Below are 56,116 nucleotides of genomic sequence, written 5' to 3'. Positions count from 1 at the left end.
CCGCGGCGCACATCGGACAGCTCGCTCCGGAAGCTTTCCGCAAAGCCCCACCAGTCGGTGTTGTGCCCGACGCTTCGACCGTTCTTCAGCACCACCGTGTTGACGGCCCCCAGTGCCGCCGCTTCGGGCGACAACTCGTCGAGAAGCGGAATGATGGCCTGCTTGCAGGGATGGGTGATGTTGAGGCCCGCAAAGCCGAAATGCCGAGCAGCCTTGAGGATGTCGGGCAGGGCGCTCGCATCGAGCCCGAACATATCCAAATCGATCAGCTTGTAGACATATCGCAATCCCTGCTCGGCTCCCTCCCGCTCGTGAAGGCGCGGCGTTCGGGAGGCCTGGATGCCGGCGCCGACCAATCCGACGAGAACGGACGGACGATCCCCGACATCCCCGGCCTTGCCGATCCGGGATTCGGCTTCATGGGATGGCTCTTCCGTCATGGACATCAGGCCCCGGCTGGCGGCCCGCCGATCATGTCGGACATGGCCCGCACGGCCACGGAATAACCGTTCGTGCCGAGGCCCGCGATGACGGCCGTCGCTACCGGGGAGACATAGGACCTGTGATAGATCGGCTCGCGCTTGTGAATGTTCGAGATGTGCAACTCGATGATCGGACCTGAGAACATCTTCAGCGCATCCATGATGGCCATGGACGTGAACGTGAAGGCGGCCGGGTTGATGATGATGCCGCCGCCTTCGTCGATGGCTTCGTGAACCCACTCGACAATCTCATATTCCCGATTGGATTGACGGAAGACGATGGGGCGGCCAGACGCGGCCTCCCGGCACGAAGCCTCAACTTCTGTCAAGGTCGTCCGACCGTAGATCTCCGGCTCGCGGGTTCCAAGACGGTTGAGATTGGGACCATTGAGAATGTAGATCGGTTTGCTCATGAAGACATGTCTCTGCAAATGGGTCCAATCACCCCTGATAGCCGAACAGCCGTGGGAGCCAGAGGACGGTTTCAGGCACGAAGGTAAGGATCGCGAGCGCCACGATCATGGCGAAGAGGAATGGGAGCGTGTCGCGAACGATGTCGCGCAGCGGCTCCCCGGAGATGTTCGCCATGATGAAGAGAAGCAGGCCGTAAGGCGGCGTGATCAGGCCGATCATGATGTTCACAACCACCACGACGCCAAAATGCACAAGATCGATGCCGAGCGCCTGCGCGGTCGGAACGAAGACCGGCACGACGATGAGCAGGATCGCCGTTCCTTCCAGCACGCAGCCCAGCAGCAGCAGCAGAATATTGACCAGGATCAGGAAGCCGACCGGCGAGAGGTTCCATCCTGAGAGCAGCGCCTTCACGCCTTCGGGGATATTCTCGACGGTGACAACGTAATTGAATACGAGCGCGCCGGCGATCAGCATGCCGATGGAGGCCGTCGTGCGTGCGCTGATCGCCAGCGATCGGTAGAAGTCGCGCCAGCTCACACTGCGATAGAGACCGGCCGAAATGACGAGCGCATAGGCGGCCGCCACCGCAGCAGCCTCCGTGGGCGTCATCACGCCGCTGTAGATGCCGCCGAGAAGAACGACCGGCATCATCAGGGAAGGAAATGCTTCCCAGGTGATCCGCGGCAGCTTGCGCATGGGAACCGGCTTCTCGACCGGGAAGTTCTTGCGGCGCGCCGTGATGAAGACAATGATCATCTGGCTCAACGCCATCAGGAGACCCGGGATCACGCCGCCAAGGAACAGATATCCGATCGAGGCATCGGACACGAGGGCGTAGAGCACCATCGGGATCGAGGGAGGGATGATCGGTCCGATGACGGACGAGACGGCCGTCAGGGCCGCCGCATAGCTCGGCGTATATCGGCCGTCGCGGGTCATCATCACCTGCATCATGCGCCCAGTGCCGGCGGCATCCGCAATCGCCGAACCGGACATGCCGGCGAAGATGATGCTCTGCAGGATGTTGACGTGAGCCAATCCTCCGCGGAAGCGGCCGACCAGAGCGTTGCAGAACGCCATGAGCCGATCGGTCATGCTGCCGATGTTCATGAACTCGGCGGCCAGGACGAACAAGGGCACCGAAAGGATGACGTAGTTGGAATACATCCCGTTCAGGAGCTGTTCCGCGACCGTTCCCATGTCCAGTCCGGCCAGGTACAGGTACAGGATCGAGCCGGCGATCATCGCATGGCCGATCGGCAGCCCCAGCAAGGCGAGGAACGTGATCGCGACGACCGCGAGCGAGAAGGGGCTTGTCAGGGTCATACGCCGGAACTCGCCTTGGTGGGATCGAACTCGTCCGGTGTCACGCCGCGCAGCGCCTGCCAGCCGAGCCACATGTAGCGGATGATGCTGGCCACGACGAAAACGATGTAGATCGAGAACAGCCAGTCGAAGCGGATCTTGAGGTAGCTGGTCTTTTCCACCTTCATGAAGGTGACGTAATCCAGAACCGCCGGGAACGAGATGACGTAAAGTGCGATGAGCGCGACGGCGGTGACGACGCACATCACCCTGCGGGCACTGGGCCCGACCGATCCGTAGATGATATCGAAGCGGATCTCCTCGCGTTCGGTGATGACGAAGGCTGCGCCCCAGAGAACGAGCCAGATCCAGAGGATCACGCTCGCCTCATGCGTCCAGCCGATCGGCAGGCCGAGAACATACCGGAAGACGATCTGGAGGAGAAAAGCCAGGAACATCGCTGCCAGCATGGCGGCCACGATATTCTCGGCCCTTTGGGCAAGCCAGGAGCCTACCGCCCTTAACCCTGCGGTCATGGAAATCCATCCCTTGGTTCAGAAAGGGTCATCCAAGCATCGCTCGGAAGCATGGAGCCCGCCGGATACGCATGTCCGGCGGGCCCGGATCAGGCCTCACATGGCGTTGATCTTGTCCAGCATGCCCGGCGCCCAGCTCTTCGCGAGATCGGACGCGAGATACTTCTTCTGAGCGAAGTCGCGGAAGGCTTTCAGGTCAGGCGTATAGACGTCGAGGCCCTTTTCCTTGAAGAGGCTGACAAGTTCCGCCTCTTTCTTCAGGTGTTCCTGGGTGCTCCATTCGATCGCCTTGTCGGCTGCCGCCTGGAAGGCCGCCTGCTTCTCCGGCGACATGGCGTTCCAGACCTTGTTGGACACCGCCAGCAGATCGAAGCCGACAAGATGCGAGGTCAGGGCAATCTGCGACATCACCTCGTAGAACTTCATGTTCTGTACGTTCGGCAGCGGGTTGTCCTGCCCGTCGATCGCGCCCGTCTGCAGCCCCGTATAAACCTCCGCATAAGCCATGGGCGTGGGGTTCGCCCCGATGGCCTGGCCCAGGAACTGCCAGGCATCGCCGCCGGGCATGCGCAGCTTGATTCCCGCCATATCATCCGGCGTGTTGATCTTCTTACTCGACTTCAAGCCGACCTGGCGGGCACCGAAATAGGTGGGGCCGAGAATGTGAATGCCCAGCTGGTCCGAAGCCATCTTCTTCAGCTGCTGCCCGACATCGCTGGCGAACATCTTCTTCAGGTGGTCGGCATCGCGGAACAGATAGGCGGAGGTGACGATGGACCAGGCCGGGACCTGATTGGAGATGTCCTGCGGGGCGATGTTGCCCATCTCCAGGTTGCCCCGCTGCATGGCGACGAGCTCGGTGCCCTGCTTGAACAGGTTGCCGCCGTAATAGGGCTGAAGGTTGAAGCCCTGAGCCTTAACGTCCTCGCCGAACCGCTTCATCATCTCGGCCCGGATATCCTGCTCCGAGAATACGGCCGAGAACCGCAGGTTCGTAGGCGATTGGGCCGTGGCCGGCCCATCTGCGACCCACGTCAGAAGGGCTGCGCCTGCCGCGATCAGGAGGCGCCGATTGATGCTGAATGCCATGATTTCCTCTCCCTGTCGTATTGCGCATTGAACTGCGTCTTGGGCGGAACTATCCGCTCCGACGATTGTAAAATCAATAGGCATTTAGGAGATCATCTGATATTTTAGGTTTCGACATATGATCAGGGCCTTCCGAGGGCCGAGATCTTCAGCTGGCGGTGACCAGTGATGATGCTGCATGGGTGATGGTGGACGGATGAGCATCGAGCTGCTGGCGACATCCATTGCGGACCGCGCCTATGATCGGATCCGGGCGGATATCGTTTTCGGTCGTCTGAAACCGGGAGCGCGCCTCCGGCTGGACCGGTTGGCGGGCGATTATGGGGCGAGCGTCAGCACCCTGCGGGAGATCCTGAGCCGGCTGTCGTCGGAAAGTCTCGTGATCGCCGAAGGGCAGCGCGGCTTTCGGGTCGCTCCCGTTTCGCCTGCGGGGTTCGAGGATGTCGCGGCCATGCGGCTGCTCCTGGAAACCTACGCTCTGCCTTTGTCCTTCGCGGCCGGCGATCTGGAATGGGAGAGCCGCGTCGTGGCGGCCCATCACAAGCTCGCCTTCATGGAGCGGCAGATGTTGGGCGGCAATCAGCAGGGCACCGAACTCTGGAAGCGGTACGACCGCGAATTTCACCAGTGCCTGATCGAGGCCTGTGGCTCCCAGACCTTGCTCGACCTCTACGGTGGCGTCTTCGACCAGTACCTCCGGTATCAGATGGTGGCCGTCGTTTTCCGCGGAGAAATCGCGGCCGAGGAGCATCGCTTGCTGCTGCACTGCGCCCTGACGCGCAAGGCCGACGAGGCCTGCCGGCTGCTTACCCGGCATGTGAACGGATGTGTGGCCCACACACTTGAAAGCGGGGCGCTGGCATGACCGACGATGTGCAGACAATCGTTCAGCCCACGACGGTCGGCGAGAGCGCCTACCGGAAGATCCGGTCCGACATCATCTTCGGCAGGCTCGGCCCGGGCAAGAAGCTGAAGCTCGAGCGCTTGAAGATCGATTATGGAGCCAGCGTCAGCACGCTCAGGGAGATCCTGAACCGCCTTCACTCCGAACGGCTCGTGGTGGCCGAGGGGCAGAAGGGGTTCGAAGTGGCGCCCGTCTCGATCCCGAATTTGAGAGAAATCGCCGCTCTCCGGCAACTCCTCGAATGCCGCGCGCTGGAGCAGTCGTTCCGGGCCGGCGATATGGATTGGGAAGGCCGGGTCGTCGCCGCCCATCACCGGCTCGCCAGGATGGAAGAGCGGATGGCGGACGGAGACACAAGCCACACCGAGGAGTGGAAGCGCTACGATTGGCAGTTTCACCAGGCGCTCATCTCAGCCTGCGGATCGAAGATGCTGATCGACAACCATGCGGCAGTTTTCGACAAGTACCTGCGCTATCAGATGATCGCCCTGAGCTACCGCGGCGAGGTCGCCGCCCACGAGCATGCTCTTCTTCTGGAATGCGCGCTTGCAAGAGATTCCGCAAGGGCCTGCGAGGTTCTGACCCGCCACGTTGCCGGCGGCGTCGAGCATGCGCTCGCAACGGGAACTATCAGCTAAAAAAGAATCGGGTCGCTTCGACGCCACGCTCCCGATCTTTTGAGAGGACATGGAACGACGAGCATGCGCACAGCCATCGCGACCGTTTGCCTGAGCGGCACCCTCCCGGAGAAGATCGAGGCCATTGCGGCTGCGCAATTCAAGGGTGTGGAGATCTTCGAGAATGATCTTCTCTCCTTCAACGGAACGCCCGCCGACGCCCGGCGCATGATCGAAGGCCTTGGCCTGGAGACCATTACCTTTCAGCCGTTTCGCGATTTCGAAGGCATGCCCGAGCCTCAGCGATCCAAGGTGTTCGCCCGCGCCGAGCGCAAGTTCGACGTCATGGAGGAACTCGGTTGCGACCTTCTGATGGTGTGCAGCAACGTCTCGTCGGATTCCCTAGGCGGGATCGAACGGGCGGCCGCGGATTTCCATGAACTCGGGGAGCGCGCCGCCAAGCGCGGCATGCGCGTGGCTTTCGAGGCTCTGTCCTGGGGCCGGCACATCCACGATTACCGCGATGCCTGGGAAGTGGTCCGGCGTGCGAACCACTCGGCCGTCGGGCTGGTGCTCGATTCCTTTCATGTGCTGGCGCGGGCGACCGATCTGTCCGCGATCCGCTCTATTCCATCCGATAAAATCTTTCTCGTGCAGATGGCGGACGCACCGAAGCTCGCCATGGATTATCTCTCCTGGAGCCGCCATTACCGCTGCTTTCCGGGACAAGGCGACCTGCCGGTCGATGAATTCATGAATGCCCTCCATGCAACAGGCTTCGATGGGCTCCTGTCCCTGGAGATCTTCAACGACCGTTTCCGGGCCGGCTCCGCCCGCAGCGTCGCCATCGATGGGCAGCGCTCCCTCATTGTCATGCTGGATGAACTGCGCCTGCGCACGCAAGCGGTCATTCCCAACCTGCCGGAACTCCCATCCAAGGCGACCTGCTCGGGCGTCGAGTTTCTCGAATTCGCCGTGGACGAGCGCAGCGCCGTCGGCTTCGAGCAGACTTTATGCGGCCTGGGCTTCAAGAAGGCCGGCCTCCATCGTTCGAAGGCTGTGACCCGGTGGCGGCAAGGCGACATCAACATCGTCGTGAATGCGGACAAGGAGGGCTTCGCTCATTCCTTCAATATCACGCATGGCACCGCCGTCTGTGCCTTGGCGCTGCGCGTCGACGATGCGCCGGCAACCGTGAAACGTGCGATGACCCTCCTGGACCAACCCTTCCAGCAGCCGGTCGGCCCCGGTGAGATGAATATTCCGGCGGTCCGCGGTCTCGGCGGCAGCCTCCTGTATTTCGTGGACCACAAGACGGGATTGGATCGGCTCTGGGATGTCGATTTCGAGCCTGTGGAGGCAGACGACTTCACGGGAGTCGGGCTGCGCTCCGTCGATCATGTCTCCCAATCGATGCATTACGAGGAGATGCTCACCTGGCTTTTGTTCTACACGTCGCTCCTCAACGTACGGAAGACGCCGACTCAGACAGTGATCGATCCGGGCGGCGTGGTGCAGAGCCAGGCTGTCGAGACCCGTGACGGCTCGCTTCGCCTGATCCTCAACGCATCGCAGAGCCAGCGTACATTGTCGTCCCGGGTCCTGAACGATCTCTTCGGCTCAGGGGTCCAGCATATTGCCCTTGAGACGGGCGATATCCTTGCGACTATCGGACAACTCAAGGCGAATGGGGTCGCTCTCCTGCCGATCCCGGAGAACTACTACGATGACCTCGAAGTGAGAAGCGATCTCTCTGCAGAGGATGTGAAACAACTTCGGGTGAACAATATCCTGTATGACCGCGAGGGAGAGGCCGAGTACTTTCAGGTCTATACCGGGACTTTAGGAGGCGGCATTTTCTTCGAGATCGTGGAGCGGCGCCGTTATCAGGGCTATGGTGCGGTGAATGCACCGATCCGACTGGCGTCCCAGACACGTCTTGCATCTGCCGTTATCGTTCCAGGGCTATGAGGCTTCGACAAGTCCGGACCTGCCGTGAAGGCCCAGCCGGTATGACGACATATCAGACCGCGATGCACCGCGAATAGCTTCCTGAGCCTTTCGCAATGGGGCGCTTTCAGACTTTCTTCCCGAGCATTGCGGTCCTGGGGGAGGGCTCCAGGACCGCGCCGTTTGCAAAAGGGGCATAGGGACGAAAGGACGGCTTCAGCGCACCAGGCCGGGCGGGGCGACGTAATCGATAGGCCCGAAGGGGTTGCGGGCGCCCACAAACGGGCCATTGGTGATGGGATCGGGCAGAACGTGGGACAAGCCAAAGACCTCCCGGCTCTGGCCATAGGGCGGGAACAGCATGTAGGACTGCACGATCCCGTAGCCGGTATAGCCCGGATTGATCGAGCCGACCGGGACGACGTTGCCCGGGTTAAGGAAGCTGCGCGGTGTCACGCGCAGAACCAGCGGGCGGCCCTGCCCGAGGGTTGACCGCCTTTGGGATTGAGCCTCCGCCTGTAAGGGGATAGCCAGGAATGAAACGCACGCAACGGTCATCACGACGGATATGGAACGCATCGGCAATCCTCCTCGACACGAGCATGGTCTCGCGGGAGCCCCCGTTGCAGGTTTCTTCCACAGCATCGGGTGTGGAATCGAACCCACATTCTATGCTGTAAGTCTCTATCTTGAGAATCATTTCACGCAGAACCGGTTCCCACTTTTGCGTTCGATGCTCTCATCACTCATGTTTCACGCGACGGCACGCCCAGACGCTTGGCATGCGTGAGAGGACATCTTGGACGGTTATCCCACACGACAACCCCAGGCCTACTATTGAGGTAGCGTCATATCGCACGTGGCTTGAGCCTGCGCGTTATATCCGGGGCTCGGGGCCCCATACCCCCCAAGCACCGCCATGTCCGGCGCCTTCCCGAGCGCTTTCGTTTACTGACCCGCCCGGTGGATACCCCGGCGGCGTCCCGGCAGGCCGGCGAAAGCTGCCTCGGGACGCCGGCCCGCAATTCGCCCTGTCCGTCGCGTGCGAAGATCTGGAGCCGACACGTCTCGGAAGCAGCATCATGGTCTGGCTGTACCGGCAGCGCAGACGTGCCCGGAGGGCAGAGATCTCCTCGTCGGTTCCCCCGGCTGGGTATCGGCAACGACCTTGGTGCTGTTTCACAATCTTGATTCCCAGAAGCGCTTGTCGGGCGTTCGCTCGATGACCCTTGGTTCGGATGGAAGTATCCGAAATGTTCCCGGCAAGGTCCGCTGAATGTCAGCTCTGGAGCATCACCAGTTCCACCCGATCCGCCAGAAACTTGGTTCTGATAAACTGCACCGGCTGCCCTTCGAGGTCCACATCGATCGCTCGACTGATCAGGACGACGGCATCGGCTGCGCAGCTCATGAGCTCGGCGTCCTTGGCGGAAACGCGCTCTGCCGTCAGGCGGGTCTCCCGGCGGCGATAATCGCCAACTCCTTCGCGCCGCAACGCTTCGGTGATGGAGCCGGTTTCGGCATAGGCGTCGACGATCCCTGGAAAACGCTCCGCCGAAAAGTATGATGTCGAGCGCGAGAGCGGAACGCCGTTCGCAACCGAGAGGCTGTCGAGACGGTGAAGGCGCGTGCCGACGCGGCATTCGAGAAAGGCCGCCATCACCGAATCCGACAAAACGTAGTCGGATTTGATGAGCCGGCCCGAAGGCTCCAGCGATTGCTTCAGCATGTTTTCGGAAAATCGTGTCCGTGAGCCGATGGGATAGACGATGCGCTCCGGCTTGTTGCTGACGAACGTGCCGCGCCCACGCTCCACGCGCAGCAATCCGTCTGCCGCCAAAGCCGCAATGGCACGGCGGACCGTATGGCGATTGACGCCATAACGCGCTGCCAATTCGACTTCGGACGGCAGAGCATCCGAAATGACGCCGTCACCGATATTGCTGCGGATGTCGTCCGCCACCCGCCGCCAGCGTGTGACGCCATCTCCGTCCGGGCTCATCGACACCACCTTCCTCAAAACGTCATCGGCTTGTCACGGTAGATCCGGTAAACCATAGACATGAATAGTTGTCTAGACAAATAGACAAGTGATGAGCCGAATGCACCATTTCAATGAAGACCGGAAGCGGCGGCTGGATCTCCTGGCCTCCAGCGCTCAGGCCGATCTAGCGGAGCGATACGCTGCGCTGGAGCCCACCGCCCCCCCGGCGACACCCGTCCGTGGCCCTGAAATCGGCACGGTCATGCTTCGCGGGCGGGCGGGCGGCGGCGGTGCGACCTTCAATCTCGGCGAGGCCACGGTGACCCGAGCCACCGTCAAGCTCGCAACAGGCGAGGTCGGTCACGCGATCGTTCTCGGCCGCCACCCTCAGAAGGCGAGCATCGTCGCGCATCTTGATGCGCTCTCCCAACTTTCGGACTGGGTCCAGGTCATCGAAACCAATTTCGTGACGCCGGCGCTGGCGGAACAGGACGCAGCGCGGATACGGCAGGCCGAAGAGACCGAGGCCACGCGCGTCGACTTCTTCACCATGGTTCGCGGAGAAGACTGATGACGGCGACAACCCTGGTGGACGGCGGGTTCACCGCCCCGGTCTTTCAATCGCAGGCTGTGTTTCGGCTGGTGATGGACGCGATGGCGCAGCCGGGCCTCATCGTCGATGTGGGCTGGCCGGTCCAAGCGCCTGCGCCGCTCGAGCCCGCAGCGGCGGCCTTCCTGGCAACGCTCGCCGACTATGATACCCCGGTCTGGTTTGAAGACCGCGGTGCACATGCAGCCGTGTCGTGGCTGACGTTTCATACCGGAGCCGCTGTCACCAAGGACCCTTCGACGGCGAGTTTTTCAATTCTATCCCCGAAGAGTCCGGTCGATAGCTGGTCGACATTCGCAATGGGCACGCTCTCCTACCCCGACCGGTCCGCGACACTGCTTTTGCCGGTTGAAAGCCTGCGCGGCGGCACGCCGCGACGAATCCGCGGCCCGGGAATTGAAACTGTCGCCACGATCGCACCGTGCGGACTGCCGGACGGTTTTGCCGAGGCGATGGCACACAATGCGGCACGCTTTCCGCTCGGCTTCGACCTGCTGTTGATCTGCGGCAGCGAATTGCTCGCACTGCCGCGCACCACCCGTCTTGTGGAGGCTTGAGTCATGTATGTCGCGGTTAAAGGCGGAGAGGCGGCGATTTCGAATGCACATCGTCTCATGGCCGATCGCCGGCGCGGCGATCGCGATGTGCCGGCGCTCTCCGTCGCGCAGATCGTCAATCAATTATCCCTCGGCGTTGACCGCGTGATGGCGGAGGGGTCCCTTTACGATCCCGAGCTTGCGGCGATGGCCGTGCGCCAGGCGCGTGGCGATCTGATCGAAGCGATCTTCCTCCTACGCGCTTATCGGACCACATTGCCGCGGTTTGGCGATGCGTGTCCTATCGATACGAACAGGATGCGCATTGAGCGACGCGTCTCCGCGACCTTCAAGGACATCCCTGGCGGCCAGCTTTTGGGACCGACTTTCGACTACACGCACCGCCTGATCGACCCATCCATGGCCGGTGACGAAGCAGTCGCGGATCCGGTCCGGCGGGAGCGCTCCACAGATGAGAGCTGCCCGCGGGTGACGGATCTTCTCGATGGACAAGGGCTGATCGAGCCTGATGTCCCGAGCACTGATGAACCGGGCGACCTGACTCGTGAGGCGATTGCCTATCCTGTCGGACGCGAGATCCGCCTGCAGGCCTTGACGCGCGCCGACGAAGGCTTCCTGCTTGCTCTCGGCTACTCGACGCAACGTGGCTACGGTCGGACACACCCCTTCGTCGGTGAGATCCGTATCGGCACGGTTGATATTGAACTGGACGTGCCGGAACTTGGCTTTGCGGTGTGCGTCGGTTCGATCCGCGTCACCGAATGCCAGATGGTGTCGCAGTTCAAGGGAAGCGCCGATACGCCGCCGCGTTTCACAAGAGGTTACGGGCTCGTCTTCGGGCAATCCGAGCGCAAGGCGATGGCCATGAGCCTCGTTGACCGCGCGCTGAGAGCCGACGAGTTCAACGAGCAACGGCTGGCTCCGGCGCAGGACGAAGAATTCGTGCTGGAGCACTGCGACAACGTACAGGCGACCGGCTTCGTCGAGCACCTTAAGCTGCCTCACTATGTCGATTTCCAAGCAGAGCTCGAGTTGCTTCGAACCTTACGCCGCGAGACCGAAACGGTGAGTGACAACACACCAATGAGCGAGGCAGCAGAATGAAGAACCCCACCCTGCCTGCCTATAACTTCGCCTATCTCGACGAGCAGACCAAGCGTATGATCCGGCGTGCGATCCTGAAGGCGATCGCGATCCCAGGATACCAGGTTCCGTTCGCCTCCCGTGAGATGCCCATGCCTTATGGTTGGGGCACTGGCGGAGTCCAGGTCACCGCGTCGGTCCTCGGTCCGGACGATGTGCTCAAGGTCATCGATCAGGGCGCCGACGATACCACCAATGCGGTGTCGATCCGGGCCTTCTTCGCCAAGGTTGCGAATGTTGCGACGACGACCCGAACAGCCGATGCGACGATCATCCAGACCCGCCACCGTATTCCCGAGACGCCTCTGACCGAGGGACAGGTCGTCGTCTACCAGGTGCCGATCCCAGAGCCGCTTCGCTTCCTCGAGCCGCGCGAGACGGAAACACGGGTCATGCACGCGCTGGAAGAATACGGATTGGTTCACGTCAAGCTTTACGAAGATATTGCGCAGCATGGCCATATCGCCACGACCTACGCCTATCCCGTAAAGGTCGAAGGCCGGTATGTCATGGACCCGTCGCCGATCCCCAAGTTCGACAATCCGAAAATGCACCGCTCGCCAGCCCTGCAGCTTTTTGGTGCCGGCCGGGAGAAGCGGATCTACGCGCTGCCGCCCTTCACCGATGTGGTCAGTCTCGACTTCGAGGACCACCCATTCACTGTCCAGCGCTTCGACTCCCGTTGCGCGCTTTGTGATGCCCACGACGTCTATATGGACGAAGTCATCACGGACGACCGCGGCGGGCGCATGTTTGTCTGCTCCGACACGGACCATTGCGAAACCCGCCGGTCCGAGGGGTATCAGGGAGCAGGCCTGCCGCAGCATGGCACCAGGAAGGCCGATTGGGAGGCCGCGGAATGAACAGCGAACCGATCCTTTCCGTCCGCAAGCTGGAGAAGCGCTACGGCGACTTCATCGGCTGCACGGACATCTCCTTTGATGTCTGGCCGGGCGAGGTTGTCGCGATCGTGGGAGAGTCAGGCTCGGGAAAAACCACCCTGCTCAACTGCATTTCCACGCGGATGGAGAGAAGCAGCGGAGAAATCCGGTACCGGATGCGTGATCGAAGGTTCCCGGATCTCGCGGAGCTGAGCGAAGCCGAGCTCCGCTTCCTCATGCGGACGGACTGGGGTTTCGTTCACCAGAACCCGGCAGACGGCTTGCGGATGCGCGTATCTGCGGGTGCCAACGTCGGTGAACGGCTGATGGCGGTCGGTGACCGTAACTATGCCGAGATCAGGCGCCGGGCCAGCGACTGGCTGGAACGCGTCGAAATCGCAGCCTCCCGCATCGACGATAGGCCGGTGGCTTTCTCGGGCGGCATGCGGCAGCGTCTCCAGATTGCGCGCAATCTCGTGACCCACCCCCGCTTGATCTTCATGGATGAGCCGACCGGCGGCCTCGACGTATCGGTCCAGGCGCGTGTTCTCGACTTGCTGCGAATGCTGGTCTCGGACCTCGGTTTGTCGGTGATCATCGTGACCCATGATCTGGCTGTCGCCCGGCTTCTGTCGCAGCGCATGATCGTCATGAAGAGCGGGCGGATCGTCGAGCAGGGGCTGACCGATCGCGTCATGGACGATCCGAGCCATCCCTATACCCAGCTTCTCGTCGCCTCGATCCTGGAGAACTGAGATGGTGACCGACAATCCATCTGCCATGGCTGGCGTTCCCCTGCTTTCGGTCGAGAATGTCTCCAAATCATTCACGATCCACCTTCGCGGCGGCGTCCGTCTTCCCGTCGTGGCCAATGTCACGTTCGACGTCTCTTCCGGCGAATGCCTCGTGCTGGGCGGCCCGTCGGGTATCGGCAAATCGTCGATCTTGCGCATGATCTTCGGCAACTACGCTGTCGATACCGGCCGTATCATTGTGCGGGACCGCAGCACGGGAGAGGTCGCAGACCTCGCATCCGGCGATCCCCGCCTCGTGCTCGGTCTCCGGCGCGATCACATCGGCTATGTCAGCCAGTTCCTGCGGGCGATCCCGCGAGTTTCGGCTCTGGACGTCGTGGCCGAACCTCTTCTCGCGCGTGGAGTCGAGCGCACGCTCGCGTCGAACCGCGCCGCTGCCATGCTCGAGCGGTTGAACCTGCCGACGGCCCTCTTCAATCTTCCTCCGGCAACGTTCTCCGGTGGCGAGAAGCAGCGGGTGAACATCGCCCGTGGCTTCATGATCGATTACCCGATCCTGCTGCTCGACGAACCGACAGCGTCGCTCGACGAGACCAACCGGGACGTCGTCGTCGGCATGATCCGGGAGAAACGAGCCGCGGGAACGGCGATTGTCGGGATCTTCCACGACATTCCGGTTCGCGAGGCGGTCGCGACGAAGATTATCGACGTTGCCGCTTTCTCGACGCGGGAGGCTGCGTGATGACCAAGCTCAGCGAGGACCAACCGCTGATCCACGCGACGGCCGATGTCAGGCACAGCACGCTCGGCCGCTTTGTCGAGGTCGAAGCGCGGGCACGTGTGACCGAGACGATTCTAGGCGACTATTCCTACGTTATGCAGGATTGCGCAATCTGGTGTGCAAAGATCGGCAAGTTCGCCAACATCGCGGCCTCCGTTCGCATCAATGCCACCAATCATCCCACATGGCGCGCCACGCTTCATCATTTCACCTATCGCGCGGGAGATTATTTCGAGGGCGCTGCAGACGAAGACGAGTTCTTCGCGTGGCGCCGATCCCAGCCGGTTACGATCGGCCATGATGTCTGGATCGGACACGGAGCGACCATTTTGCCCGGGGTCAGTATCGGCAACGGCGCTGTCGTTGGGGCGGGGGCCGTCGTCTCACGCGATGTCGCGCCATACACCATCGTCGGCGGTGTCCCGGCCCGCTTCATCCGAGAGCGCTTCACTCCCGACATCGGACAGCGGATGGATCGCCTCGCGTGGTGGGAGTGGCCGCACGACAAGCTCTTTTCGGCCCTGAATGATTTCCGGGCGCTGACGGCGGAGGCTTTTGTGGAGCGCTATGAAGCGCTGACGCCTAACCTTCATCGAACTGACATCGAACCGTCGCCGTCAAGTTATCCTGGGTCTGTAAGTTTGGACGAACGGGGATGATGCATATGACAGCGATCAGCGTTTCCAACCTCTCGAAGCGTTACGGCAGAACCCAGGCGCTCGATAATGTCAGCATCGACGTCCAGCGTGGCGAGATGGTCGCTCTGATCGGCGCATCGGGTTCCGGCAAGAGCACGCTCATCCGTCATATCGCGGGGCTCGAGGCAGGCGATGGTGCGACGGGAAAAGTCGTGGTTCTCGGAGAGGTATCGCAGACGGCGGGACGGTTGGTGCGTGGGCGCCCCGGCGGTCGTGTGGCGGTCATCTTTCAGCAGTTCAATTTGGTGGGGCGCCTCTCCGTCCTGACCAATGTGCTCATCGGTCATTTGGGTCGCGTCCCCCGCTGGCGCGGCACGCTCGGCCTGTTCAGCCGCTCCGAGAAGGAAAAGGCTGAGAACGCCCTGGCGCGCGTCGGCATCCCCCACGTGGCGGCACAGCGCTCTTCGACCCTCTCCGGTGGGCAGCAGCAGCGTGCTGCCATTGCGCGCACCCTGGTGCAGGAAGCATCCATCCTGATCGCCGACGAGCCGATTTCCGCGCTCGACCCGTCCTCCGCGCGGCGCGTGATGGACGTGCTGGCCACTATCAATGTCCAGGACAACATCACTGTCCTCGTGTCGCTGCATCAGGTCGAGTATGCGCGGCGCTACTGCAAACGTACGATCGCCATGCGCGACGGGCGCATTGTCTATGATGGGCCTTCAACGTCCCTCTCCAACGGTTTCCTCGCGGAGCTCTACGGCGACGCGTCGGAAGAACTGGTTCTGCCGGAAAGCCCGGTAGAATTGCTGCCGGCGCGGCCGGTCCGGCCGAATGGCCACGACCCGGTTCGCATGTTGGCCTGAACCTCGGAATACAAGCGGAGACTATGGAATGAAGACCACGCTCAAATGGGCAGCGACGGTGTCGCTCGCCTGCACGTTGTCCACGGCTGCTTTGGCCCAGGAAGTCATCAACTTCGGCATCATCTCGACCGAGTCCCAGCAGAATCTGAAGACCAGCTGGGAGCCGCTTCTCGCCGACCTGAAGAAGAAGACCGGCCTTGAAGTCAAGCCGTTCTTCGCCTCCGACTATGCCGGTATCATCGAAGGCATGCGCTTCGGTAAGGTGCAGATGGCCTGGTACGGCAACAAATCCGCCATGGAAGCTGTGGATCGTGCCAATGGCGAAGTTTTCGTGCAGAGCGTGCCTGTCGGCGGCGAACCGGGCTACTGGTCGGTCGTGATCGTGCCCAAGGACTCGGCCATCAAGTCGATTGACGATGTTCTGAAGTGCGACAAGTCCCTCAACTTCGGCCTCGGCGACCCGAACTCCACCTCCGGCTATCTCGTGCCGATGACCTTCGTGTTCAGCGCCAAGGGGATCGACCCGAAGGCCTGCTTCAAGAACGTCACCAACGCCAACCACGAGACCAATGCAATGGCAGTAGCCAACAAGCAGGTCGACGCGGCGGCCAACAACACCGAGAACATGGCGCTCATCGAGAAGAATCAGCCCAAAGCGTTCGAGAAGATCCGTGAGATCTGGCGCTCGCCCCTGATCCCTTCCGACCCGATCGTTTGGCGAAAGGATCTCCCGGAAACACAGAAGACGAAGATCCGAGAGTTCTTTCTCACCTACGGTACCGACAAGTCGACAGGTGACATCGCCGCCGAGAAGAACGTGCTGGCCGGCCTGAAATGGGCTCCGTTCCGCGCCTCTTCCGACAGGCAGCTGCTGCCGATCCGCCTCATGGAGCTGACCAAATCGATCTCCCAGATCGAGGCTGACGCTTCGCTCTCAGCCGACGCGAAGAAGGCGAAGCTCGATGGATTGAAGGCGCAGAAGACCAAGTACGAGGCCGAGCTGGCTGCCGCCGGCTGAGCCAGCACAAGGGAGGTGGCCTGGGGCAGGCCACCTCCTCCAATCAATGAACGTAAGAGCCTTGATACCGTCATGGATCAGACAGCATCGAATCCCAGTACTGGGGTTCTCAAGTTTATCAAACCCGTTGGAGATCGCGCTGCATCATCGCGGGACGCTGGGCACGGATCCGGCGGATTGCGTAACCTGTTTCTGCTTGCTTTGCTCGTGGCGGCGCTCTCCTGGAGTTGGGGACCGGCCGAAGTAAGCCGCTGGACCTATCTTTTCACCGATTCCGGAAACATGGCCGAATATGCGGCCGGGTTCCTGCGCCCCGACTTCAACGATTGGCGTCATTATCTGGACGAGATGCTGGTCACGATCCAGATCGCGATCTGGGGAACATTCCTGGCCGTCGTCTTGTCGGTTCCTTTGGGGATCATGTCCGCCCACAACATGGTTCCCTGGTGGATCCTGCAGCCCGTACGCCGCCTGATGGATCTTTTCCGATCCATTCATGAGGTGGTCTTCGGGGTCCTGTTCATCGTGGCGGTCGGCCTCGGCCCATTTGCCGGCGTCATGGCCCTGTTCATTCACACGACCGGGATTCTGGCAAAACTGTTTTCCGAGGCGGTCGAGGCGATCGATCCGCGCCCCGTGGAGGCTATCCGCACAACCGGCGCATCCCGCATCCAACAGGTGATTTATGGCGTGATCCCGCAGGTCCTGCCACTCTGGATGTCGTACTCGCTCTACCGCCTTGAATCGAATATTCGGTCCGCGACCGTTCTCGGCATCATCGGTGCCGGTGGCATTGGCCAGGTCCTCTTCGAGTCGGTACGGGCCTTCTACTATCCTCAGGCCTCCGCCATCCTGATCATTGTCGTGGTCACGGTCATGGTGATGGATCTGATCTCACAGCTTCTCCGCAGGCTGGTGATCTGATGCGGGCAGCAATCTACTTCACTCCGGCCAAGAACGATCCGCTGACCGTGCGGGCAGCCAAGTGGCTCGGGCGCGACGCATTCGACAATCGCATCGCGCGCGGTCCGAATCCGATGATCGACCCGCTCGTGGCCGATCCGGCACGCTACGGATTTCATGCGACGTTGAAGGCTCCATTTCGAATCGCCGAAGGCATGACGCTCGATGGCTTGGACCGCGAGCTGGCCGCTTTTTCGCAGAGGATGCGGGCATTCTCTCTCGGAAAGCTCACCGTGACGCGGCTTGACCGCTTCTTTGCGCTCACGGTTCAGACTGCGCGTCCGCAATTGCTGGAATTCGAAGAGGCGGTTCGGACGGCCTTTGAACCATTCCGTGCCCCGCTGACCGAGCAGGAGGTGGCTCGGCGCAATCCGCAAAGCCTGTCGGAGCGCCAGCAAGCGAATCTGGCGCGGTGGGGCTACCCGTATGTGGGGCAGGACTTCCGTTTTCACATGACGCTGACCAACTCGATTCCGGCTGAGGATGAGGCTGCCCGGGTCGAGGAGCTGCTGCACTCCCAGTTCGGCCCCGTGCTCGACATTTCCGTTGTCATTGACGCGGTTGCGCTTTTTGTCGAGCCGGAGCCCGGTGAGCCATTCCACGTCCATTCACGCCATCCGCTGCAAAGCGGCAGGCCATCCTGTCCCTAGGACCATGACCTCAGAAATCATATTCACCAATGCACGCATCGTGCTCGCCGACGAGATCGTCGAGGGCACCCTTAAGGTTCGGGACGGGCATATTGCCGATATCTCGCGCGGGAACTCCAAGGCCGGGGAGGACTTTGCTGGCGATGTGTTGATCCCAGGTTGTGTCGAGCTGCACACCGATCATCTTGAGACCCATCTTCAGCCTCGCCCGAAGGTGCGCTGGAACATGGACGCGGCACTCCAGGCGCATGACGCGCAAATCGCCACCTCAGGCATAACCACGGTTTTCGATGCACTTCGGGTCGGCCTGGAGGGCGATATCGAGTTCGGCGCGCAGGAGATGTCGGCCATGGCGGGCGCCATCGCGTCGGCGAGTACCGACGGGCGCCTGCGTGCAGAGCACTTCATCCACTTGCGGTGCGAGGTTTCGGTCGCTGACGTGGTGGAGCATTTCGACGAACTGCGAGGAAACGAGCGGGTTCGTCTGGCCTCGTTGATGGATCACGCACCCGGTCAGAGGCAATTCGTCAGCCTGGAGGCCTATCGCGTCTATTATCAGGGCAAGAAGAAACTCACCGACATTGAATTTGCCGCGTATAGCGAGCGGCGTATTGCGGAATCGGCTGCGAATTCCGAACGCAACCGCCGCCTCCTTGCCGAGCGCTGCCGGACGAGCGGCATTTCGATAGCGTCTCATGATGATGCGACGCGGGCTCATGTGGAGGAGAGCGTCTCGCTGGGAGTCGCCCTGGCGGAATTCCCGACCACGATGGAAGCGGCAACACTGTCACGCGACGCAGGGCTGCATGTGCTCATGGGCGCGCCGAATGTCGTACGGGGCGGCTCTCACTCGGGCAATGTTTCAGCCATCGACCTGCTGCATGCCGGTGCGCTCGACATTCTGTCCTCGGATTATGTGCCGTTCAGTCTCGTCCAGGCCGCCTTTCTCCTCGCCGAGCGAGCCGATATCACCTTGTCCCATGCCATACGCCTGATCTCAGCGAACCCGGCCGATGCCGCGGGGCTGTCCGACCGCGGCCGCATCGAAATTGGGCGGCGTGCCGATCTCGTGCGTGTTCGGGCCGTGAGCGGTCGGCCGCCCCGGGTCTGCTCGGTCTGGCGGGAAGGGGTCCGCGTTGCGTAAAGGAATGTTCATTGCGATCGTCGGCCCCAGCGGGGCAGGCAAGGATACGCTCATCAGGGTCGTTGCGGAAGCGGTGCGCGATCAGCCCGAGATCATCTTCGTCCGCAGGGTCATCACCCGTTTGTCGGACGGCGTCACCGAAGATCATGATTCGATGACCCCGGAAGAGTTTGAAGCAGGACGTGCTGCCGGCCTGTTCTGCTTGAGTTGGGGGGCGCACGGTCTCTTCTATGGCCTACCTCAATCGGCGCTTGATGAGGTCGGTCGAGGCAATACGGTCGTCGCCAATATATCCCGTGCGGTTCTTGACGAGGCTGTGAGAACGTTCGGCCGGGTTGCTGTGGTCGAGATTACGGCACATCCGGAAATCCTGGTCGAGCGGATCATTGCGCGCGGTCGCGAGAGCGCCGATGAGGCGAGGGGGCGCATCGTCCGGTCGGTCGATTTCCACGTACCGCAGGCGGCATGCCGTTACGTGCGGATCGACAATTCCGGCCCAGTCGATGTCGCAAAAAATAGCCTTATCGAAGTACTCGGTTCAGGAGGAGATACATCTGGTCGACCGGTGTGATGGCGAGCGTGAATTGCGTCTCCAGGGCCGATCGCGGTCCCGGTAGGATGACGGACAAGTCGCGCCGCCGACGCGGTACGGCCGCCTGGAGAAGGGCAGAAGGTATGGGCCCAAATGCCGGGATGGTGGTTCCCTGGGGATCGGCCGAACGAGGGGACGATCTCACGCGGGTAAGATGGGCCAGAACACCCAAACCAGGGCTGCGGCCGCGAGCAACCAGACCGCGATGATCGCCGCTGCTCCTACCCGGCTCATAGGCCGCCGTTCCCGGGCAGAGGCCGTGGCCCTGAACTCCGCCATCAGGTCAGTCGGGACGAGCTTGACGGCAAGCACGATCCCCAAAGGCACGATGAGAAGATCGTCGAGATAGCCCAATACCGGGACGAAATCCGGAATGAGATCGATCGGGGAGAGGGCATAGGCTGCGATGGCTGCCGCTACGGCCTTCGCATACCAAGGCACCCGCGGGTCGCGGGCGGCGATCCAAAGCGCGACCACGTCACGCTTGATGGATCGCGCCCACTGCTTGGCTCGGTCGATCAAGCTGCCGGCGTTCATGCAGCCTCCGGCACTTCATTCGGCCGAGCGATCCTTTCCATGGAATGCTCCTGCGATAGCGCCGTCGCGGGGGCCGCGAGGTCGACGAAGCCCTGCATCAGCATGACCGCGCCGAGGACACCGACGAGGCCGGCCGAAGCCAAAGGCAGGCGCCGCAGCAGGCGGTCGGAGACGTTGATCCCCTTCGAGGCACGCTGCACGCCCCAGGCGGCGGCAACGCCGATGGACACCATGGTGATCGCAAGACCGAGGCTGAACGCGGCCACCGTCGCGGCGCCGAGCGTGAACTGGCCGAGCTGAAGGCAGATCAGCAGCACGGTGATCGAGGCCGGGCAGGGGATCAGGCCGCCCGTGATGCCGAACAGCGCGATCTGGGCCGTGGTGACGTTGCCGCCATTCGCCGCGAGCTGGCGGGCGATCTGCTCGGCGTGTTCGCGTTCATGGCCGTCCTCGTCCACATGACCATCATCATGCTTGTGATCGTGATCATGTTCGGAGAAAGCGACCATATAGCTGTGGGCATGATTCCCATGTGACAGCCGGACCCGGGCCGTAAACGCGTGTGGCTCCGGGATTTCCCCGGCCGACTCGAGGTAGCCGTCCCGCTCAACGAACCGGAACCGCTCGCCCGTACCATCGCGGCGGTCGGTTTCCACCAGCACGTCCTCAGCCTTCCACGCATTGCCGCTGATCGTGCGCAGCCGCCAGCGCGGCGGCACGCCGTCCTCGACGAGCGAGAGCTCGACGATACCATGCCCGGTATCGATGGTCCGGACCTCATCGTGGCGATGGTGATCATCATGATGGGGATGATGGACATGATGATGCCGCCGGAACCAGCCGAGGCTCTGGCCCGTGCGCCAGACCATCCAGGCGGCGATGCCGAGGATGATCACGCCGGAGGCGATCAGCAGCCAGGCCTCGAAATGCGTGTTCAGGATGTCGCGGCCGAGCGATAGGCCGGCCATGGCCACGATCCAGACGACAAGCGAATGCGAGAGGGCGGCGCAGACGCCCAGCAGCGCCGCCTGTCCGATGGTGCCGCGGATCGCCACGATATAGGCGGCCATCATGGTCTTGGAGTGGCCGGGTTCGAGCCCATGCAGGGCACCGAGCAGGACGGCAATCGGGAGGTACATCCAGCCGTTGCCGCCGGACTGAAGAAGTTGAGCAATATCGGGCATCAGTTTTCCAAATGCACGGTCGGGCGGCGATCAGGGACTCGAGCCGCCACAAAGCGGTTTACTTCAGGTAGGTGCGGACCACGTCGATGAGTTCGGCGGCGCCCTGGGCGCGCTCCGGGTCCGGCTCATGAGCGGGATCGACCACGTGGTTGCGAATGTGGTCCTCCATCAGCTCGACGGTCAGGCCGTTCACGGCTCCGCGCACCGAGGCGACCAGCATGAGCACGTCGGCGCAGCCGAGTTCGGCCTCAAGCGCCCGCTCGATGGCCTCGACCTGGCCTTTGATCCGGCGGACCCGAGCGAGGAGCTTCGTCTTTTCCTTGATCGTGTGGGACATGGCACCTCCTGAATGACGACCATCATCATATAGGGGGGTACCCTATGGGCTGTCCACCGCGATGATTGCCGCAGGCGAGGAGAAACCATCAAGAAGGACAAGCCCCGCATCCCGGTGTGCGAGTTCGACGGGCGGACCGGCTGGCGCCTCGGCTGCGGACGGATGATCCCGGAAATCAGGGAATGGCGGAAGTCGACGCCGTATCGGCGGACCGCCCTCCTGCGCGAGCTGTCCCGGCGCGTGCAACAGGTCCGGCTGGACGGCCGGCAGCCGTCCCCACAGGATGGACGTCGGACATCGGACGTCACGCCAACACGATGTCGCTCTTCATCTTGAGAGTGACGGCGGTCTCGAGAGATCGCCGTCGTTTGCGTCCTTCTCCCGCGTGAATGGGGTACGGCGCGGGTGCAGGTTTCAGTTCTTCGGCTTCTCCAGAACCGGGAACTTGATGCCGAGCTGATCGAGATAGGTCGGGTACTTGGATGGATCGTAATAGTACTTCTTCATCTCGGGCCGGTACTGCGCCATGATGTCGGCATTGATGTGCACCTGGGGCTTGTCGTCGGCCGTGATCATCGGGACGTAGGTCTGGCCCTTCTGCTGATCCTTGGCGAAGTAGTCCTTGGCCTGCGCCAGCAAGTCCGGCTTCATCAGAAGGTCGACGGTTGTCATCGCGATCACCTTCGCTCCCGCAACAACGCCCTTATGTGCAATAGGTGTTGCCATCGACATGGCATTCGACCAGTGGTGGCCCGGCAGATTGGGAATGTTCGACGGGTAGTTCAACGTGATGGTCGGCACGGTCCACGAGATGTCGCCGATGTCGTCGGAGCCGCCGCTTTCAGGCTTCTCCACGGGAGGCTCGAATGTCTTCAGTTGGGTCGCAAGTCCTTCCTCCTTGCCCTTGACGGTGCGCTGCACCGCCTTGGCGAAGGTCTGCTCGTCCTCCGTCCATTGAGGCAGACCGACCTGCTGGATGTTGGCGTAGGCCGCCTCGGCGATGGGCTTGTTGAAGTGGCGCGGCGCCGCGGTGCCGATGATCCGCCGCGTGACTGTGGTGTCCGTCATTTTCGCGGCGGCCTCCGAGATGGTGTTGGCGATCTCGAAGTTCTTGCGGATGTTCTGGAAGTCCTGCTCGCGGATGAAGTACCAGACCGAGGCTTCCGGAGGGACGACATTGGGCTGGTCGCCACCGTCCGTGATGACATAGTGGGAGCGCTGCTCGGGGCGGAGATGCTCGCGGCGCATGTTCCAGCCGATGTTCATGAGTTCGACGCCATCGAGCGCACTGCGGCCGCGCCACGGAGCCGACGCGGAGTGCGCCGCCTCGCCTTTGAACGAGTACTCGACGGAGACAAGGCCTGTGCCATTGGGCTGACCCCAGGCGGTCTGGAGATTGTTGCCGACATGTGTGAAGAGGACGGCATCAACCCCGCTAAACACTCCATCGCGGACCATATAGGCCTTGCCCGCAACGAGTTCCTCGGCAACGCCGGGCCAAAGCATGATCGTTCCGGGGATCTTCTCGCGCTCCATGATCTCCTTCATGGCAAGCGCCGCCACGACGTTCAGCGCCTGGCCGGAGTTGTGTCCTTCTCCGTGTCCCGGGGCTCCTTCGACAAGGGGATCATGGTACGCGACGCCCGGTTTCTGAGACGCCTTCGGCAAACAGTCGATGTCGCTGCCGAGCGCGATCACGGGGCCGCCCGATCCCCACTTTGCCACCCATCCGGTCGGTAGCCCGGCGACGTTCCGCTCGATGGTGAAACCATTCTTTTCGAGTATGGTCGTGATATACTTGGACGTCTCGAACTCTTGGAACGCGAGCTCACCAAAGCTGAAGATCGAATCGTTCATCTCCTGAGCCAGTTTGGCGCGGGCGTCCACGCCCTCGACAGCGCGCTTCTTGAGTTCTGCGATGCGCTCCGCTATGACGGCGCTCTGATCTGCGCCTTGGGCTAAGATGGGTGCATGTGTGGCCAGAAGCGCCGTCAAGGCCAGGCCGGGCAGCATGGTTCGGTTCATGATGTGTCCCACTGGTTTCGTTATCAGCACTGCTTCTTCGAGCTGCGCAGGCCCCATCCGACCAGAATTTCAACAGCCAAGCTATATGCAGCACGGCCAAGCCTCCCATGCCGGAGGATCATGGCCGGCACCGGAACCAGCATCGCATGATTGGAGTTGTCTCTCTTAGGCTGCGATTGTCCGTTGTCGCTCGGTTGGCGCGCTGCGGTGTGCTCCCGTCTCGAATGGCCATGAGGTCTGTGCAACCTCCATCCGGCGACATACGAGGATATTGAGCAGCATCATCTCTCCTGGGAGGAGGCCCTCGATCGCACTCTCGCGCAGTTGCCGAAGGGCGCTTCCGGGTTCTGGTGCCTTACGCCCTGATCCGAAAGCCGGCGGATCATCCCATTACCTGCAACGTAATCGACGCCATATCGCGCCTCGGCCATGGTTTCCATGCCGGGATTGATCCGGCCGACAAGGAGACGTCCATGACCGAAGCCGCCGTTATCGCCAATGGTTATATCGCCCTGTGGAACGAGACGGATCCGGAACGCCGCCGGACCCTGATGGAAAACCTCTGGAACGAGACCGGCGCCTACCGCGATCCTCTGATGCAAGGACAGGGTCACGACCAGATTCTTGGTCTGATTGCCGGCGTTCAGAGGCAGTTCCCCGGCTTCCGCTTTGCCCTCGTGGGGCAGCCGGACGGCTATGGCAGCCAAGTCCGCTTCTCCTGGCAGCTCGGGCCTGGGGGCGGTGACGGGCCGATCAAGGGCACCGATTTCGCCACGCTCGAGAACGGCCGCCTCGCCACCGTGACCGGCTTCCTCGACCAGGTCCCGGCCGCCGCCTGACCCGGCTGGGCCCTCGGCTCGGGCATGTGGGCCTACCAGATGGAATCCCTGTTCCGGCAGGGCTTCCGCGGCATCGCCGATGACCGACGGGGGGGGCACGGCCGCTCAAGCGCCCCGGCCGGGCCTACGATTCCGACACATAGGAGTGGTTGCGCCCGCTCAGCCCGACCTTTGACGTGGCATGGTTCGGACCGGCCACACCGCCGTTTACTCCCGTCGATAGACAGAGTTCATTTTGCGACCTGCATCGCGGTTTGCTCCGCATGACGCCCTGTTCGGTACTACCCCGGCGGGGTTTCGATCTGCGCGGTACGCATTCACCTCTCTCCTTGCGAAGAGCACACGCTATCATCCCTCCGAGCGAGGGCGGGCCAGCGGCTGAGACGATCCTGTCAGCCATCGCGGACGCATCCCTTTTACCCAATCCCGTGCCGAGGCTTTTGATCGAACCAAGCCTGTATCGCATTCAAGGCCGCGACCTGCCGTCGACCGATCATAATGAAACAGGTCATCCTCGGCTCGGTGGCGGATTGTGCCGGTATTCGTCGTATCCTGATGGTTCATGGGTTTTGCCCGCAAGACTGATTGGTGGAAGGTGCGCAAAAAGGGCTGCCCAAGAGCAGCCCTTTCTGGTCGCGCGCTATCGCTTAGCGGCCGTTGTTGTTGCCGCCATGGGAATGCTCACCGCCCTTACGGCCGGCTTCCGATGCTCTCTGGGGATCATTCTTGAAGTTGCCCCCATTGGCTTCGCCGCCCTTCTTGGAAATCTCCCGCTGCTTGTTGTCATCCATCGATGCGAAGCCACGGTTCGAAGAGCCATTGTTCTGAGCCATAATCAGTTCTCCTTCAAATGTCCCTGTTGGGAGCACTGATAACCGGGCCAATAGCAATTGGTTCAAGCCTGGCAGCCAGTAAAAGTTATGATGTTTTTATGGCAGCCTATAGCTAAGTTGAAAATTCCAATATCTTGTGGTATATGCCGTGACATGCTCGGAATAAGTGATATTTAATCTGAATGAGGTTTAATTGTTACTACGGTTCAGGAAATTACTAAACTCATTATGCATGGAGACGTCAAAATTGAGCTGTTCCTGAAACGGCATCGCCTACATCGAAACGACCCTTCAGAGCTGGCAAATGCTCTGGCCTTTCAGGCTCGAGCACCGGGAATTCCAAGGAAATCGTTGAGCGATGTGGTGCGAGCGTAGGGCCTCTCAGTTCGCCGTGAGCACGGGTTGCTGGCGACGAATGGCAGCGCGGGGCAGGAGCGGCTCGAGGGAGAGCATAGCCGGATCCTATCCGGCTTCATGCAAGTTCCCGGGATAGAACCGGGATGGGTTGGGCTCCTGATCGCCATCCCGTCTGCCCGGCCTCTTCTGAGGGGCCCTCTTGAAGACCTCCGTCGAGCGGCCGATATGCAGGGACCGCATGTAAGTCTCAAGTTCCCACACTTACGGTCCGCTAACACGGTCCTGATAACCTCGGGGCGAATGGCGCTATTCGCCTCGGTTCGGGGCGAGGGTTTATGCCTCAAGGAGATCCGATCTGAATGACGACGCAGAACAACACTCTCACCTTCCAACCCGGTGAAACCGTCGTGTATCCTTCCCATGGGGTTGGTGTGATCCTGGCGATTGAAGAGCAGGAAGTGGCCGGCTTCAAACTCAAGCTTTTCGTGATTACCTTCGACAAAGACCGCCTTACCATTCGCATTCCTCTGGCCAAGGCCAAGGGAAGCGGTCTCAGGAAGCTCTCAGAGCCTTCCACGGTCGAGCAGGCCCTCACGATCCTCGCCACCCGAGGGAAGGCAAAGCGCGGGATGTGGAACCGACGCGCTGCCGAATACAACGAGCGTCTCGGCACCGGCCAGTTGACGGCCATCGCCGAGGTTCTGCGAGACCTCAACCGGAGCCCCGCCCAGGACGACGCTTCTTACAGTGAACAGCAGATCGTCGAGACCGCAATGGACTTCATGAGCCGGGAGATCGCCGCAATTCGCCAGATCACGCAAAGCCAGGCCCGAGAGCTCATTACGCAGAGCCTCGCCAAGGCTCCGCATCTCGGCACAGCCGCGTAGCCGTACCGCATCTGGGTCGACCGACGGTCCCGGCAGGCGGCGCCAGATGGGACGTGTCGTCTTTCGGCAGGACCGTTCAACGGCAGAAGGGCTCGTCCCAGCGGCATGGATCGCCTCAGGCTGGCGCATCGTGCGAAAAAGTGGACCCGGCTTTTCGCACGATGCGCTCATCTCAGAAGGGAGCATCGGCCCCATGGAATCAACGATCCCCATTCCACGCAACGGCTGCTCGCTCTCGTGTTCGTCGTCGGTTTGATGGGTTCAATAATGGGCTGTAGCACGCTACAGCCCTTGCTACCGGGTCTGTTTGAATGACAGCGCATAATCCGGACGATCATGTCCAGGGGTCTGCAAATGCTCCCGTCTTCATGGAAGTCTCAATAGACGTAGAAGTCGCTAGGGGTGATGTTGAGATTGGGAGCGAGTTTCGCGATCTGAATTTGGGCTGCCGCTCCATTCCCGTCGGGATCGTAGTACAGTGCACCCGTCGATTTGTCGTAGATCACGTAATCGTTTCTGTCCTGCGCGCGCGCGCCGATCCGGAACTCGCTGGCGCTCAGGCTGCCATTCGTCGGCGAGGTGAACGCGAATCCAAGATCGATGGTGTCGTCATTCGGGTCGAAGTCCGTGATCGTGTCGGCTCCGCCTTCTCGGATCACGGTTGCATTGAAGACAAAGGTATCCCGGCCAGCTCCTCCCGTCAGAATGCTGTTTGCGCCGCGAGCATAGATGATGTCGTTGCCGGAAGTGCCTGTCGTCTTGTCCCCGCCGCTCGGGCCGGTGGGTGAAGGGGGCGTTGACGCCGTAGCGCTCGGCACCCCGTCCCAGATCTGGACGTCATCGAGCCAGGTGTCGATGGGCTTGTTGGCGTAGGGATTTCCCATGAGGATGCGGTTGATCGGAGCGTTGTTGACGCCGATGTTGTCGCCGGTATGGTCGAACACGGTCTGGTCGTTGATCTTCAGCCAGACTCGGCCATCGGTGTTGCCGCGGTGGGTGAACATCTCGACCTTGAACCACTCGCCCTGCGGCACCGCCACGCTGGTGTTGGTGCCTTTCCAGAAGGTCTGCATGGGAACATTGCCGTTGGCGTTGGTGTCCCACGCCATGTTCCAGGCGAGCTTGCCGTTGCTCATCGCCGAGATCGTGTTGACCACGCGGAAGTCGCCGGCGGTCTTCCACTCGGGCAGGGGTGCAAACCAGCCGCCGTTACCGAGCTTGGACCAGAGGTTGTCGGGCAGCTTCATCCAGGCGCTCATGTAGAAGTCGCCGGGCTCCGAGGTGGGCTGGAACAGCAGCGGCGACTGGGTGTAGTCGGCCGGGCGCGAGTTGACGCCGAGATGCAGGGCGCGGGTCTGGGCGCCGTCATGGCCGGTGGTGGTCGTGATGGCGTTGGAGAACACGCTGTTGTAGTTGCCGGCGCCCGAGAGCATCTGGATGGTCGGAGCGCGGCCCCAGACGGTGCCGGCGTTCTGCAGGCCCTGCAGCGCCTCGGTGTTGCTGTTCACCTGCAGTTGGGCCAGGGACACCGAGCCTTCAAACCCGGTCGAATACAGACGATTTGCCATTCATATTCCGCCTTTGGTTGATGTCTGTGCGTGGAGAGACCGTCAGGAGCCAAGGAAACGGCTCCTCAAGCGATAGCCGTCATGGGAGCGGCCGCGATTGTCCGCTTGGCTCATGCAAAGAGCCCAAGTGGCTGCACAACGGCATCCCCGCCACGCAACAAAATCTGCGTATGTTGATGTATTGATCTGAATTGGGAGATTACGCAACAGACGACGCTCGAAAGCGTGAGAAGTAATATTGGTGTATGTGGCAATATTATGGAGCGGATTGCCAACAATGTGTTGTGCTATGTCATTTATGCGAATCTGACAGATCAAATTGCAGTTGTGCAACGCGAATATATTGGATTGTGTCAAAGAACTATACTCATGACTTCCATCGAACGGAGTACTACCAATGGATTGGCGTAGAGGATCGATGTTGGCCGGTACAACAGGCAAGGAGCGATTTGAAATTCGTCTGCAGATTATTGATTTTACTTATTCGAAAAAATTGGACTGCTTGTGGAATGTTCCTGCTATACCAGTAGCTTAATCCTGCGTGAACGAGTGCGCGAGGGTTCATCATACGCGGTCGAATTTCGCATAACGGAGGCCGCTGTACCCTCGGCAGCACCGTGACGGTACGCAGGTTCTACCTGTCCCTGGGGTACCGGGAGGAAACTGCCGCAGCCGAGGGTTCTTGCCGGCGCTTGGCGGAAACCTTGATTTAACCACCCGTCCTCACCCTGGGCGGAGACCTCTCCCGTGGGAATGCCCATTCCGCTCACAAAGTTCGTACACCTGGATCCTCGCCTCAAAACCCTTTGGCTGGATCGTATCGACGGTTCGGAACGTAAAACGGTCAGACACTTGGCGCTGGATCGATTCGCTGACCAGAATCTCGGTGCCGTATTCCTTGTTGAGCGGCTCGAGCCGGGCCGCCAGGTTCACGGCCGCGCCGAGGACCGTGTACGCCATGCGGTCATCCGATCCAATCGTACCGACCACCGCTTCCCCGGTATGCAGCCCGAACCGGGTCCGGTAGGCAGGCCAGCCCTCGCTCTCGAACTCCGCGTTGAGGTTCCTGTTGGCTTCACGGCAGGCCAGCACGGCCGCACAGGCATGGGCGACATGATCGGGATCGTCCGCCGGTGCGTTCCAGATTGCCATGATGGCATCCCCAACGAATTTGTCGACCGTGCCGCCGTGCTCCATGATGACAGCGGACAGAACGGCGAGATACCGTGATGTGCGAAGCATCACCTGCTCCGGATCGGCCTTCTCGGCAATGGCGGTAAAGCCGGCGATGTCGGTGAACAGGACTGTGACTTCGCGACGCGTCCCGCCGGGCTGGAGGGCGTCACCCGTCGCAACGAGTTGCTCGACGAGGCGCTTCGGCACGAAGCTGGCGAAGGTTCGCACCACGGTCTGCATCGTGGCGACGGACCGTCCAAGGTCGTCGATCTCACGGATGATCGAGCGGATCCTCCTCGCACGTCCGCCGGCCTCGAACCTCTGGATGCGGTCCGTCTCGAGCGCCAGCGCCTTCATGGACCGCGACAACATCGATCCGATCCACCATACGACGGGAATTGCCGCGAGGACGAAACTAAGCGCCAGGAGGACCAGCTGACGCCGTCCTGCCTCGATCTCGGCAAAGAACTCGTCGAGCGGCGCTATGACGGCAAGGCGCAGGCCCGAGGACCCGGCCGTCCCGATTGAACGGAATGCAGCGACATAGGTCCGCCCGTCCGGCGCCTCGAAGATCTGCTGTGAGGCTCCGCCCTGCTGCCATGCGTTCAATGGCTGAGCAATGTCGACGGGCGCAAGCTGGCCGAGGCGTGGTAGCTCGAGCGCCGCGCCCGTCGCCTGGGCACGCAGAACCTCCGCCATGCGGGGATGGCCGACGACCCGTCCCCTGTCGTCGAAGATAAACACGACCCCCGAGGTACCGAGCTTCTGCGAGCGCAGAAAAGCATCCGTCTCGGCGAGAAGGATGTCTCCGGCCACGACGCCGCGGCGCCCTTGGGGGAACGGTGCCCGCACCGTGTAGCCGATCAAGTTGGCGATCTTGAAGACATAGGGCTCGGTAATCGGACCGGCTCCGGGTCGGAAGGCGTCCCGATACCATGGCCTCTCGCGTGGATCGTAATCGGCTGCGCGATATTCCTGGGCGAGGACGGTCAGGTCGGAAGAGAGATAGGACGTAAACCGGATCCGCGTCGATTCTCCCGCCGGTATCTCCATGACAGTCAGCCTGAAGGCGGCGTCGAGCGGCGCTTGGAGTTCGGCGCGGACGGCAGGCCCTGCCCGGTCCAGGGCATCGAGTTCGAGGAATCCACCGTCCTCGTAGCCGACATAGAGGTTGTAGAGCTGCCCATGCCGACGCAGGAGCGCAGCGAGCGTGGCATAGAGAGACGGATTGCCGAGGATTGTGCCGGACTCGACAGGTTGGAGCTGCCGCAGCACCTCCAAGATGTCGAGGACGTCCTTGAACTGTCCGTTCACGCGGTCGGCCGTGTGATCGGCGACCCGATCGATGAATCTCAATGCCGCCGACCGGGTGATCGAGCGGGCGCGGTCGAAGCTGAGGAAGACCAGGGCAAGGCCGACGGCAAGCACCACCGCTACGAACAGTGTCGTGACGGAGAGTTGAAAGCCGAACCGAACCCGCATGACCTCAGCCTTCCAGCCACCGCGTCCCGATTGCGGCCGCATCAGTGTACCGGCTGACGTCACCAAAGGTAGACGGGATCGGCCTTATCCCAAAGGAGTACCAGAACGATGGCACCGACAGCGCCGGTACCGGGACCCATCCGACGGCACGTGCGGCACCCGGTCCTGGGCGAGCGACGGACCGAGTGCCGCCGGGATGTCGAGCCTATGGGAGGACAGGGGTCTGGCCGTTCCAGTCTGGCCGGGCATTTTCGCTTCGAGGCAGGCCTACGCAGTTTTTCTGAGTTGCCTTCCTGCCCCGCTGTCGTAACCTGGGCAATCTGCCGACTGGTCGGTGGGAACATAACGAAGAAGCCCCGGGCCTCAACGCCGAGGGGCGAAGCATCTCGAATGCAGCTTCGGGGGCGCCAGGAGCTTCATCATGGCTCATACTGCGCATCCCGGCTCCGCCGATCGTAGCGATCACCCGACGTTCTGGCGGCGCTGGTTCTATTCGACGAACCACAAGGACATCGGCACCCTCTACCTCATCTTCGGCTTCACGGCGGGCATCATCGGCGGCCTCCTGTCGATCGCCATGCGCCTGGAACTCCAGGAGCCCGGTCTGCAGTTCTTCTCCAATCCGCAGGCCTTCAACGTCTTCGTGACCGGCCACGGCCTCATCATGGTGTTCTTCGTGATCATGCCCACCCTGATCGGCGGCTTCGGCAACTGGTTCATCCCGCTCATGATCGGCGCGCCCGACATGGCCTTCCCGCGGATGAACAACATCTCCTTCTGGCTCATCGTCGCAGCCTTGGGACTGATGATCCTGTCTCTGTTTTCGGAAGGCGCTCCGGGCTCGCTCGGCTTCGGCGGCGGCTGGACCGCTTACCCGCCGCTTTCGACCATGGGCCATCCCGGCCCGGCATTCGATTTCGGCATCCTGGCCCTGCACCTCGCAGGCGCATCCTCGATCCTCGGTGCGATCAACTTCATCACCACGATCCTCAACATGCGCGCTCCGGGCATGACGCTGCACAGGATGCCGCTCTTCGCCTGGGGCATGCTGGTAACAGCCTTTCTCCTATTGATTACCCTTCCCGTGCTCGCGGGCGCGATCACGATGCTGCTGACCGACCGCAACTTCGGCACGACGTTCTTCGATCCGGCCGGCGGCGGCGATCCGGTGCTCTACCAGCACCTGTTCTGGTTCTTCGGCCACCCCGAAGTGTACATCATGATCCTGCCGGCCTTCGGCATCGTGTCGCACATCATCTCCACCTTCTCGAAGAAGCCGATCTTCGGCTATCTCGGCATGGCCTACGCCATGGTGGCGATCGGCGTCGTCGGCTTCGTCGTGTGGGCGCACCACATGTTCACGGTCGGCCTCTCGCTGCAGACCCAGGCCTATTTCGTGTTCGCCACGATGGTGATCGCGGTGCCCACCGGCGTAAAGATCTTCTCGTGGATCGCCACGATGTGGGGTGGCTCGATCCGCTTCACGGCGGCCATGCAGTGGGCCGTGGGTTTCATCTTCCTGTTCACGGTCGGCGGCGTCACCGGCGTCGTGCTGGCGAACGCGCCTGTCGACCGCTACGTGCACGACACCTACTACGTGGTGGCGCACTTCCACTACGTGCTCTCGCTCGGTTCCGTGTTTGGGATCTTCGCGGGCATCTACTACTGGTTCCCGAAGATCACCGGCTACATTTACTCGGAGCGCATAGCCAAGCTGCACTTCTGGATCGCGTTCATCGGCGCCAACGTGCTGTTCTTCCCGATGCACTTCCTCGGCCTGTCCGGCATGCCGCGCCGCTACGCGGATTATCCGGACGCGTTCGCGGGCTGGAACTTCATTGCCTCGATGGGAGCCTACATTTTCTTCGTCGGCCTGTTCGTCTTCATCGGCGGCGTGGTCGACGCCTTCCGGCGCCAGGAGCGGGCTGCGGACAATCCATGGGGTGAAGGTGCGACGACGCTGGAATGGACCCTGTCCTCTCCGCCGCCCTACCACCAGTTCGAGACCCTGCCCCGCATCGTCGATACGGACCGGTAAGCGCCGGCACCGTATGCGGTGCCGCTTCGCCGAACCATCTGAGGGACACTGAATCGGCTTCGCCGCTGGGAGTTTCAGGCTTGGAGTTTCAGGCTTGGAGTTTCAGGCTTGGACGCTCAGGCTTGGAGCATGACAACCTCGCCCGATGCCGCGAGCAGATGAACCTGCCCTTCACCAAGCCGTTGAATGATGCTCCTGATGCCCTCCGGAGGCAGCAGACTGAACGCGGTCGACAGCGCATCGGCCGTCGTCGCCGTCGGCAGTACGACAGTGACGCTGCGATACAGGTGGGCGGAGGCTCCCGTCCGCGGGTCGAACAGGTGGTTGAAACGGCCGGTCGAATCGAAGTGGAGGCCGTAGCTTCCGGAGGTCGCGACGGCTTGGTCGGCGGCATCCAATGTCACGGCGATTTCCCCGGGTCGATCCGGGTCCGCGATACCGACACGCCAGGGTTCGCCCGACGGGCGGACACCCAATGCCCTGGGCTCGCCCATGTCGACGAGGCTGTTTGCAATCCCGCCTGCGCGCAGGATGTCCACGACCCGGTCGGTCACATAACCCTGGGCGATCCCGTTCAGCGTCAGTCCCATGCCGCGCCGGGCGAAGGCGATCCGGTTCGCATCGAACCTCACCTGGTCGAAGCCGACCCGTCCAAGAGCCTCGCGGAGCGCGGGTTGGGCGGGGCCCTGAAGATCCGCATCGGGATTGGAGAAATGGTCCCGATAAAGCGTCCAGAGAGGCTGGACCGTCGGGTCGAAGGCGCCTTCGGTCAATTCCCACAATCGACGACTCTCGCCGAGGAGCGTGATCAACTCCGCTGGCGGCGCGACCAGGATGCCGTGCCGGTTGAGCGCGACCAGGGCGGAATCCTCCCGGTAGAGGCTGAACACGGCTTCCAGGCGCCGCACCTCCGCGAGTGAGCGCTCGACCAGCCGCTCTGCGACGGCGCGATCGTGGTGATGGACCTGCAGGGTCGCCACGGCGCCCATAGCCTGCCCCCGCCAGGTTACGAGATGGGCTTCGGCTCTGGCGGCACGGCCGAACGGCACGAGTCCTAGGCCTGCCGCGGCCGCCGTGATCCCGATGAAGCGTCTGCGAGAGACGAGGGGCATAGCCGACTCCTAGTGAACGTGACTGTCGCTCAGGAGGGCAGGGGCGCCATGGCGGCCATGATCCTCATCGACGGAACTCGTGGTTTCCGCCGTGGCACCGAGGACATAGTCTTTCGGCACATCGGCGAAGGCCAACACCCGGCCTCCGTTTTCGGATGCAAATTTCTCGGCCACTTCCCTATCGGAGAACGGTACCGCCTCATCGGCGCCCATACCGCCCTTCATCCGGCTTCCGATCACGAAGAAGGCCCTTTGTGCGTCAACCCAGTTCGTTGTCCCGGGCCTCTCCCAGTTGGGGGCCTTGGCCATGTCGGACACATAGATTGCCCGGATATCCTTCGGCTCCTCGGGAAGCATCGTGAAGGAGATTGCGTCCCTTGCCGACGAGAACCAGACGGGATCCTTCTGACCCGCCAGGATGATCTGGCCCTTTGGACCGGTGTGCTCCAGCACGTTCATGCCGCAATAATGGCCGATGGCGGTGGCCGTGAGCTCGTGCGGGGGCGGCGGCGCCTCGGCTGCCTTCCGATCGTTGCAGCCAGCGAGCGCCAGTGCAGCGGCGAAGGCGGCGAAGAGGGTGATCTTTCTCATAGTTCTCTCCGGGAGAAGGCCAGCGCCGCGAGGCCGAGCGGAACGAGGGCCCAGGCGGCCATCGTGGCGAGGAGGACGGATGGGCTCAAACCGGCGCTCTGTGCCACCCCAGCCATGCCGGAGAAGGCGCTGATGCCCGCGGAGCCGGTCAGGTTGAACAGGCGGTAGGCGTCGGCGGGGTTGAGCAGCAGCAGGGCGCTCAGGAGCCCGCCCGAGACGAGTCGGCCCTGGTCGATCACGAGAAGACCGAGGAGAGCCATATCGTAGATCAGGACGAACACGAGCCAAACGCCGATCGCGATGCCGGCTGCGGTGCCGCGCTCGCGCACCAGGGCGCTGACCAGATAGCCGACGGCGATGAAGGCGGCTCCCAGCAGGATCGAGGAGACGACCATGGAGGCAAAGGCCCTCCAGCTTTCCGCGTCGATGACCTCTCCCATGAGGGCCAGGGCACCCACGGCCGCCCCGTAGCCCAGCAACGTCGCGAAGGCCAGGATGGACAGGTGGCCGACGAACTTGCCGAGCAGCACCTGCCAGCGCGCGACCGGGTAGCTCAGGAGAAGCAGCATCGTGCCTCGCTCCATCTCGCCGACGATGGCGTCGTGCGAGATCAGCAGGGCGATCAGTGGCAGCAGGAAGATGGTGAGGCTGGACAGGCTCACGATCACGACGTCGAGAGCCCGTACGCCCACGGTGCCGGTGGGGGCGCTGCCGAGAAAGGTGAGCGATAATGCAAGGCCCGCGAGCAGCAGGGTCGTGGCGAGGACCCAGCGGTTGCGCAGGCCCTCCTGGATCTCCTTGCCGGCGACGATCAGGACGTTTCTCATCGTGCCGCCTCCTGCGACAGGAGGAAATGGGCGTAGAGCTCATCGAGGGTCGGCGGCACCACATCAAGATCCTCGACCGGTGCGCCTTCGTCGGTCGCACGGCGCAGGATCTCGATCTTGGACTCGGGCGCCGCGTCGATCTCGACCATGTGGCCATTGACCCGACGCCAGCCGTCCACTGGACCAAGCCAGTTCGGCACGCTGGCGAGCCCCGCGTCGGTGACCTTCAGGCGGATGCGGGTCGGGAGGCGCGCGATGCGGCGCAACTCGTCGAGCGTGCCGTCGGCGACCTTGATGCCCCGGTTCATGATGATCACGCGCCCGGCGCGCTCCTCCAGCTCCGTCAAGGCGTGCGACGACAGCAGGACCGTCGCGCCACGCCTGCGCAGCTCCTCGACGATCTCATAGAAACTCTGCCTTAGGGCTGGGTCGAGGCCGGTGGTCGGCTCGTCGAGCAAAAGCACACGAGGCTCGCCGAGCAAGGCTTGGGCCAGGCCGAGGCGCTGGCGCATGCCCTTGGAATAGGTGCCGACACGCCGCGCGGCGGCGTGGGCCAAGCCGACGCGTTCAAGGAGCGCCGCGACCGCGTTCTCCGTCTCCCGCTTGAGGCGAGCATAGAATGCCAGAGTCTCGCGGCCCGTCAGAGCCGCGTTGAACGAGACGTTCTCGGGCAGATAGCCCAGTCGCCGCCGAGCCTCGAATTCTCCCGCGGCCGGATCGTCGCCGAGAACGGTGATGCTGCCCCCGGTCGGCCGGATGAGACCAAGCATGAGCTTCATCAAGGTGGTTTTTCCGGCGCCGTTGTGGCCGACGAGCGCGACCGTCTCGCCTTCCGGCAGATGAAACGAGACGTTCCGGACAGCCTCGACTTTGCCGAAGCTCTTGACAACGTTGCAGATCTCCACGGTCCCGGTCATGGCCGGCCTCCTTCCGCGCCTGCCTTGGGTCGCGGGGGCGGAGCCATGAGGGGTCGGCTATCGACCACACCACCCGGCAGCAGGGCCGGGAACTGCGCCTGTGCCCAGCGGATCACCTGCACGGCAGGACTGTTCATCAGCACCTTGGCTTGCGGCGCGCTCCAGAGCACTTTGTCGACGAGGTCGTTCGGGCGGTAGACGCTGTCACCGATCCCGTCGCCGTTCAGGTCAAAGGCCGGGTTGTCGCTCCAGTAATTGCCGCGTCCGTCTTTCGACCAGTCGAGATAGCGGGTGCTGACGTACTTCACCTGGTTGCGGTTCCGAATGAAGGCGTTGCCGACCATCTCGTTGCGTTCGGAGCCCGCAGTGAAGTGAATGCCGATCTCGCAGCCCTCGAACCAGTTGTCGCGGAAGCGATTCTGGTTGGCGTTGTAGATGAACACGCATTTGGTCGGGCCGGGGCGCGCTCCGCCGGCCTGATCGGCGGAGACTTCCTCCTGGGTTGGCACGGCGTGCTCCTTGTCGTCCTTGGCTCGCGTGCCGGCCATCGTCCAGCGCTCGGCGGGCTGGAGACGACCCATGACCGTATTCCCGGTGATCTGCGATTGATTGGCGTAGTTGAACAGGAAACCGTGGTCGCGGTCGCCGTCCGAGACGTTTCCGCCGATCCTGAGCCGGTGCGAGAACATGATCGCATACCCGACGGCGTTGTTGAGCGACACGTTGCCGGTAATCTCGCTGTCATTGGTGTACATGTAGTGGATGGCAAACCGCAGGTCGCGAAAGCGGTTGCCTGAGAAGACGTTGCGCTTGCTGGTAATCACGAAGACGCCGTCACGCCCGAAGCGAACGTCATTGTCGAGCACCTTCGCGCCCGGAGCGTTCCAGACGGAGATGCCGTTTCCTGCCTCGTTGATGCGGCCTTCCTCAATGCCAATGATCGTATTTCCGCGCGCGACGGCGTCCTCCGCACCATGCAAGTAGACACCGTAGAGATTGCCTTCGATCCGATTGCCTTCGACCAGGGCGCCCTTTGCGCTCTGTTCGACGAACACGCCTGAATCCATCTTCTCCAGGTCCTTGCCCGATCCGCGGATCGTCAGCCCTCGAACGGCGGCTCCCGGTGCGGCGAGCGTGACGACGCTCCCGGTCCCGGATCCGACGAGAACCGCACCGGGCTCCCCTTCGACCGCTATCTTGCGCGTGATCATGAGCGGTCCGCGGTACTGGCCCGTCTTGAGGACGACGATATCGCCGTCGGCGGCACGGTCGACAGCCGCCTGAGGCGCATCTCCGGGGGAGATCGAGATCCGCTCCGCCAAGGCAGGCATGGCGAGGCTGGCGGTGAAGACCGCCAACCCCAGGTGTACGATGGCGCGAACGCGTGCCATGGGGTCAGGTGGCCTGCGGCTCGACGAGCATGCGGCCCTTCATCTCCATATGCATCGCATGGCAGAACCACGAGCAGTAGTACCAATAGACGCCCGGTTTCGAGGCCGTGAAGGTCACGGATGCCGTCGCCTGCGGCGCAACCTCCATATTGATACCGTAGTTGATGATGGAGAAGCCGTGCGTCAGGTCCTCCACGTCATCGATGTTGGTGACATGAACCGTGACTTCGTCACCCTGCTTGACCTGGAAGCTCTCCAGCCCGAAGGCCGGCGCGGCCGAGGTCATGTAGACCCGCACCTTGCCGCCATCGCGGATCACCTTGGAATCCACCATGAGATCCACGCCGTCCGCCGTGGCCTGTCGCACCGCGTCAGCGAAGAACGGATCGTCGCGCTTCCAGACGTGCAGCGGGTCGATCTTCGAGCGGTGCACGATGGTTGCGTCATGCGGTTCCGCAAAGCTCGGGCCGTCGTGGACGAGCACCATCCTGTCGCCGGAGATGTCGATGAGCTGATCGTTCTCGGGCTTGAGCGGGCCAACGTTGAGGTAGCGGTCCTTCGAGAATTTGTTCAGCGATATCAGCCATTTGCCATCGGCTTCCTTCGTCTGGCCCATGGACGTGTGGTTGTGGCCCGGCTGGTAATGCACGTCGAGCTTCTGGATGACGGGATTGACCTTCTCGCCGTTGAACGCGCGCTTGGCCAGATCGATGTTCCACTTCACGATCTGGCTGTCGAGGAACAGCGTCGTGTACGCGTTGCCCTTGCCGTCATAGGCCGTGTGCAGCGGACCAAGACCGATTTCCGGCTCGGCGACGACCACGTCGCGCGGCTGGATCTTGTCGTCGAACAGGTCGTCGAGCTTGCGCGCGTCGAAGACGGTCACGGTCGGCGACAGCTTGCCATTGGCGACGAAGTGGATGCCGTCCGGCGCCGTATTGATGCCGTGCGGGCTGTTCGGGACAGGAATGTAGCGGGTAAAGGGCGAGCCGTGGCGGCCGTCGACGACAGGCACGCCGCCGATCATCTCGGCCTTGCCGGCCTTCACCGCCTCCTCGATCCGCTTGAGATTGAAGACGACGACCCAGTCCTGCTCCTTGGCCATCATCTCGGCCAGCGTCACGCCTTCTTCCGAATTGTAGCAGGTCGCCCAAGCGTACTTGCCCTGGTAGTCGGCATCGACGTTGTCGAGGTTGCCGTCAACCCGCACCTGCCAGGCCACCTTCATGGTGTCGCCGTCGACGGCGGTAAAGATCGCCGAATATTGCTTCGGGTCGTCCAGCACCTTGCCGTCGTTCGGGATCGGCACCCGATCCTCGCCATTGCAGAACACGTAGCCGGTGCGCGGATATTTCTGCACGCGGAGGCCATGCACCGTGTGCTGGTTCGGGAGCTGGACGATCTTGTCGCACTTCATCACATCGAGGCGGATGCGGCAGACGCGGGTATTCGCCTTGTCGTTGGCGAAGAGGTAGCGCCCGTCGTAGCTCCCGTCCGTGAACGAGAGGTGCGGGTGGTGCAGGTCGCCGTTCTGGTACGTGCCGCCCTTGTCCTTCAGGAACTCGACCGTCTCCGGAAGGAGCCCCTCGGTCAGGATCTTGCGGCTCTCGTTGGTCAGGCCCCAGCCGGTGGCGCTGTCGCGGTTGAACACCGGGACACGCATCAGTTCGCGCATCGAGGGAAGGCCGACGATGCGAACCTCTCCGGTCTGACCGCTGGAGAAAAAGACGTAGTATTCGTCGAGTTCGCCTGGCTTGACCTCGGTCTTGTTGGCTGCCCCAGGCCGCGCGGACGACGCGGTCTGCGCCTCGGCTGGCGTGATGACGCCCGGGTTCTTCAGGGAGACGCCTCCGGCAACTCCTGCTGCGCCGGCGGCTGCGGCTGCGGCGGTCGTCCCTAGCACCTGACGCCGGCTGAGACCGTTTTTCGTTTCTTCCTGTGACACGTGAGCCTCCTTCTTGCTCATGAAGCGGTGGTCTGGGCTTCGGACTCGGTCGGCCCGTCGGCGGGCGTCCGGGCGACCTTGCCCTTGTGCGTGATGACGGGTTTAGCAGGCCCCTGGCCGCCGTCTTTGATCCCGCGCATGGAAGGAGACGAAAGTGCTTCGCGCTTTTCGCGCTTGAGACGGACCTGGATCATGTGCGGGCAGCGCTGGTCGTCGTGGTACAGTTCCTGGCAGTGCATGCAGTAGATGCACTCGTTGACGTTGATGAAGCCTTCCGGGTGGATCGACTGGACCGGGCACTCCTTGGCGCAGCGCTGGCAGGGGGAGCCGCATTCGGGCCAGCGCTTGAGCCATTCGAACATGCGGATCTTGCCGGGTATCGCCAGCGCCGCGCCTAGCGGACAGAGATAGCGGCAGAAGAAGCGCTCGATGAAGAGTCCAATGGACAGCAGCGTGATGGCATAGATCACGAATGGCCAGTCGCGCACGAACTTCAGGATGATGGATGTCTTGAACGGCTCGACCTCGGCGAAGACCTCGGCCAGGGCGACGTTGTAGAGGGAGAGGCCGAACAGGCCGAGGAAGATGACGTATTTGATCGGCCACAGGCGTTCGTGCAGACCCCAGGGAACCGTGATCTGCGGTACCTTCAGCCATTGGGCGATGGTGTTGGTGAGCTCCTGCAGGGCCCCGAAGGGGCAGAGCCAGCCGCAGAACGGGCCGCGTCCCCAGAACAGCAGCGCCGCCGCGATGGCGGCCCATAGGATGAAGATCAGCGGCGCCGTCAGGAAGAACTCCCAGTTGAAGCCGGTGATCAGGGAATTGGTGAAGGTCAGGACGTTGACGACCGAAAGCTGCGCGTTGGCGTACCAGCCGAGCCAGACGAGGGTAAACGTCAGATAGGCGCGGCGGACCCAGACATAGACCTTCGGACGGCGCACCAGATTGTCCTGGAAGAAGAAGATTGCGGTGAGCACCAGGAGCGCCAGGGCGGCGATGCCGATGGAGACGGTGTCGGTCCTCCAGATCTTGAGCCAGAGCGGGTCTTCCAGCCCGGCGGCCGCCAGCGTGTCCGCATGGGTGTGGGATGTTTCGACCGGTAGGGCCGGAGCTGTATTCTGACTTTTGGCCTGAACTTCCTGCCGAGAGTGGATTCGAGAGGGGGCTGCCGGGGGCACGGTGGGCTGCTCGATCCGCAGGTACTGTTCGGGCAACGTGTATTCGAGAGTGTCGTTCAGGAAGGCCTTGTCGCGCGCGCCGACATTCCTCTGGACGAGCAATTGCAGTTGCCAGGGCTCCGTCAGGTCGAGCTTGAAGTCTTCGGGCACCACGAACAGCGCAATCTCGCGCAGGTCTGGCGCGCCAGCGGCGGCGAGCGCTCCGAGACGCGTATGGTTGCGGTCGCGGAAGCGGGTGCTCTGCCCCTCCTGAAGCAGTTCGATGCGGTCGAAGATCCCGCCGCGGACATAGCCGGAGCCCTTGAACGAGTACGCTCCGTCGCCGGCCACCACGATGGCCTGCTGGTCGGGCTTGAGTCGTGCCTTGAGCTGGTCGTAGCCGGCATCCCCGAGCAGGCTGCGCCCGATGGTGGGCACGCTCACCGGTGCGAGATACAGATCGATGAACGTGTCGGACGGATCGTTGGTTTCGGCATTGCTGGCCGCTTCCTGGTTGCCCGCCTTGGCATAGGCCTCGTTGATCTCGCCGACGGTGAGCGACAGGCGGCGGACCGAGCCGTCTCCGAGAAGGGTCTGCCAATCGCGGACCTCGCTCTTTGACATGTCCAATGTTTTCACGGCTGCGGGAGCCGGTGCGCTCGCTCCTGCCGCCTGTCCGCCTCCACCGAGGCGGCCGCCGCGGATGAGCCGCACGGCGGAGCGCACGACGCTGTCGCCCATCACGAGCACCGTCACGGTGGCGCCGCTGACGATGTCGACCTGAGGCGGACGCTCCGCGCCGGACGCGACCGGTTTCATGTCCTTGCCGATGAGAGAGTTCACGGCAGCAACGATGCGGCGTTCAGGGATCCCGACGAGAACAATGGGTTCCTTGTGGTCGACGAGCTTGATCCCGGTGATGACGCCGTTCGGATCGATGCCGACCAGGAGATTGATGGGTTTGCCGGAATAGCCGGCCGCGCTGGTGACGTCGGAATTCAGATAGACGTAGCCGACCAGGCGATCACCCTGGTAGGCGGGAAGAAGGGGCGGGTCACCTTGAGGTCGTCCGAACCGGTCGGCGTCCGGGAAGAAGTCGGCGGGCTGCGCCTTCGGCAGGTATTCTCCCACCCGGCTCGCCGCCGCGGCCGGGTGTGGTAACGAAAGGAACAGCAGGCTCAGAACCGCCGCTGCCCAGGTCGCCCGGAGCCCAGTGATGAAGAAGGATCGGATCGGGCAATGCACTCGTTCCAACAGGGGACCGTCCAGAATCAGATGATTTTCCTGAACAGAGAACGAAAACGGTGCCGGGGGAAAAGATTCCGCGACGCGCCGTCTGTCATCTGTGGCTGTTGAAGAGGAGAGCGATCAACAGGCCCACGCCTTTATGGAATAAGTCAGGAGGACGTTCGTTGATCTGACGCAAATTGACGAAACTTGGCTCCTCTTGTCAACATCGGTGCAGTCTTGCATGCATCATGGAGAGGGCTGCAATGCCGCTTCTGAAGGCCGAACCGGCGGGATCGGTAAAATCCCTGGAGGAATTATTCGCCATCGCGGCCGCCATGGAGCGTGAGGCGGCCGAGCGCTATGGAGAGATTGCAGGGCGAATGCGCCGGGAGGGCAATTCTGCGCTGGCCGAGGTGTTCGAGCGTCTGTCTGCCGACGAGAAGGGGCATCTCGCGGGTGTCGTGCATTGGTCGCAGGAGACGAAGGGGCAGGCTCCCGATCCGGCTCGTATCCGCTGGGAACTGCCGGAGACTTTCGATGACGAAGGCGCGGCAACGACCGACCCTCAGTTGCTGAGCGTCTATCGGGCGCTCTCGATGGCGGTGCGCAATGAGGAACGTGCCTTTGCATTCTGGAGCTATGTTGCCGCCCGCGCGGAATCGCCCGAGATTCGAGAGGCGGCGGAAACCATGGCTCATGAGGAGTTGGGGCATGTGTCGATCCTGCGACGGGAGCGGCGGAATGCCTTCCATGCCGAACGCAGGCGCCCGGATACGGCTCGGGACGATGGACCGGTCAGTTTCGCGGATCTGGAGCGTCGTCTTGCCGAACTGCTCGATCCTCTCGTGGCGAGGGCGGGGCCTCGGGATAGCGGGCGTCTCGCGGTCTTTGCCGACGAAGCAAGGCGTTACGCGCAGGAGCTTGATCGATCCCCCATCGCTCTGCCGGAAGGGATGCCCCGAGGTACCCCTCCGGACGATCCGGTGACCCTTGCCGAGTTCCTCACCGACCTCTATCTCGAAGCCGGCGATATCCTGCGGGACGAGGTGGCACTCGAGCAGGTGCAGGCGCTCGCCGGGAGCGCCATTGCCCGACTCGCCTGGCTGCGGGCCGATTTGCCGGAGCTGAAGAAAACCTGACGTGTGAGGCGCCGGGCGTCAGGGCTTGATCGTGATGGTTCCTTCGAGGATCGCCTTCTCGAAGTCGTCGACGAGGATCTCGACTTTGATCGTCCGAAGCCCGGGCATCGGCAGGACGAGGGCATCGACATCCCACCCGTCTCGGTCCGCCTATCGGGCGCGCCGTTCGAGCGTCACCTCCTTGGGGACACCGGCTCGGCACGTCCGGACGCGACCACGATTCCGGCCCGTGCCATGCCGACGCGGCCGGGCAGCAGAGCCAGCAGCAGAGTCGGCGGCAGGGTTAGCAGCAGAGTCACTTGCGCCATGAGGTTCGGCGTGTGCAGATGAACGCTGGCTGCAGCGGCGGCGTCCGCCACAGGGGCGAGCGCCCGCGGAGGAGGAGTGAAGCACCATTGGCGCACGAGCGCCAGGAGGACCGTGACAAGCGCGAGCTCAGCCACGACGGAACGGATCGCCCACTTTGCGCGGTCGGGACCGATCCGAGGAGATTGGGAGCGGTCTGAAAGCGGGCACGATCTACGGTGAGAATGCAGTCTCTCGGAACCGATCTTACACATCGTCAGACAGGCAGGGCAGGGATCATGCCGGCCTCGTCGGACAGGCATGTCGGCAGAGGTTGCGCTGGTGCCTCGATCAGTGCTAGAAACTCTCCATCGACAGGGGTGCTCCGTTATGCCGGGGCTGAGATGACGGTGCGAAATCGTCGAACCCTCAAGCTGATCTGGATAATACCAGCGGAGCGAGACGACGATGTTTTCCGGCGCACAGATATCCCTTTATCCCATGACCGACGATTTCGTCGCTGTCATTCTCGAAGCCATCGCGGCGCTTGATCCCTACCGGCCAAGTTTTCGGATCGAGACCGACGATCTCTCGACGCTTCTCGTCGGCCCGCCCGATCAGCTTTTCTCGGCCATGCGCGACCTCTTCGTCTCGGCGGCAGGCCATGGCGTGCATTGCGTTCTGGCTGCCACCGTCTCGCGCGGGTGCCCGGGTGAACCGGACGATCCGATCTGCACGCCAATAAGCGACTCGCGCTACGGCCGACCTCTCGATGAGCGGATCGTGTCAGCTCTCCGACAGGTCGAGGCGGCGCCTAAGACGGGTCAAGTCGTGGCAGCCCAGTTCTCGCTGTATCCGCTCGGCAGCGGCCACCACATGGACGAGATCTACGGCTGCATCGACTTTCTTAAGAGCTCCGGCGTCTTCGAACGGTCGAAGAACTTCTGCACCAAGCTGCGTGGCGATGCGGGCGCAGTCTTCGCGACGCTGGGCGAGGCCTTTCTGCGCTTTGGCGCGCCGCAGGGACATGTCGCCCTCGACCTCAAGGTTTCGGCGAACAGTCCCTCTGCCGTTTAGGCAATCATCCAACAACTCCAGATCACGGAGACAATCATGTCCGGTATGCGAGGTTGGACGCTGAGGGAGACCCTTATCGTCACCGTTCTCGGAGCGGTTTTTGCCGTCCTCTATCTTGGTTGGGTGCAGGTCTGGCTCATCGCCCAGGCGGTCTTCGGCCCAGTGACGATGGATGTGGTGATGGGCTTCTGGTTCATCGCCTCCATCGTGGCCGCCGCGATCATCCGCAAACCAGGCGTCGCCTTCGCGGCGGAGGTACTGACCGCAGCGGTGCAGATTCTCCTCGGCAGCCCCGCAGGCTTGTTACTGCTGGTGACGGGTGCGGTCCAGGGTGCCGGCGCAGAGGCTGTCTTCGCCGCAACCCGGTGGCGTAACTACTCATTGCCGGTGTTGATGGCGGCAGGCGTCGGCGCCGCAATTTTCTCCTTCATCTACACCTGGATCCGCTTCGATTACGGGGCTCTCCAGCCCGGCATCCTGGTTGCCATGTTCATCTTGCGCTGCCTGAGCGGCGCGCTTTTGGGCGGGTGGCTCGGACACGTCATCGTGGAAGCGCTCTACAGGACCGGGGCCCTTGCCGGTCTGGCCATCGATCATGAGAAGCGATCCGCAATCGTCTAGAGCCGGTTTCGCAGCCGAATGGCGTGAGGTGACGGTCCAGTATCCTTTCGCCGACCGGCAGGCGGTCGGGCCGATCAGCCTCGGAGTCCGGCAGGGCGAGCGCGTTCTCCTTCTCGGTCCTTCGGGCTCGGGCAAGTCGACGCTCCTGCTGACACTGACCGGCCTCGTGCCCAATAGCATTCCCGCGACCGTCAGCGGAGATGCCTGCCTTTACGGGGCGAATGTCGCGACAAGACAGCCCTGGGCCTGGGCGACGCAGGTGGCGCAGTACTTTCAGGACGCGGACCAGACGCTCTGCGGGATGCGGGTCGAGGATGAGATCGCCTTTGCCCTGGAGAACCGCGCCCTGCCGCCCCTATGCATCGCGGAACGCGTCACGGCGGCAATGCGTCGGGTCGGAGTGCCGGAGAGCTGGCGCGATCGCCCATCGTCGACTCTATCGGGGGGCGAGCGGCAACTCGTCGCCCTGGCCGCAACGCTTGTGCAGAATGCCCCCCTGTTCGTGGCTGACGAGCCGACGGCGCATCTTGCGCCGCAGGCAGCGGACCGCCTTCACGCCCTGCTGACCCGGCATGACTCGTCTCGCAGCGTTCTCATTGTCGATCACCGGCTGGAGGGTCTGATCCGGCAGATTGACCGGATGGTCGTCCTCGGCAGAGACGGCACAATCATGGCCGATGGCCATCCGCGGACCATCTTCCGCACCAAGCGTGACCTTCTGACGACGGAAGGCATCTGGTGCCCGGCGGCGAGTGCCCTCGACGCGCGCTTGGAAGAGGCGGGTATTGCGCCTCCAATGGCGCCGCTCTCCGTCGACGAGGCCCTGGCGCATGTCGATCCTGTAACGGCCCCTCGCGAGCATATCGAAAAAGCCCTTCCGGCCGTCGAGGCTTTCGTGGCCGAGTACACAAAGCGCAGCTTCCAGACCGCGCCGGGCGCTCCTGTTGTGGCGCGGCTCGCGAATGCCGATTGCGCACCGTTCCTTGGCGCACCGGTCCTGCGCAACATCGATCTGGCCATCCATGAAGGCGAGGTTCTCGGCCTTCTCGGGGCGAATGGTGCGGGCAAGTCGACGCTCGGTCTGTGCCTGTCCGGTCTCCTCCCGTTGAAGGCAGGGGACAGGACCGGCGCACAAGGCGGCTATGCATTCCAGAGGCCGGAGAACCAGTTCACCGCGGGTACCGTCCGCGGCGAGATCCTGGATGCACTTCCCAAGCCTATGGCTGGGAATGTCAAGGCCGAACGTGTGGCGGGTGCCTTGGCCGCGTGGGAGCTTTCCGGACTCGAGAACCGCCATCCCCTCGAGTTGTCACAAGGTCAGAAGCGAAGATTGGCCCTTGCGGCCCTTACCGCTTCGGACCGCTGGCCGCTGCTCGTCCTGGATGAGCCGACGGCAGGACTCGATGCCCGTGGCGTCTCCATGCTCATAAGCGAGATCCTGACATTGCAAGGGAAGGGGCACGCCATCGCCGTCATCACCCACGACATGGACTTCGCCCTGCGTCTTTGCCCCCGTTCAATCATCGTCGGTGAAGGCGGTATTCTTGCGGATGGTCCGACGCAGGCGCTGATGGGAGACACGACCCTCCTCGAGCGCGCCGGACTGGCGGAGCCATCCTGCGCGGGAGCCTTGCACTGGCTGCGGCGGGTTGCGTCATGCTGAAGGCTCTCAACCCGATCAGCAAGCTCATCGTCTGCATCCTCGGGCTGGTGGCGTCCGTCCTCGTCTTCGATGCGCGCTTTCAGATCGCCCTGATCGTCCTGACAGGCTTGTCGCTCCTCGTCCTCAATCGTACGTCGCCGCTGCTTCTTCTGGCGCTGATGGTGCCGTTCTGCCTGTTCGGATTCGGATTTCTGACCACCAGCCTGCTCTTTCGGCAGGACAGCGATTTCGCCGCGCGCATGGCCGGCGAAGCCCTCCTGGATTCTCCGGCGTTCTCGGCAGGGCTCACCTTGTTCTTTCGCGCCATCGCCTGCGGGATGATCTCGGTCTTCTTCGCCCTGACCACCGATCCCGGCTCCCTGGTGCGCGCGTTGATGGTTCATGCCCGATTGTCGCCCCGGATCGGCTATTCCCTTTTTGCGGCGATGTTGCTTGTTCCGGATCTGGCCTCGGAAGCGCAGCAGATGCGGATCGCCCGCGCCATGAAAACGGGACGCCGCATCCGGCGGCTGCCGGGACCGGGAGAAATCATGTCTCTCGTGATCCCACTGCTTGCCTTTGCGATCCGCCGCGCCGGGCGCACCGCGGTCGCGCTGGAAGCACGCGGCCTCTCGCCCGATGGACCACGGACAGTCCTGAACGCGCCAGGCTTCAAGAAATCTGACGCCGTCTTCATGATTGCGGCCATCATCGCAATCAATCTGTGCGGCGCCGCGGCTTTCTCTGGCGCATGGTGCTGACCCGGCGGGCCGTGCGAGCGAAAATTGGACCCGGTTCTCCGCTCGCAACATTGCTCGATCCTGTCCGGACTTGCACGAGAGGCCTGGAACCGGACGTGAAAGGACCCCAGACCCGGGACCCGAAGGGTACCTTAGGTCGTCCATGCGGTTGCGGTCGCCGTCTCGGGAATAAATCTGCCATCGCCATAGTCTTGCTGGCAGGGGGCTGTGACAGGACCCGTTGTCCGCACAGCTCCCCGATCCCTCGATTGACGGAGAACTGGGATGTTGAATCTGTCACGCCGAGGCGTCCTGGTAAGCGCCGCCATGGCAGCGGCTTTCGGGCTGCCCAATCCCATGGCCATGATTGCCGACGCATATGCAGAGACGCCTGTCGAGCCAACGATAGGCTTTTACAAGTACAAGGTCGGGTCGATTGAAGCGACCGCCGTCTATGACGGCATCTGGCGCAAGCCCCACGATCCAGCCTTCATCAAGAATGCGACTGTCGACCAGACGAAGGCAGCGCTCGCCAAGGCCGGGCTGACGATCGACTTCATGCCGATTCCACTCACGGTTCTGGTCCTGAAGATCGGCGACAGATATATTATGATCGATGCTGGGTCCGGTGTCGGTCAATGGCAGGCTAATGCGACCCATTTGCCTGCCAACATGCAGGCTGCCGGGATCGATCGAAGAAAGATCGGAACGATCCTGATCTCTCACTTCCATCCCGACCATGTGTGGGGCTTGATGGAGAAAGGCACGAACGCCGCGGTCTTCCCTGAAGCCGAGCTGGTGGTGAATAGCGTCGAGTACCGATTCTGGACGGAACAGGGCATCGTCGAGAGACTTCCGGAGGGCCGCCGTCAAGCCGGCAAGCGCATTGCCGATGTCTTCCCGACCTGGAAGAACTGGAGGTTCGTCGAGAGCGGCGCCGAGGTCGCGCCCGGCATTCGGATCCTTGAAGCCTTCGGACATACGCCCGGCCACTCCGTCTTCCTGGTGACGTCAGGCAGCGATCAGTTGATGGTGTCGAACGACACCATGTATGTCCCGGCTCTTCTCGCGCCCCATCCAGAATGGCAGGGCAGCTACGATCAGGACGGATCGATGGCGGTCGCAACCCGCCGCAAGATCATCGACCGCGTGATCGCGGACCGGATGATGATCTGTGGCGCCCACTTCCCATTCCCCGGGATCGGAACGTTCGTGAAAGACGGCAATGCCTACGCCTTCACGCCCTTGGAGATTTAACCCGTCAAGCGAGAAAAGACCATGTTGAAGAAATCCTCACTCTATTCCGTGGCCCTCTTGGGGATGCTGGCGGTCACGCCTGTCCTGACGAGCGGTGCAGCCCTTGCAGTCGATGATGACACGTCGACCGGCTCGGTCGATCTGACCGCCGTGCGAAACAAGATCAAGGCGGAAAACTATGCCGCGGCGCTGGAAGAACTCCGAGGTCTGGCCGAAGACACGCAGCAGGCGGACATCTACAACCTGATGGGATATACGCTTCGGAAGACAGGCGACTATCAGACATCGCTGACCTACTACAACAAGGCTCTTCAGCTCCAGCCCGATTACAAGGCGGCCCGAGAGTACCTGGGAGAACTCTATGTCGAGACGGGTCATATCGACAAAGCCAAGGAACAGCTCGCCGCGTTGGCCAAGCTCTGCCCGGGTGGCTGCGAGGAGCGCGAAGACCTGGAGAAAGCGCTAGACGGAAAATAGCCGCCTGATCCTAATCCTGATCCTATTCGGTGAGCGATGATATCGCTCACCTCTTTCCTCTGCGGTCCGCAGCGGGAGATCGCAACGTGGGGGCCATCAGAGGTCATTCCGACGGTGGTCGATCTCCTTCTTCTCGCAGGACGCTCCTGTTGGCCCTGAGCCTCCTTCACGAAGCCGTCACACTATCCTTCGGCTTCAGAGCGACCGCCTTCCGGTATCGATCCGGTCTTTCCCCGCGACGAGCGCATCGTGCGAAAAAGTGGCCCCGGTTTTTCGCAAGAACGATGCTCTATTGGGCGACATGATCCTGGAAGCGGCGCATGAACTCTTGCAGTTCGGCCGCATTGAGATCCGAAACCGCCCAGAATGTCATTCCGCGGTCGGACCAGTGAAGCATATTGTACCCGTTATTGACCGACGACTGCGACCGTGCAAGGCCGATCTCGCTCTTCTCCGCCGGCCAGATGAACAGGTTGATGATGTGCTCGCGGCGTTTGTATACCAGGGCGGCAACTTCGCGTCCGGCAATATAGTCAAGGCGTCCTCCTGTCAGCGTGAAGCCCTCGTTCGCAAGATCGACAACCGGAGGGGCGAAGTCGATCCGGCCGTCGAACCAGGGCTTCACCGTATGCTGATCGGACGTCGTCACATCCGTGATGTGGTCCGCCATAAGGGATCGGACATGCTCGGCGACAAGCTCCTGCGCCAGGTCCGGCGATGAACGCGGCACGATCAGGGCTACGGCAAGGCCCGCCGCAAACGCAGCGGCAGGAATGCCAAGACGCTGTGTCTGCCACAGGTGCCGCCACCAGCGGGCACGCGTCGGCGCACTCTTGGCGGCCTGTGCAGGCTCAAGGGCTTCCAGCACCCGCGCCCGCAGCGCATCGGGCGCCCGGTACCGCATCCGGTCCTGCCCGAGGATTGCCCGAAGCTCCTGGAGACGCTGATATTCGCGCGCGCAGACAGAACAGGTTCTCAGGTGATCCTCGACCCGGAAGGCATTGGCGGCATCGAGCTCCCGGTCCAGGTGTCCATGCAGGAGAACTTTCATGTCAGAGCAGGGCACGGTCACGATCAAGTCTCCTCTCCGTCTGCAGTACGTCGACGCCAAGCCTCGGCGAGGAGGTGTCGCGCTCGGGCAAGGCGCGACATCACGGTACCGATCGGTGTTCCCGTCGTTTCAGCAATCTCGTGGTAGGAGAGTTCTTCGAGTTCACGCAAAATCAGCGTCTCCCGAAACGGAAAGGGCAAGTCCTCGATCAACTCCCTCATGGTGGCAATCTCATCGTGCCGGACGACGGCGGTTTCGGGGCTGTCCGCAGGGTCGACCAGTCCGGCGGTATGCTCCGATGCATCGCCCGGATCATCTCCCTGAATCGCTCCGGTCCCTTCAAGCGGAACCATGAGGTCCGACGCCGAGGCTTTTGCCCAGGTGTGACAGCAGTTTCGCACGATCGCCAGGATCCAGGCCTTCGGATCACCGCCCCTGTATCCTTCGAAGGCGCGGAACGCCCGCAAGAAGGCATCCTGCGCGACGTCCTCGGCCGCAACAGGGTCCCGCAGGAGATAGCGCGCCAGGTTGTAAGCGGCATCCAGGTGCGGGAGCATCAACTCGCGAAAACGCCGAGCGAGATCGGCTTGCTCAGCTGTCAAAGGCGACAGGGCGACCGGCACAGGTTCCTCCGCGCGATGCGGAATTGTACCCTCATCGTCCGTGGCTGTCACATTTCCGGAAGCGATTGAGGGTCTCGAAGGCCATTGGTTGACCGTTGGACCTGTCAACCGTCGCCCCGATGCGGGGATCATCGTCATGAGCGCCCCTGGAAAGGCGATGTGCAAGATTTCGGTCCTGCCATTCCTGACGGGACCTCCCGTGCGCGTGAAGCGAACCCATGCTCAGAACGCTTCAAGTGGTTTTCTGGACAATGCCTCGATCGATCATGGGCGATGGCCGGAGGGCGAAGAGTGAGTGACATTCGGCGCCCCTGATGCTGATGCTGCGCTCTCCATCCAGACTGGATGGAGATCAGGTTTATTCCCATGAGCTCAGATAAAATCGCGGCCCGGCTGCCGGCAGGTGCGATTGAGCACAGTGATCAAGCCCAGCCGGCCGGGGCGAGCGCGGTGCCGGAATAAAGCTCTGACCACCGAGGTCTCTGAAGGTAGGTGGGTTTGAGCGGCCCGTCGAACGAGAGCGCACGAGACTAGCCGAGACAGGACGCGCCCGGGAGGCCATCGTGGATACGAGCCATTGCGATTGCATTCTTGTCGTCGATACCAATCTGGTCTTCCGAGAGGCCCTCTGCCGGTGGCTCCGCGCCATAGGGTGCAAGGTGAGGACGGCGGACACGGGCGAGCAGGCATTTCTCATCCTGAGGGATTGGCAGCAACCCATCGACTGGCTCTATGCCCGCGCCGACCTGCCCATGCTGATCGACGGCTGGATCCTTGCCGACGAGTATCACGACAGCCATCCGACGCGTCCCGCCGTCATCGCGGCGCCCGAAGCCAGATCATCCGATCGTGGCGACATCATCATCCTCGTTCAACCGAATCCTGCCGTCGTGTTGGAGGTCCTCCATGGACTGGTTGCTGCGAGCCGCAGGCGGCCGAATGGAGGCGAGGACGGATCCGATTATCAGCGGCATGCCGCGTGACGGCAGAGTGCCTGCGGTTGGCCATTGCATTCCGGTCGAAGGATGTTTCGGCGGCCTGTCTTCATTGGGGAGTTGTGACAATGACGAATGAGAAAGTGCGTTTGTTCGCTGATGCCGGCGATGGCTTGCCATTCCATCACGCATGGTGCCTCGATTCCGCATGCCATGTTGTCCGTGAGCGGGATCGTTTAGCGCGTCCGGCCGGCGATAGATCATGGGAACTGCACGATCCCCACGAGGAGGCAGCTCGGTTGCCGCGATGGATGAGTGCCACGCGTCCGGGCCGGACAAGCATGGTCATCCCGGGCGTCTTGGCCGCTCTGGCGGTCCTGGCGGCAGCGAACGGCATTCTGAGTACCGTCCTGGAACTGGTCTGGCTCTGATCGACGCGGTGCACACTTGCCGGAGATCAACTCATGGCTTTTCCGGGACCCGAGACTGAGAGCAGCAATCCTATGCTGTCTGGTGGCCAGGCGAGGTCATAGGATCGCCCTCGACAGGACGCCCACACCTTAAGTCGCCTGGTCGGTCTTGCCGCGAGACGTTAGGGCCAGAGCGAGACCACCCAGGACCAAAGCCACGCCGACGGCAAAAAGGCCTCCGATCCGGTCGCCGAATATCGCGGATGAAGCGGCGACACCGAACACCGGCTGAAGGTACTGGACGCTGGCGGCAGTCCCGGTCGGAACCGTGCGCAGGATGTTGAGCCACAGGAACAGACCCGCGACGCTCACGGCGAGCCCGAGATAGATCCCAGCCCAGAGCGCCTGGGCCGTGAGGTGGAATGGAACGTGCCACATCTCCCAGCCTGCCCAGGGCAGCAGCGCAACGAAGCCAAACAAGGTGCTCCAGGCCGCTACGGTAGCGGTTCCATATTCGTGGGAAAGTTCGACGCTCCAGACATAATAGAACGCGACGGCAAGCGCGGAGAGCAACATGAGACCGGCACCGGCTACGCTGGTTTGGAGCACGACACCCGTCTCGTTCGTGTTCCCGAGCGCAACAAGCGCGATACCGGCGAACGCCGCCAGCAATCCCAGCTTTTGCCGACGCGACACGGGCTGTTTGAGGCGGAGTGCCGCAAACATCACAACGAAGACGGGAATGGCGGCTGAGATGATGGTCCCGACCGAAGCCGACGTGCCGGCGACGCCGAAGGCCTGGGCGATCTGGCCCACGCCGATGCCCAATACTCCAAGCGCTGCAATGCGGGGCAGTGCCCGCCAGGGGGGGTGCTTCCTGCCGAGGGTGAAGAGCGCCAATAGCGGCACCGCGACGGCGAACCGGAGCGCGGTCAGCGTCATCGGCGGCAATGTGAGGAGGCCGAGTTTCGTGACCGGAATGGACAGCCCCCACATGACTGCGAGCAGCAGCATCGCCGCGAGGCTGCGTATGGAAGGGGTCGCATGGCGGGGAGCGATAGGCGAAAGGGAGGGGACAGGAGAGGTGACCGCTGTGCTCTGGCTCGACATGAACTGCCCCGCGCGGAGATGAAGTGACGCCATCGCGTCTGTCCCGAGTGGTAGAATGGAGGAACATGGCTGACAAACCATTTGTTCTCACGTAACCTGTGAGCCAAACTCACGCGTGCGGCCCCCATGTTTGACCGGCTTCCCCCTCTGCAGACCCTGCGCGCCTTCGAGGCAACCGGACGCCTCTTGAGCATGACGCTGGCGGCAGAGGAGTTGCATGTCACCCACGGGGCGGTAAGCCGCCACATCAAGACCCTCGAAGATCATCTTGGCGTAGCATTGTTTCTGCGCCTGACCCGCCGGATCGTCCTGACCGCCGAGGGGGCCGCGTTCCTCGTGGTCGTCACTCGCGTCCTCACGGAACTGACCCGGTCGGCCGAAAGTCTTCGTGGGCCGAAGAGTGCAGGGCGACTGACCATCAGCACAGGTATCTCATTCGCGAGCAAGTGGCTGGGGCCACGCCTGCATCGGCTGATGGCTCGCCATCCCGAACTCGATGTCCATCTCGACATAACGGATACCAATGTTGACCTGTCGAACGGACAGATCGATGCAGCGGTACGGTACGGCGTCGGCCGCTATCCGCACGTCGTCGCGGAGCGGATCCTGGAAGAAACGATCACGCCGGTGTGCAGCCCGGCCTATCGAGCCAGGATGGGTGGGCTGCCGTCGGTTGAGAGCCTTGCCGCGTGCAGGCTGCTGCATGAAGACCGCTTGGTGTATGACGACCGTATGCTGGCCAACTGGGAGCGATGGTTTGCAATGGCGGGGGTGGATGGCGCCCCCAGGGGGCGTGGCCCGATCTATAGTCATGGCAGCATGGCGACCGAGGCAGCCATTCGCGGGGAAGGCGTGGCACTGGGGCGCAGCGCCCTGGTGGCGGAAGACCTTGCCGCCGGACGGCTGGTTGCCCCATTCCCGCAGTTGCGGCTCAACTCCGAGCGTGGCTACGATCTGGTCTATCGTCCGGGCAACCGGGATCAGCCCAAGGTTTGTGCGGTGCGTGACTGGCTGGCAGACGAGATCCGGCAGTTTCTCGGGGACGCCGACTGACGGCCGATGCCGGCGTTCCCCCGGAGGGCCCATCGCTCCAACAGGATGACCGTGCGAGGCAGGAACGATCGGCCGGGCGCTTGGGTTCGTCGTCCGGAGAGGACCGCGCCGGGAGGTCGACCGGATGATGGCCCTCATCCGGGAACGGGAGACGACAGCGTCGGACGTGACATCGAACCCACGTCCGATGCTGCGAATCTATGTTGTTCAGCATCTTTTCACGCAAAGCCGGCCCCCGCTTTCGCGTTCGGTGCCTCATCGAATGATGTCCCTTGGCTCGGCCGGGCAACTGTTCTGTACGGCGCCTGCAGAGCTTTCCAAGAGACCGTCCGGCCTGCTCTACGGCGGGTCAGAGCTTCACCATGCGCAGGCGGATCGCATTGCCGATCACGCTGACCGAGGACAGCGCCATCGCGGCGGCCGCGATGATCGGAGAGAGCAGGATGCCGAAGAACGGATACAGCACGCCTGCCGCCACGGGCACCCCGAGCGCATTGTAGAGAAATGCGAAGAACAGGTTTTGGCGGATGTTGCGCATGGCAGCCTGCGACAGCCGCCGCGCCCGCACGATCCCCGTCAGGTCACCCTTGAGCAGGGTGACGCCCGCGCTCTCCATCGCCACATCGGTGCCGGTCCCCATCGCGATGCCGACATCCGCGGCCGCCAGCGCCGGCGCATCGTTCACCCCGTCACCCGCCATGGCCACCACGCGCCCGGCCGCCTTGTAGCGCTGGACGACTGCGCTCTTCTGGTCCGGCAGGACCTCCGCCTCGACATCCTCGATCCCGAGCCGGCGGGCGACCGCCTTGGCCGTCGTCCAGTTGTCGCCGGTCAGCATCACCACCCGGATGCCTTCCTCTTTGAGGCCTGCGAGCGCCTCGGGCGTCGTCGTCTTCACGGGGTCGGCGATGGCGATGGCACCCGCCACCGTCCCGTCGACGCCGGCGAAGATCGCGGTCGCGCCGTCCTCGCGCAGCCGGTCGGCCTCTTGTGCCAGGGGAGCGACATCGATGCCGTGCTCGGCCAGGAACTTGGCACTGCCGAGCACGACGCTCCGGCCCTCGACCGTACCGAGCGCCCCCTTGCCGGTGGGCGAGTCGAAGTCAGTGACCGGCGCCGTCGCGATGCCCCGCTTTTCAGCCGCCTCGACGATGGCGATGGCGAGCGGGTGTTCGCTCGGCCGCTCGGCGCTCGCCGACAGGCGCAGCACCTCGACCTCCGTGAAGCCTTGCGCCGGGACGATGGCGGTGACTGCCGGCCTGCCCTCGGTCAGCGTGCCGGTCTTGTCGACGACCAGGGTGTCGACCTTCTCCATGTGCTCCAGCGCCTCGGCGTTCTTGATCAGCACGCCGGCTTGGGCTCCGCGTCCGACGCCGACCAT

At 62.6% G+C, this 56,116-nt stretch carries 55 protein-coding genes and 1 riboswitch (2 of these 56 only partly in view); of the genes, 29 read left to right on the top strand and 26 right to left on the bottom strand.

The window, feature by feature from the left end; genetic code table 11:
• The 5 genes from RE429_RS20330 to dctP all read right to left on the bottom strand — a co-directional run.
• Window positions 1–440, bottom strand: partial view of a shikimate dehydrogenase gene (locus RE429_RS20330; RefSeq protein ID WP_414475179.1) — the 5' portion only. 463 nt of this gene lie to the left of the window's left edge; 440 of the gene's 903 nt are visible here — the first part of the coding sequence; it begins with the start codon at window positions 438–440; its stop codon lies off the left edge, out of view.
• 5 nt (window positions 441–445) lie between these two features.
• The gene (locus RE429_RS20325; RefSeq protein WP_414475178.1) at window positions 446–895 is read right to left on the bottom strand and encodes a type II 3-dehydroquinate dehydratase; all 450 of its coding nucleotides are present in this window, start codon (window positions 893–895) and stop codon (window positions 446–448) included.
• Between the two features lie 28 nt (window positions 896–923).
• Window positions 924–2,225, bottom strand: a complete 1,302-nt coding sequence (locus tag RE429_RS20320; RefSeq protein ID WP_414475177.1) for a TRAP transporter large permease — start codon at window positions 2,223–2,225, stop codon at window positions 924–926.
• Window positions 2,222–2,740 (bottom strand): TRAP transporter small permease, encoded by a 519-nt coding sequence (locus RE429_RS20315; RefSeq protein ID WP_414475176.1) that lies wholly within the window; start codon window positions 2,738–2,740, stop codon window positions 2,222–2,224. The genes RE429_RS20320 and RE429_RS20315 overlap by 4 nt, the downstream gene beginning before the upstream one ends.
• A gap of 96 nt (window positions 2,741–2,836) precedes the next feature.
• A complete protein-coding gene (gene dctP, locus RE429_RS20310; RefSeq protein WP_414475175.1) occupies window positions 2,837–3,829 on the bottom strand; it encodes a TRAP transporter substrate-binding protein DctP in 993 nt (330 codons plus the stop codon).
• A 196-nt stretch (window positions 3,830–4,025) separates the two neighbouring features.
• Between dctP and RE429_RS20305 the strand changes: the two genes are divergently transcribed.
• From RE429_RS20305 to RE429_RS20295, 3 genes are all read left to right on the top strand, one after another.
• On the top strand, window positions 4,026–4,694 hold the full coding sequence (locus RE429_RS20305; protein ID WP_414475174.1) for a GntR family transcriptional regulator: 669 nt from the start codon (window positions 4,026–4,028) through the stop codon (window positions 4,692–4,694).
• Window positions 4,691–5,371, top strand: a complete 681-nt coding sequence (locus RE429_RS20300; RefSeq protein WP_414475173.1) for a GntR family transcriptional regulator — start codon at window positions 4,691–4,693, stop codon at window positions 5,369–5,371. Before RE429_RS20305 ends, RE429_RS20300 begins: the two co-directional genes overlap by 4 nt.
• A 63-nt stretch (window positions 5,372–5,434) precedes the next feature.
• A complete protein-coding gene (locus RE429_RS20295; protein WP_414475172.1) occupies window positions 5,435–7,321 on the top strand; it encodes a bifunctional sugar phosphate isomerase/epimerase/4-hydroxyphenylpyruvate dioxygenase family protein in 1,887 nt (628 codons plus the stop codon).
• A gap of 195 nt (window positions 7,322–7,516) precedes the next feature.
• Here the strand turns inward: RE429_RS20295 and RE429_RS20290 are convergent, their stop codons facing one another.
• Entirely contained in the window at window positions 7,517–7,879 is a 363-nt protein-coding gene (locus RE429_RS20290; protein WP_414475171.1) for a hypothetical protein, read from the bottom strand.
• Window positions 7,880–8,579: 700 nt separating this feature from the next.
• The gene (gene phnF, locus RE429_RS20285) at window positions 8,580–9,302 is read right to left on the bottom strand and encodes a phosphonate metabolism transcriptional regulator PhnF (RefSeq protein WP_414475170.1); all 723 of its coding nucleotides are present in this window, start codon (window positions 9,300–9,302) and stop codon (window positions 8,580–8,582) included.
• 91 nt (window positions 9,303–9,393) lie between these two features.
• Between phnF and phnG the strand changes: the two genes are divergently transcribed.
• The 13 genes from phnG (at window position 9,394) to phnN (ending at window position 19,861) form a co-directional block, all read left to right on the top strand.
• Window positions 9,394–9,855 carry a phosphonate C-P lyase system protein PhnG gene (gene phnG / locus RE429_RS20280; RefSeq protein WP_414475169.1) on the top strand — a complete coding sequence of 154 codons (462 nt, stop codon included), beginning with the start codon at window positions 9,394–9,396 and terminating at the stop codon, window positions 9,853–9,855.
• On the top strand, window positions 9,855–10,451 hold the full coding sequence (phnH, locus tag RE429_RS20275; RefSeq protein WP_414475168.1) for a phosphonate C-P lyase system protein PhnH: 597 nt from the start codon (window positions 9,855–9,857) through the stop codon (window positions 10,449–10,451). Before phnG ends, phnH begins: the two co-directional genes overlap by 1 nt.
• Before the next feature lie 3 nt (window positions 10,452–10,454).
• Window positions 10,455–11,555: a carbon-phosphorus lyase complex subunit PhnI gene (locus tag RE429_RS20270; protein WP_414475167.1), complete on the top strand. Its 1,101-nt coding sequence runs from the start codon at window positions 10,455–10,457 to the stop codon at window positions 11,553–11,555.
• Complete coding sequence (locus RE429_RS20265) at window positions 11,552–12,457, top strand: alpha-D-ribose 1-methylphosphonate 5-phosphate C-P-lyase PhnJ (RefSeq protein ID WP_414475166.1); 906 nt, start codon at window positions 11,552–11,554, stop codon at window positions 12,455–12,457. Before RE429_RS20270 ends, RE429_RS20265 begins: the two co-directional genes overlap by 4 nt.
• Window positions 12,454–13,230 (top strand): phosphonate C-P lyase system protein PhnK, encoded by a 777-nt coding sequence (gene phnK, locus RE429_RS20260; RefSeq protein WP_414475165.1) that lies wholly within the window; start codon window positions 12,454–12,456, stop codon window positions 13,228–13,230. The genes RE429_RS20265 and phnK overlap by 4 nt, the downstream gene beginning before the upstream one ends.
• A 1-nt stretch (window position 13,231) precedes the next feature.
• The gene (phnL, locus tag RE429_RS20255; protein WP_414475164.1) at window positions 13,232–13,972 is read left to right on the top strand and encodes a phosphonate C-P lyase system protein PhnL; all 741 of its coding nucleotides are present in this window, start codon (window positions 13,232–13,234) and stop codon (window positions 13,970–13,972) included.
• Window positions 13,972–14,670, top strand: a complete 699-nt coding sequence (locus tag RE429_RS20250; RefSeq protein WP_414475163.1) for a DapH/DapD/GlmU-related protein — start codon at window positions 13,972–13,974, stop codon at window positions 14,668–14,670. The genes phnL and RE429_RS20250 overlap by 1 nt, the downstream gene beginning before the upstream one ends.
• A gap of 5 nt (window positions 14,671–14,675) precedes the next feature.
• Window positions 14,676–15,515 (top strand): phosphonate ABC transporter ATP-binding protein, encoded by an 840-nt coding sequence (gene phnC, locus RE429_RS20245; RefSeq protein ID WP_414475162.1) that lies wholly within the window; start codon window positions 14,676–14,678, stop codon window positions 15,513–15,515.
• 28 nt (window positions 15,516–15,543) lie between these two features.
• Complete coding sequence (gene phnD / locus RE429_RS20240) at window positions 15,544–16,533, top strand: phosphonate ABC transporter substrate-binding protein (protein WP_414475161.1); 990 nt, start codon at window positions 15,544–15,546, stop codon at window positions 16,531–16,533.
• Window positions 16,534–16,605: 72 nt separating this feature from the next.
• A complete protein-coding gene (gene phnE / locus RE429_RS20235; RefSeq protein WP_414475160.1) occupies window positions 16,606–17,457 on the top strand; it encodes a phosphonate ABC transporter, permease protein PhnE in 852 nt (283 codons plus the stop codon).
• Window positions 17,457–18,146 (top strand): DUF1045 domain-containing protein, encoded by a 690-nt coding sequence (locus tag RE429_RS20230; RefSeq protein WP_414475159.1) that lies wholly within the window; start codon window positions 17,457–17,459, stop codon window positions 18,144–18,146. Before phnE ends, RE429_RS20230 begins: the two co-directional genes overlap by 1 nt.
• Before the next feature lie 4 nt (window positions 18,147–18,150).
• Entirely contained in the window at window positions 18,151–19,290 is a 1,140-nt protein-coding gene (locus tag RE429_RS20225; protein WP_414475158.1) for an alpha-D-ribose 1-methylphosphonate 5-triphosphate diphosphatase, read from the top strand.
• On the top strand, window positions 19,283–19,861 hold the full coding sequence (gene phnN / locus RE429_RS20220) for a phosphonate metabolism protein/1,5-bisphosphokinase (PRPP-forming) PhnN (RefSeq protein ID WP_414475157.1): 579 nt from the start codon (window positions 19,283–19,285) through the stop codon (window positions 19,859–19,861). The genes RE429_RS20225 and phnN overlap by 8 nt, the downstream gene beginning before the upstream one ends.
• 162 nt (window positions 19,862–20,023) lie before the next feature.
• Here the strand turns inward: phnN and RE429_RS20215 are convergent, their stop codons facing one another.
• Genes RE429_RS20215 through RE429_RS20205 form a run of 3 tightly spaced genes read right to left on the bottom strand, consistent with a single transcriptional unit; the run spans window position 20,024 to window position 21,940 of the window.
• A complete protein-coding gene (locus RE429_RS20215; RefSeq protein WP_414475156.1) occupies window positions 20,024–20,419 on the bottom strand; it encodes a YkvA family protein in 396 nt (131 codons plus the stop codon).
• Window positions 20,416–21,603, bottom strand: a complete 1,188-nt coding sequence (locus tag RE429_RS20210; protein WP_414475155.1) for a sulfite exporter TauE/SafE family protein — start codon at window positions 21,601–21,603, stop codon at window positions 20,416–20,418. The genes RE429_RS20215 and RE429_RS20210 overlap by 4 nt, the downstream gene beginning before the upstream one ends.
• A 58-nt stretch (window positions 21,604–21,661) precedes the next feature.
• A complete protein-coding gene (locus RE429_RS20205; protein WP_414475154.1) occupies window positions 21,662–21,940 on the bottom strand; it encodes a metal/formaldehyde-sensitive transcriptional repressor in 279 nt (92 codons plus the stop codon).
• A gap of 162 nt (window positions 21,941–22,102) precedes the next feature.
• Between RE429_RS20205 and RE429_RS20200 the strand changes: the two genes are divergently transcribed.
• Window positions 22,103–22,276 carry a hypothetical protein gene (locus RE429_RS20200; protein ID WP_414475859.1) on the top strand — a complete coding sequence of 58 codons (174 nt, stop codon included), beginning with the start codon at window positions 22,103–22,105 and terminating at the stop codon, window positions 22,274–22,276.
• Between the two features lie 78 nt (window positions 22,277–22,354).
• On the opposite strand, the gene RE429_RS20195 is transcribed toward RE429_RS20200, so the two are convergent.
• Entirely contained in the window at window positions 22,355–23,965 is a 1,611-nt protein-coding gene (locus RE429_RS20195; protein ID WP_414475153.1) for an amidohydrolase, read from the bottom strand.
• Between the two features lie 473 nt (window positions 23,966–24,438).
• Here RE429_RS20195 and RE429_RS20190 point away from each other — a divergent pair, with 473 nt between their 5' ends.
• A complete protein-coding gene (locus RE429_RS20190; protein ID WP_414475152.1) occupies window positions 24,439–24,804 on the top strand; it encodes a nuclear transport factor 2 family protein in 366 nt (121 codons plus the stop codon).
• Window positions 24,805–25,451: 647 nt separating this feature from the next.
• Here the strand turns inward: RE429_RS20190 and RE429_RS20185 are convergent.
• Window positions 25,452–25,637, bottom strand: a complete 186-nt coding sequence (locus RE429_RS20185) for a general stress protein (protein WP_414475151.1) — start codon at window positions 25,635–25,637, stop codon at window positions 25,452–25,454.
• Window positions 25,638–26,353: 716 nt separating this feature from the next.
• On the opposite strand from RE429_RS20185, the gene RE429_RS20180 reads away from it, so the two are divergent.
• On the top strand, window positions 26,354–26,881 hold the full coding sequence (locus tag RE429_RS20180) for a CarD family transcriptional regulator (RefSeq protein ID WP_414475150.1): 528 nt from the start codon (window positions 26,354–26,356) through the stop codon (window positions 26,879–26,881).
• Window positions 26,882–27,258: 377 nt separating this feature from the next.
• On the opposite strand, the gene RE429_RS20175 is transcribed toward RE429_RS20180, so the two are convergent.
• Window positions 27,259–28,449, bottom strand: a complete 1,191-nt coding sequence (locus RE429_RS20175; protein ID WP_414475149.1) for a hypothetical protein — start codon at window positions 28,447–28,449, stop codon at window positions 27,259–27,261.
• A gap of 723 nt (window positions 28,450–29,172) precedes the next feature.
• Complete coding sequence (locus RE429_RS20170; protein ID WP_414475148.1) at window positions 29,173–31,107, bottom strand: adenylate/guanylate cyclase domain-containing protein; 1,935 nt, start codon at window positions 31,105–31,107, stop codon at window positions 29,173–29,175.
• Window positions 31,108–31,528: 421 nt separating this feature from the next.
• Here RE429_RS20170 and ctaD point away from each other — a divergent pair, with 421 nt between their 5' ends.
• Window positions 31,529–33,145 carry a cytochrome c oxidase subunit I gene (ctaD, locus tag RE429_RS20165; protein WP_414475147.1) on the top strand — a complete coding sequence of 539 codons (1,617 nt, stop codon included), beginning with the start codon at window positions 31,529–31,531 and terminating at the stop codon, window positions 33,143–33,145.
• Between the two features lie 116 nt (window positions 33,146–33,261).
• Here the strand turns inward: ctaD and RE429_RS20160 are convergent, their stop codons facing one another.
• Genes RE429_RS20160 through RE429_RS20130 form a run of 7 tightly spaced genes read right to left on the bottom strand, consistent with a single transcriptional unit; the run spans window position 33,262 to window position 42,330 of the window.
• Window positions 33,262–34,257 carry an FAD:protein FMN transferase gene (locus RE429_RS20160; protein ID WP_414475146.1) on the bottom strand — a complete coding sequence of 332 codons (996 nt, stop codon included), beginning with the start codon at window positions 34,255–34,257 and terminating at the stop codon, window positions 33,262–33,264.
• Window positions 34,258–34,266: 9 nt separating this feature from the next.
• Entirely contained in the window at window positions 34,267–34,848 is a 582-nt protein-coding gene (locus RE429_RS20155; protein WP_414475145.1) for a nitrous oxide reductase accessory protein NosL, read from the bottom strand.
• Window positions 34,845–35,675, bottom strand: a complete 831-nt coding sequence (locus RE429_RS20150) for an ABC transporter permease (protein ID WP_414475144.1) — start codon at window positions 35,673–35,675, stop codon at window positions 34,845–34,847. Before RE429_RS20150 ends, RE429_RS20155 begins: the two co-directional genes overlap by 4 nt.
• A complete protein-coding gene (locus RE429_RS20145) occupies window positions 35,672–36,592 on the bottom strand; it encodes an ATP-binding cassette domain-containing protein (protein ID WP_414475143.1) in 921 nt (306 codons plus the stop codon). The genes RE429_RS20150 and RE429_RS20145 overlap by 4 nt, the downstream gene beginning before the upstream one ends.
• On the bottom strand, window positions 36,589–37,983 hold the full coding sequence (locus tag RE429_RS20140) for a nitrous oxide reductase family maturation protein NosD (RefSeq protein WP_414475142.1): 1,395 nt from the start codon (window positions 37,981–37,983) through the stop codon (window positions 36,589–36,591). The genes RE429_RS20145 and RE429_RS20140 overlap by 4 nt, the downstream gene beginning before the upstream one ends.
• 4 nt (window positions 37,984–37,987) lie before the next feature.
• Window positions 37,988–39,928: a TAT-dependent nitrous-oxide reductase gene (gene nosZ, locus RE429_RS20135; RefSeq protein ID WP_414475141.1), complete on the bottom strand. Its 1,941-nt coding sequence runs from the start codon at window positions 39,926–39,928 to the stop codon at window positions 37,988–37,990.
• A gap of 17 nt (window positions 39,929–39,945) precedes the next feature.
• On the bottom strand, window positions 39,946–42,330 hold the full coding sequence (locus RE429_RS20130; protein ID WP_414475858.1) for a 4Fe-4S binding protein: 2,385 nt from the start codon (window positions 42,328–42,330) through the stop codon (window positions 39,946–39,948).
• A gap of 248 nt (window positions 42,331–42,578) precedes the next feature.
• Here RE429_RS20130 and RE429_RS20125 point away from each other — a divergent pair, with 248 nt between their 5' ends.
• A complete protein-coding gene (locus RE429_RS20125) occupies window positions 42,579–43,454 on the top strand; it encodes a ferritin-like domain-containing protein (RefSeq protein ID WP_414475140.1) in 876 nt (291 codons plus the stop codon).
• A 173-nt stretch (window positions 43,455–43,627) separates the two neighbouring features.
• Here the strand turns inward: RE429_RS20125 and RE429_RS20120 are convergent, their stop codons facing one another.
• On the bottom strand, window positions 43,628–43,897 hold the full coding sequence (locus tag RE429_RS20120; protein ID WP_414475139.1) for a hypothetical protein: 270 nt from the start codon (window positions 43,895–43,897) through the stop codon (window positions 43,628–43,630).
• A 208-nt stretch (window positions 43,898–44,105) separates the two neighbouring features.
• Window positions 44,106–44,217: riboswitch (TPP riboswitch) on the top strand.
• On the opposite strand from RE429_RS20120, the gene RE429_RS20115 reads away from it, so the two are divergent.
• The 6 genes from RE429_RS20115 (at window position 44,208) to RE429_RS20090 (ending at window position 49,553) form a co-directional block, all read left to right on the top strand.
• A complete protein-coding gene (locus tag RE429_RS20115) occupies window positions 44,208–44,816 on the top strand; it encodes a YkoF family thiamine/hydroxymethylpyrimidine-binding protein (RefSeq protein WP_414475138.1) in 609 nt (202 codons plus the stop codon). (Overlaps the previous riboswitch by 10 nt.)
• Before the next feature lie 36 nt (window positions 44,817–44,852).
• The gene (locus tag RE429_RS20110) at window positions 44,853–45,437 is read left to right on the top strand and encodes an ECF transporter S component (RefSeq protein WP_414475137.1); all 585 of its coding nucleotides are present in this window, start codon (window positions 44,853–44,855) and stop codon (window positions 45,435–45,437) included.
• Entirely contained in the window at window positions 45,412–47,100 is a 1,689-nt protein-coding gene (locus RE429_RS20105; RefSeq protein ID WP_414475136.1) for an ABC transporter ATP-binding protein, read from the top strand. Before RE429_RS20110 ends, RE429_RS20105 begins: the two co-directional genes overlap by 26 nt.
• Window positions 47,094–47,840 carry an energy-coupling factor transporter transmembrane component T family protein gene (locus RE429_RS20100; RefSeq protein WP_414475135.1) on the top strand — a complete coding sequence of 249 codons (747 nt, stop codon included), beginning with the start codon at window positions 47,094–47,096 and terminating at the stop codon, window positions 47,838–47,840. The genes RE429_RS20105 and RE429_RS20100 overlap by 7 nt, the downstream gene beginning before the upstream one ends.
• Window positions 47,841–48,104: 264 nt before the next feature.
• Window positions 48,105–49,076, top strand: coding sequence for an MBL fold metallo-hydrolase (locus tag RE429_RS20095; protein WP_414475134.1), 972 nt, complete (start codon window positions 48,105–48,107; stop codon window positions 49,074–49,076).
• A 21-nt stretch (window positions 49,077–49,097) separates the two neighbouring features.
• A complete protein-coding gene (locus RE429_RS20090) occupies window positions 49,098–49,553 on the top strand; it encodes a tetratricopeptide repeat protein (protein WP_414475133.1) in 456 nt (151 codons plus the stop codon).
• A gap of 289 nt (window positions 49,554–49,842) precedes the next feature.
• Here the strand turns inward: RE429_RS20090 and RE429_RS20085 are convergent, their stop codons facing one another.
• Complete coding sequence (locus tag RE429_RS20085; protein WP_414475132.1) at window positions 49,843–50,625, bottom strand: anti-sigma factor family protein; 783 nt, start codon at window positions 50,623–50,625, stop codon at window positions 49,843–49,845.
• 2 nt (window positions 50,626–50,627) lie between these two features.
• Entirely contained in the window at window positions 50,628–51,227 is a 600-nt protein-coding gene (locus RE429_RS20080) for a sigma-70 family RNA polymerase sigma factor (RefSeq protein ID WP_414475131.1), read from the bottom strand.
• A 563-nt stretch (window positions 51,228–51,790) separates the two neighbouring features.
• On the opposite strand from RE429_RS20080, the gene RE429_RS20075 reads away from it, so the two are divergent.
• On the top strand, window positions 51,791–52,210 hold the full coding sequence (locus RE429_RS20075; RefSeq protein ID WP_414475129.1) for a response regulator: 420 nt from the start codon (window positions 51,791–51,793) through the stop codon (window positions 52,208–52,210).
• Between the two features lie 512 nt (window positions 52,211–52,722).
• On the opposite strand, the gene RE429_RS20070 is transcribed toward RE429_RS20075, so the two are convergent.
• Window positions 52,723–53,586, bottom strand: coding sequence for a DMT family transporter (locus RE429_RS20070; RefSeq protein ID WP_414475973.1), 864 nt, complete (start codon window positions 53,584–53,586; stop codon window positions 52,723–52,725).
• A 222-nt stretch (window positions 53,587–53,808) separates the two neighbouring features.
• On the opposite strand from RE429_RS20070, the gene gcvA reads away from it, so the two are divergent.
• Window positions 53,809–54,735, top strand: coding sequence for a transcriptional regulator GcvA (gene gcvA / locus RE429_RS20065; RefSeq protein WP_414475128.1), 927 nt, complete (start codon window positions 53,809–53,811; stop codon window positions 54,733–54,735).
• A gap of 349 nt (window positions 54,736–55,084) precedes the next feature.
• On the opposite strand, the gene RE429_RS20060 is transcribed toward gcvA, so the two are convergent.
• Window positions 55,085–56,116, bottom strand: the end of a protein-coding gene (locus tag RE429_RS20060; protein WP_414475127.1) for a heavy metal translocating P-type ATPase. The gene runs 1,368 nt beyond the window's last position; the window shows 1,032 of its 2,400 coding nt (coding positions 1,369–2,400); its start codon lies off the right edge, out of view; the stop codon is at window positions 55,085–55,087.

The sequence above is a fragment of the Microvirga sp. M2 genome (assembly GCF_047497095.1).
Classification (GTDB): Bacteria; Pseudomonadota; Alphaproteobacteria; order Rhizobiales; family Beijerinckiaceae; genus Microvirga.
The sequence above is the reverse complement of the archived record's forward strand: the minus strand, read 5'-3'. Positions and strand labels throughout refer to the sequence as shown.

Excerpts from the sequence above, each read along its gene's own strand:
- RE429_RS20325 (WP_414475178.1), bottom strand. The coding sequence starts at position 895 with ATGAGCAAACCGATCTACATTCTCAATGGTCCCAATCTCAACCGTCTT.
- RE429_RS20320 (WP_414475177.1), bottom strand. The coding sequence starts at position 2,225 with ATGACCCTGACAAGCCCCTTCTCGCTCGCGGTCGTCGCGATCACGTTC.
- RE429_RS20315 (WP_414475176.1), bottom strand. The coding sequence starts at position 2,740 with ATGACCGCAGGGTTAAGGGCGGTAGGCTCCTGGCTTGCCCAAAGGGCC.
- dctP (WP_414475175.1), bottom strand. The coding sequence starts at position 3,829 with ATGGCATTCAGCATCAATCGGCGCCTCCTGATCGCGGCAGGCGCAGCC.
- RE429_RS20305 (WP_414475174.1), top strand. The coding sequence starts at position 4,026 with ATGAGCATCGAGCTGCTGGCGACATCCATTGCGGACCGCGCCTATGAT.
- RE429_RS20300 (WP_414475173.1), top strand. The coding sequence starts at position 4,691 with ATGACCGACGATGTGCAGACAATCGTTCAGCCCACGACGGTCGGCGAG.
- RE429_RS20295 (WP_414475172.1), top strand. The coding sequence starts at position 5,435 with ATGCGCACAGCCATCGCGACCGTTTGCCTGAGCGGCACCCTCCCGGAG.
- RE429_RS20290 (WP_414475171.1), bottom strand. The coding sequence starts at position 7,879 with ATGCGTTCCATATCCGTCGTGATGACCGTTGCGTGCGTTTCATTCCTG.
- phnF (WP_414475170.1), bottom strand. The coding sequence starts at position 9,302 with ATGAGCCCGGACGGAGATGGCGTCACACGCTGGCGGCGGGTGGCGGAC.
- phnG (WP_414475169.1), top strand. The coding sequence starts at position 9,394 with ATGAGCCGAATGCACCATTTCAATGAAGACCGGAAGCGGCGGCTGGAT.
- phnH (WP_414475168.1), top strand. The coding sequence starts at position 9,855 with ATGACGGCGACAACCCTGGTGGACGGCGGGTTCACCGCCCCGGTCTTT.
- RE429_RS20270 (WP_414475167.1), top strand. The coding sequence starts at position 10,455 with ATGTATGTCGCGGTTAAAGGCGGAGAGGCGGCGATTTCGAATGCACAT.
- RE429_RS20265 (WP_414475166.1), top strand. The coding sequence starts at position 11,552 with ATGAAGAACCCCACCCTGCCTGCCTATAACTTCGCCTATCTCGACGAG.
- phnK (WP_414475165.1), top strand. The coding sequence starts at position 12,454 with ATGAACAGCGAACCGATCCTTTCCGTCCGCAAGCTGGAGAAGCGCTAC.
- phnL (WP_414475164.1), top strand. The coding sequence starts at position 13,232 with ATGGTGACCGACAATCCATCTGCCATGGCTGGCGTTCCCCTGCTTTCG.
- RE429_RS20250 (WP_414475163.1), top strand. The coding sequence starts at position 13,972 with ATGACCAAGCTCAGCGAGGACCAACCGCTGATCCACGCGACGGCCGAT.
- phnC (WP_414475162.1), top strand. The coding sequence starts at position 14,676 with ATGACAGCGATCAGCGTTTCCAACCTCTCGAAGCGTTACGGCAGAACC.
- phnD (WP_414475161.1), top strand. The coding sequence starts at position 15,544 with ATGAAGACCACGCTCAAATGGGCAGCGACGGTGTCGCTCGCCTGCACG.
- phnE (WP_414475160.1), top strand. The coding sequence starts at position 16,606 with ATGGATCAGACAGCATCGAATCCCAGTACTGGGGTTCTCAAGTTTATC.
- RE429_RS20230 (WP_414475159.1), top strand. The coding sequence starts at position 17,457 with ATGCGGGCAGCAATCTACTTCACTCCGGCCAAGAACGATCCGCTGACC.
- RE429_RS20225 (WP_414475158.1), top strand. The coding sequence starts at position 18,151 with ATGACCTCAGAAATCATATTCACCAATGCACGCATCGTGCTCGCCGAC.
- RE429_RS20215 (WP_414475156.1), bottom strand. The coding sequence starts at position 20,419 with ATGAACGCCGGCAGCTTGATCGACCGAGCCAAGCAGTGGGCGCGATCC.
- RE429_RS20210 (WP_414475155.1), bottom strand. The coding sequence starts at position 21,603 with ATGCCCGATATTGCTCAACTTCTTCAGTCCGGCGGCAACGGCTGGATG.
- RE429_RS20205 (WP_414475154.1), bottom strand. The coding sequence starts at position 21,940 with ATGTCCCACACGATCAAGGAAAAGACGAAGCTCCTCGCTCGGGTCCGC.
- RE429_RS20200 (WP_414475859.1), top strand. The coding sequence starts at position 22,103 with ATGATCCCGGAAATCAGGGAATGGCGGAAGTCGACGCCGTATCGGCGG.
- RE429_RS20195 (WP_414475153.1), bottom strand. The coding sequence starts at position 23,965 with ATGAACCGAACCATGCTGCCCGGCCTGGCCTTGACGGCGCTTCTGGCC.
- RE429_RS20190 (WP_414475152.1), top strand. The coding sequence starts at position 24,439 with ATGACCGAAGCCGCCGTTATCGCCAATGGTTATATCGCCCTGTGGAAC.
- RE429_RS20185 (WP_414475151.1), bottom strand. The coding sequence starts at position 25,637 with ATGGCTCAGAACAATGGCTCTTCGAACCGTGGCTTCGCATCGATGGAT.
- RE429_RS20180 (WP_414475150.1), top strand. The coding sequence starts at position 26,354 with ATGACGACGCAGAACAACACTCTCACCTTCCAACCCGGTGAAACCGTC.
- RE429_RS20175 (WP_414475149.1), bottom strand. The coding sequence starts at position 28,449 with ATGGCAAATCGTCTGTATTCGACCGGGTTTGAAGGCTCGGTGTCCCTG.
- RE429_RS20170 (WP_414475148.1), bottom strand. The coding sequence starts at position 31,107 with ATGCGGGTTCGGTTCGGCTTTCAACTCTCCGTCACGACACTGTTCGTA.
- ctaD (WP_414475147.1), top strand. The coding sequence starts at position 31,529 with ATGGCTCATACTGCGCATCCCGGCTCCGCCGATCGTAGCGATCACCCG.
- RE429_RS20160 (WP_414475146.1), bottom strand. The coding sequence starts at position 34,257 with ATGCCCCTCGTCTCTCGCAGACGCTTCATCGGGATCACGGCGGCCGCG.
- RE429_RS20155 (WP_414475145.1), bottom strand. The coding sequence starts at position 34,848 with ATGAGAAAGATCACCCTCTTCGCCGCCTTCGCCGCTGCACTGGCGCTC.
- RE429_RS20150 (WP_414475144.1), bottom strand. The coding sequence starts at position 35,675 with ATGAGAAACGTCCTGATCGTCGCCGGCAAGGAGATCCAGGAGGGCCTG.
- RE429_RS20145 (WP_414475143.1), bottom strand. The coding sequence starts at position 36,592 with ATGACCGGGACCGTGGAGATCTGCAACGTTGTCAAGAGCTTCGGCAAA.
- RE429_RS20140 (WP_414475142.1), bottom strand. The coding sequence starts at position 37,983 with ATGGCACGCGTTCGCGCCATCGTACACCTGGGGTTGGCGGTCTTCACC.
- RE429_RS20125 (WP_414475140.1), top strand. The coding sequence starts at position 42,579 with ATGCCGCTTCTGAAGGCCGAACCGGCGGGATCGGTAAAATCCCTGGAG.
- RE429_RS20115 (WP_414475138.1), top strand. The coding sequence starts at position 44,208 with ATGTTTTCCGGCGCACAGATATCCCTTTATCCCATGACCGACGATTTC.
- RE429_RS20110 (WP_414475137.1), top strand. The coding sequence starts at position 44,853 with ATGTCCGGTATGCGAGGTTGGACGCTGAGGGAGACCCTTATCGTCACC.
- RE429_RS20105 (WP_414475136.1), top strand. The coding sequence starts at position 45,412 with ATGAGAAGCGATCCGCAATCGTCTAGAGCCGGTTTCGCAGCCGAATGG.
- RE429_RS20100 (WP_414475135.1), top strand. The coding sequence starts at position 47,094 with ATGCTGAAGGCTCTCAACCCGATCAGCAAGCTCATCGTCTGCATCCTC.
- RE429_RS20095 (WP_414475134.1), top strand. The coding sequence starts at position 48,105 with ATGTTGAATCTGTCACGCCGAGGCGTCCTGGTAAGCGCCGCCATGGCA.
- RE429_RS20090 (WP_414475133.1), top strand. The coding sequence starts at position 49,098 with ATGTTGAAGAAATCCTCACTCTATTCCGTGGCCCTCTTGGGGATGCTG.
- RE429_RS20070 (WP_414475973.1), bottom strand. The coding sequence starts at position 53,586 with ATGCTGCTGCTCGCAGTCATGTGGGGGCTGTCCATTCCGGTCACGAAA.
- gcvA (WP_414475128.1), top strand. The coding sequence starts at position 53,809 with ATGTTTGACCGGCTTCCCCCTCTGCAGACCCTGCGCGCCTTCGAGGCA.